Source organism: Devosia sp. (genome assembly GCF_036676215.1).
Taxonomy (GTDB): Bacteria; Pseudomonadota; Alphaproteobacteria; order Rhizobiales; family Devosiaceae; genus Devosia.
Map to the genome: position 1 here is coordinate 57422 of NZ_JAKFDJ010000068.1, position 56494 is coordinate 113915.

Consider the following 56494-nt stretch of genomic DNA (forward strand, 5'->3'; position numbering starts at 1 on the left):
CTTTTGCGTTCCGATAGCAGGCCTTCGGGAGTATCAGGGGGCCGTTCTTAGATGTCCCTCTCCAGCGTGCTTGTTGTGGGTGTAACGTGCCCGCGGCTAGACTACGAAGCCCTGAAGGAAGCCCGGGCTGAATTGTAGATGGTCATCATCATAGCGCGGGCCATTGGGGTCGACCACCGCCAGCACCCCGAACGACTGTCGAAAGGCGGCGAAGCAGCAAAAAAGATCGGGTGCATCGCTCGGTGCCGCGCTCCAGAAGCGGAACTGCTCTGAGACGTGCCAACGTCCTTGAGCCAGTGTTTGCGCCTGCCCCATGGACCGCAGCAACTCTTCGATCGACTCGTCGCTGTCAAGATGAGCGTTCGGGTGCCAAGAAGAGTGGATGGAGGCACCGGCCGGGGCTGGGCGGCCAAAGTGATGGCGATACAGAGCGAGTCCGACTCTTGCCCCGAAGGCGACAAGTGCCCGGGGGAGTCTGCCGCCGGCAGGAATGGCCACGGCATGCGCAGTCTGCCCCTGGTAGAGCACAGGCCTATCGTCGAACTGCAGCAGGCCAGCGAGGTCAGGGTATCGCCTCACAAAGTTTCGCACATGGCGCTGGCCCTCAATGCGCCCGGCTTCCGTGGTCGGATTTGGGAAGTTCCGGCTCAACATCGCCACGATCGCGTCCATCGATCGGGTGCCTTGGTGGCAGGCTCCGCAAGCCCCGAACTCCAAACCGGGCGGCCGATGTGCGTCGTTGAAAATCGCCGTGGGAGGGCAGTGGTCGCGGGAAGTCGACGGGCTGGCCCCTGCGCAATAGGTGCAGGTGGGCTGTTCGCTCAAGATTGCAGCTGTTCGACTTTTCCGCTCCCCCATGCGTTACGCGTGCCCTTCTTCGAACGTGCTGACTACTCTTGCAAATTCCATAGGATCAACATCCCAGCTCTCTCCAAGATGGAGTTGCCCCGAGCTATCCATAGCGTACCCAGTGACCTTGGTCTCGTCCCTGCGCCCGCTTTGCATGGTCGGCCATTGCGACGTGCTGGAAAAGGGCGATGCCCAAGACCGTCATCGCTGGGTTCAAACGGCCCTTGAGAGCAGCCGCGCGAAGAGTCTCTACGTTTGGCGCTCGGGTGAGCCGGGTTCCCAGCAAGACAGCTTGCCTAGATGACGCTGGACTTCCAAAGGCGATCGGCATGAGGGTCGATCTAGCCGGAAACCCCAAGCTGACTGCAAGTCAGACGCAGTTACGCTGTTGCTCCAAAAGACCTTTTACGCTGCATCACGGTTGGGTGTAGCACTCCCATGTCGTACACCAGTGTGCGAAAATCGCATAGACGGCGGCGCTGTTGGTTGGTCCGTGGCTCTCGCCAACCGGTCCAGACGACTGCGCTGCGGGATACGGACCGAAGTGGGATACGTGCAGGAGGGGACAGGGCGAGCCAGGGTTCGAAGGAAGCCCTGCTGATGTTGCGACAAGACCTGCGTGGTTACGTCCGGTCGAGCAAGGAGGGTGCCCAGGGTGAAGCGGCGTCCAGTGTACAGCGGTTCGTCCAGGGCGCGGCCAGCGGGAGCTGCGCAACCGGCGCCGGCTGGCCCGTCGACCGTCGTTCAAGCGGCGCCAGCAGTAGCACCCGATGAACCCTCCATGCTTGAGCGCTGGCAGGCGCTCTACCGCAACCATCAGAGCAAGCTGCTCGTCGCCGCATCGGTGGCGACCACCCTGGCGCTGGTCGGATTCTATCAGGTTCTGAGCCCGCCGCCCCAGAACCTGACGCAGTCCGACATCAACGACGCCGTCAATTTCGCCCTCGAAGAAGGCGGGCGGCGGCCTTCGGTCGCGTCTCTCGCCTATGCCGCGGTGATCCCTTCGGTCGTGCGGGTCAGTGGCTATGACCCCGGGACGGAGACACCCGAAACGGCCCCCGACGATGGGCAGCCGCCAGCCGTCGAACTGCCTGATTCGGGCGAGCTCGAGGAAGATTTCCACGAGCAGTTCACCGCGGTCGGTACCGGCGTGGTCATCGACGACAGTGGCACCATCCTCACCAACCTGCATGTGGTGCGGGCCGCGCAAAAGCTGCGCGTCCAGTTTTTCGACGGCACCGAGGCCGATGCCATGATCGTCGGTGCCAGGCCCGATCTCGATCTGGCAGTCATCCGGCCCAGCATACTGCCTGACAACCTGATCCCGGCGACGCTTGGCGCTAGCGGTAGCTTGCGGCCTGGCGACGAGGTGGTGGCCATCGGCTTTCCCTTCGGCATCGGCCCTTCCGCTTCGGCCGGCGTGGTTTCCGGCCTGCTCCGGGTGCTGCAGCGTGAAGGCGAAGTCACCATGCGCAATCTCATCCAGTTCGATGCCGCGGCCAATCCCGGCAATTCGGGCGGCCCATTGGTCAATGCCGACGGCGAGGTCGTGGGCATCGTGACCGCAATTCTCAATCCCTCCGGCCTCCGGACCTTCGCCGGCATAGCCTTTGCCGTGACGATGGAAGAAGCCGGAGGCGCCGTCGAAGAGTCCCCCCTCTAGCCCCAGCAAACGGAACAGGATCATGGCCGACCCATCAGACACTTCCGCTCCCGCCGTCGCCTCGCTCATGGAGCAGGTGCTCTATGAGGTGAAGAAGGTGGTGGTCGGCCAGGACCACTTCCTCGAACGCGTGCTGATCGCGCTGCTGGCCAAGGGGCACCTGCTGGTCGAAGGCGTCCCTGGCCTGGCCAAGACGCTGACGGTCAATACGCTGGCCCATGCCATCCAGGGGTCGTTCAAGCGCATCCAGTTCACCCCCGATCTGGTGCCGTCCGACCTCGTCGGCACGCGTATCTACAACCAGAAGACGGGCGAGTTCAGCACGGCGCTGGGGCCGGTGTTCTGCAACCTGCTGCTGGCCGACGAGATCAACCGCGCCCCCGCCAAGGTGCAGAGCGCATTGCTCGAAGTAATGCAGGAGCGGCAGGTCACCATTGCCGGGGAAAGCCATCGCGTGCCCGACCCGTTCGTGGTGATGGCGACGCAGAACCCGATCGAAACCGAGGGCACCTACCCGCTCCCAGAGGCGCAGGTCGATCGCTTCATGATGAAGGTGCTGGTGGGCTACCCCTCCGAGGAGGAAGAGTTTGTCATCGTCTCGCGCGTCACCGGCGTCATGCAGGCCGTGGCGCGCGTCGCCACCACCGAGCAGCTTGTCGCGCTGCAGGCGCGGTCGCGCCAGCTCTATGTCGACCCCGCGCTGATCCAGTTTGCGGTGCGCCTGGTCGCGGCGACGCGCAATCCCGATCTGGTCGGCCTCGCGGAGCTGCCGCGGCTGATCACCTATGGCGCCAGCCCACGCGCCAGCATCAACATGATCGAGGCCGGCCGCGCCCTGGCCTTCCTGCGCGGACGCGACTACGTGCTGCCGCAGGACGTGATCGATGTGGCGCCCGACGTCATGCGCCACCGCATCTCGCTCTCCTATGAGGCCCTCTCGGAATCGGTCGGGCCCGACCACATCATCAGCCAGATCCTCCGCGCCGTCCCGGCGCCGGAACAACCCCTGCAAGCCCATGTCCGCGTCGCCTCGACAAGCTGAAGCGCTGCTCCGGCGGCTGGAATGGACGGTGGTCCGCCGGCTCGACGGCCTCCTGCAGGGAGATTACCGCACGCTGTTCCGCGGCACCGGGCTCGATTTCGCCGATCTGCGCGAATACCAGGTGTATGACGATGTGCGCCATATCGACTGGAACGTCACCGCGCGCACCCAGGTGCCGCATGTGCGCATCTACAATGAGGACCGTGACGTCACCGCCTGGTTCCTGCTCGATCTGAGCCCATCGGTGGATTTCGGCTCAGGCGACAGGGATAAGCGGCAGGTGCTGACCGAGTTCGTCGGCGTGCTGTCCCGGCTGTTCATCCACCACGGCAACAAGGTCGGCGCCATCCTCTTCGATGGGGTCGACGAGCACCTCATTCCGGCGCGCGGCGGGCGGCGCCATGTGATGCATCTGATGGACAAGATCCTCGCCCATCCGCGACGCCTGCGGGCGCCCTCGACGGACCTCGGTCCATTCTTCCGTCACGCCGGCGCGGCGCTCAGGCGGCGCTCGGTGGTCTTTGCCGTCTCCGACTTCGTGTCGCAGCCGGGTTGGGAGGCGCCGTTGTCGATGCTGAGCCGGCGCCATGAGACAGTCGCGGTGCGCCTGGTCGATCCGCTCGAAGTGGCGCTGCCCGATATTGGCCTGCTGGCTTTCGAAGATGCCGAGACGGGTGAGCAGGTGTTCGTCGACACCACAGACGCGGGCTTCCGGCAGCGCTTCGCGTCGCTCGCCGGGCAATGGGAAGAGCAGATCGTGGGCGGCTTCGCGCGAGCCGGGGTCGACGCGCTGGAACTGTCGACCGCCGACGACCTGCTTGACGCCATAATGCGGTTTTCCGGCATGCGCAAGGCAGGCGCGGGCGGCACCTTTTCGGGAGTTCCAGCATGACCTTTCTATGGCTCGATATGCTCTGGCTGTTGCTGATCCTGCCTTTGCTGGTGCTGGCCTATGTCTGGATCCAGCGGCGGCGCAAACGCCTGTCGCTACGCTATGCCAACCTGCCGCTGATCAGGCAGGCGCTCGGCAAGGGCATAGGCTGGCGGCGGCACCTGCCGCCCGCCCTGCTGCTGCTGGCCATCGGCGTGCTCATCGCCGCCGTCGCCCGGCCGGCAGCGGTCATCACGCTGGCCAGTTCGCGGGCCACCGTCATCCTGGCCATGGACGTCTCCGGCTCGATGCGGGCCAGCGATATGGATCCCTCGCGCATGGTGGCGGCGCAGGAGGCGGCCAAGACCTTCATCGCCCAGCAGCCCGCCGACGTGGAAATCGGCATTGTGGCCTTCGCTTCGGCGGCCATGCTGATGCAGGCGCCAACCCTGGACCGCGAACTGCTGACCACGGCCATCAACAGCTTCGACCTGCGGCGCGGCACTGCCGTCGGCGCCGGTGTACTCACCGCGCTCGCCACAATCTTTCCCGATGAGACCTTCGACTTTGGCGCCGACCGAGATCCCCGCGACCAATTGGGGGCGCGGAGTCATGGTCGTCAGCTGGGCGCGGGGAGCCGCTCCCTGGATGATCCCGAGCCAGAGGTCGCCGAGCACGTGCCGGTCGAGCCCGGCTCCTACCAGAGCGCCGTGGTCATCCTGCTGACCGACGGCGCGACGACCACCGGTCCTGATCCGATCGCCGCAGGCCGCCTTGCTGCCGACTATGGCGTGCGGGTCTATACCGTGGGCTTCGGTTCGACCGCCGGCGATGTCGTCGATTTCGGGGGGCGCTCGATGCGTGCCATGCTTGACGCCACCACGCTGCAGGCGATCGCGGACGCAACCGATGCCGAGTATTTCGAAGCGCAGTCTTCCGAGGCATTGGCTGACGTTTATGCTTCGCTTTCGACGCGCATCGTCGCCGAAAAGAAGCTCACCGAAATTGCGTTTATTTTTGCCGGCCTGGGCGCATTGATCGCGATGGTCTCAGCGGCCCTCTCTCTGTTCTGGCTCGGTCGCATCGCATGATGACGCCACATATCCGACTTGGGCCGCCACGTATGGACCACGGTCTTTGCATCAGACAGGCAGTTCGACTACCAGAGCCCCTGCTCCGCCAGATGTGACTTGCCTGGGGGCGGCCATTGCCCCAGCCTCTGACGAAGGAGGTTGCGACATGCTCAAGGCATTTGTGCTGGCCGCCATCCTAGCCCTCGTCTCCGGCACAGCTGCAATAGCTGCCTGCCCCAGCCAGGTTCCAGGGTCGACCATCGAGGCCATCCAGGCGAATGAACAGCGCATTCTGTGCTTGTTGCAGGAGGTGGAGGCCGCGACGCGACAACGCAAATACGAAGCCGATCTGAGGGCGCTGCAAAACTCCATCCAGAACATCCAGTTGCAGCAGCGCTTCGACGCCCTGCCGACCTTTACGGTGCCTGCGCCATTTGCGCCTCTGCTCTGACGGCGCTTGGCCTCAAGAACCCGCACCTGAGCGAGCCCCTCCTTCACGCCAGAAAGCCGCATATGGTCGGCCTGCGGCCAGCCCGGCATAGGCATCCCGGGAGGAGCGCGGTGGCGGACTGACTCCCGGCTCTGGCGGATCCCGATCAAGTTCAGGAGGCGAAACCATCAAGAACTCCTCGGCAATGTCCAAGAAACCTTGGTTTTGACACCATGTTGGGCTGTCATCCCAAGCGCAGGGCAAGTCTCCCGGTCCACAAGACCGGAAAAACGACCAAAGGAGAAACAAATGACCATGCGAGCCAAAACCGCGCTCAAGATCGTCAATGACGATCATCAGCAAATGGAAGCGGCAATTCTGGAAGCCTCCAAGCAAGCCGCACCGATGGTGCAGCGCCTTGCAACCCACCGTGATCGCATTGATCTTGCGATCAAGGAGCTCGAAAGCGAGCGCTTCGAGCTGATTTCAAGACGCGATCACTTGCGCCGCCAGGCCGAAGCCGTGGATCAGGGCTTTGCGATGCATATCGAGGACATCGAAGCCACGTTGAAGCTGTATGAAGGCGGACTGAACTCGATTGCGGTCACTCATTAGTTCCCCAATCGGCCACCTGCGATCCAGCCGGACTGCCCCGGAGACGCAGTGCTCTAGCGCGGCTACCAGACTGCCCGGTTGGGTCGATCAGCACGACTTGCCTTTCACCACGACTTCGAGGCCACCAGCATTGCGCTGACGGCATCAAGACATGCATGACCGGCGACGGATGGATTGCTCCGCGCAGCAATTCTTCGGCGATATGAAGGTGCACCAGGACCGTCTCGCCTGCTAAATCCCAGCGGAAAAGGCGGCCCGTGGGCCGCCTCACCGATATTTGATCGTTTTGTCCGACGCCTACTGAGCAGCCGGTGCAGCCGGCGCGGGCTCTGCGGGCGCGGGTTCGGCTGGCGCGGGTTCGGCTGGCGCGGGAGCCGCCGGAGCCGCAGGAGCGGGAGTGGTTGCGGCCGGGGCGGGTGCCATAGCAGGGGCAGTCTCAACCGGAGCAGCGGGCGCTTCTGGTGCGGCGGGCGCCGCAGGCGTGTTCACGGTGGTGTTCGTCGTCACCGACGCAGGCGGCTGGTTCTGCGTGTTCATGAAGTAGACGACCGCGATAAGTGCGACGACCGCGACGAGAATTCCGATGATCCAGTTTCTGTTCATGCGAGGCTTCCTTTGTGAGGTGAGACGCGAGCTATACGCTAATGGCGCATCCACGTCGGACTAATCGCCGTCACAAGGGCACAAACAACCGCCGCGACTGCTTGGCAGTCCTGCCTGGTGCTTGTCTCACTCGAAAGCCGCCGTCAGAAATCGAAGCCCATCTGCGACACTGATGGTTCGCGGCGCTGCCTGGATGCCACTGGCGCCGGGGTCACTTCCGGAACCGGGGCCGGTGTCGGAACCGCTTGCGGCGCCGGCCGGACGATGGCGGGCGCCGGCTGTCCGACAGAAACCGGCTCGGCAATCGGAGCCAGTTCGGCCAGCCACGCAGCCACGGGCTGCAACTGATTGGCATGCAAAGCGTAGCGGTTTTCGCGGCCGGTCTTTTTCTCGCTGATCAGCCTGGCCTGCTTCAGCACGCGCAGGTGGCGCGAGATGGCTGGGCGGCTGATATCGAACGATCCCGCGAGTACATGCACCGGCTGTGGCCCGTCGCGCAGGATTTCGATGATGCGGCAACGGGTTGGGTCGGCCAGCGCGACAAGGATGGCGATCGGGGGCATGCCGGGTTCCAGAACGTGGTCCGTTCTCAGTAGTAACGCAGGCGTTACCCGTCAAGCATACCCCTTGTGACGCAACCGGTTATTCACCAGATGCGTTGAGGCAGACTTTACGATGGCGCATGATGGGCGTCGCGCTGCAATAATCTGGTCACTTCCCTGCGCCAAGCTCGGGGTCAAAGGAGAGCGATCCCAGTGCAAAAATTTCCGGCCGGCTATTCCTGGTGGAGTCGCGAACAGCGACCGTTCACCATTGCCGAAAAGGTGGTGGATGGCGTCGTTCATGTTCTCGGGCTGATCGTCGCGATTGCTGCCGGATCGGTGCTGCTGGCCTTTGCCATCCTCGAGACGGCCCCCGAGGCCGTGCCGGCGCTGGCAGTCTATGTCGGCTCGCTGGTCGTCGTGCTGGGGGTGTCTCTCGCCTACAATCTGTGGCCGATATCGCCGATCAAGATGTGGCTGGCGCGCTTCGACCAGGCTGCCATTTTCCTTTTCATCGCCGGCTCCTACACGCCCTTCCTCGCCGTCATGGGCGGCACAACGACGGGCGCGCTCATGACGACCTTCGTGTGGGGGGCGTCGCTGATCGGGGTGGCGCTCAAGCTCGTCGTACCGGAGCGGTTTGGAAGGCTGGCCATCGCGCTCTATCTGGCGATCGGGTGGAGTGGCGTGCTGGTGTTCCAGTCACTGGCCCAGACTCTGCCACCGACAACGATGTGGCTTCTGCTGGCGGGCGGAGTGACCTATTCCCTCGGAATCATCTTCCATCTCTGGGAAAAGCTGAAATTCCAGAACGCCCTGTGGCACGTCTTCGTTGTAGTCGGTGCGAGCCTGCATCTGTGGGCGGTGATCGACTGCATGGTCATCCACCGGCTCTAGTCAGTTCTTCGGCGTAGCGCCGACAAGCGGGTGCTCCATGGTGTCGCCGGGCTGCAGCCCGATCTCGACGGAGCGTCCACCCGGAATTTCCAGCACGAACTGCACCGGCACCTGTGACGGGATCGAGGTTGGATCCTGCGGCCGGGCGTTGACGTGGATGGTCTTGACCACCCCATCGGCGCCGACAAAGATCATGTCCAGCGGAATGAAGGTATTGCGCATCCAGAACGACACCTGCCGCTCTTCCTTGAAATCAAACAGCATGCCGGCGTCGTCTGCCAGTTCCTGGCGGAACATCAGCCCTTCGGCGCGCGTCTCGGGCGTATCAACGATTTCGACATTGAAGCTGTGCTCGCCAGTCGAGGAGTGAAGCACCAGCTTGCCCTCGTCGCTGCAGGCGGCCAGCGGTAGCGCGACGGCGGCAATGGCAATCACCGTACCGGCGCGGAGCAGCACCGGGACAAAGCCTTGGGCAAACAGCATCATGGGAGCAATTCCTAGTGCGAGGACGGCGCGTCGCCCCAACCATCGGGCCGGATTTCGGCGACCATAAGGCCCTTGGGACCGTTGCCGTAGCGAACCAGCACGAATTGCCCCGGCCGCAATTCGGTAATGCCGAAGCGACGAAGCGTTTCCATATGCACGAAAATATCCGGCGTGCCCTCACCGGCCGAGAGAAAGCCGAAGCCGCGAATGCGGTTGAACCACTTCACCTCGAGCCGAACCATGCCGGAGGTCGGCTCCACCACGACATGAGTGCGCGGCGCGGGCATCTGGGCGGGATGACGGGCGGTCGATTCGTCCATCGAGACGATGCGGAACGCCTGCAGGCCCCCAGGGCGATTGAGCGCTTCCACGACAATGCGGGCGCCTTCATAGGCGGTCTGGTAGCCGTCGCGGCGCAGGCAGGTCACATGCAGCAGGACATCAGCCATGCCATTGTCGGGCACGATGAAACCGAACCCCTTGCCGGCATCGAACCACTTGATGGAACCGGAAATTTCGATGGTATCCAGACCGGATTCGCCGGCTGGGGAGGCAGCGCCGGAATGGCCCGCAGGCTCCGTGTCGGACGACACGACCGCGGCCTCTTCGCTATCGCCAGTAAACTTGGCCCCCATGCGCCCCAAAGCCCTTCGCACTCGCCTCGCAACTGCGAGGTACTCCACAAGACAGAACACCACTGTGTCCGATTCAAACGCAATTGTTAAGAGTCTGTTTGGAATTGCACCGGTTGCCGCGGGACTACGGTCTTGCTAGGCCAGCGACAATCGATTTCGCCAAGGAGGAATTGCCGTGAAGTATCTGCACACCATGGTCCGGGTGACCAATGTCGACGAGAGCCTGCGCTTTTATTGCGAGGGCCTGGGACTGGAGGAAGTGCGGCGCACGGAGAATGAGAAGGGCCGCTTCACCCTGATCTTCCTGCGCGCGCCGGGCGATGCGGGCGGGGAGGTCGAACTCACCTTTAACTGGGATCCGGAAGACTATACCGGCGGGCGCAATTTCGGGCACCTGGCCTATCGGGTGGCCGATATCTACAAGCTGTGCCAGCATCTTTCCGATATGGGCGTGACCATCAACCGGCCGCCGCGCGACGGACACATGGCCTTCGTGCGCTCGCCGGACGGGATTTCGGTGGAACTGATCCAGGATGGCACCCTGCCCCCGCAGGAACCCTGGCTGTCCATGCCCAACACCGGCAAGTGGTAGCCCGCCGACCATTGCTAACGTTTTGCTAACCGTGGCGCTTAGCCTGCGGTTAGCGAAAAGGATCGTATTTTAGCGACTTCACAGAACGGGCCATTGCCTGTTGCCCAAGGGCAACAGGCGGTCTCTCGGAAGTCGCCATGAACATCTCATTCCGCTCCATTCTTGCCATCGCCCTGTGCGCGCTGACCCTGGCGGCCTGCATGCCCATGGCCATGTTCGCCAGCGGCAGCGGCGCGGCCTATGCGGGCAAGAAAAGCGATTGGGGCACCTATGTCGCCAGCAATGAAGTCAATGCGCTGTGCCTCTCGCCCAAGCTGCGCTTCCTGATCTGGGAGTTCGAGGGACAGTTCGGGCGCAAGGTCATCATGAGCTCGGGCTATCGCGACAACCAGCACAACGCGGCGGCGGGCGGCGCGGACAGCTCCTATCACACCAAATGCATGGCGGCGGATTTCTACATTCCGGGCGTCGACAAGCAACAATTGATCGCCTTCGCCATGCATCGCAGCAGCGCGGGCGGGCTGGGCTGCTATCCGGGCCGACAGTTCATCCACGTGGACGTGCGCGACCGGCCGCGCGGTTATAATCGGCCCGTCACGTTCTCGGGCTGTTGAAAATTTTGGCTTTCGGGTCGCAAATGGGTTGCGCATCCGAAATCACCCAACTATACGACCACCAGCGCTTAGGCGCCCTTCGTCTATCGGTTAGGACGGCACCCTTTCACGGTGCAGAGAGGGGTTCGACTCCCCTAGGGCGTACCATTCCTTCTTGACAGGGAATGACATAGACTAAGCCGACGAGTTCCTAGGTCCGCGCCCATCGTCTATCGGTCAGGACGGCACCCTCTCACGGTGCAGAGCGGGGTTCGATTCCCCGTGGGCGTACCAGGAACTTCTCCTTCCCCAAGATGGTGCGTAACAACCTGCCGCACCACATGCTCCATCCGGCTTGACACTAAACAGCGCAAGCTGCTCCCTATCGTTGGTAACTCGGGGCGCGTGGGCATGGAACCAGAAGAAGCAATTGAGGGTTTGGCGCTTCAATTTCCGCAGGAAGTTGACCAGGCGTCCATTAAGCGGCTCCAAGCATTCCTGCACAAGGTCGTCGACAAGACGCCACCTAGACCTGAGACATTCTGGCACTACACTTCCGGTGTTGGATTGTTGGGAATAATTGGTACCGGAACGATTTTCGCTTCTCACGTTTCTGGTCTGAACGATTCGATGGAGTATCTGTACTTCGCTAAACTGCTACATGACGAGGCGAACACTAGACTGCGGGCACTCGATGTTGACTTCGACCGCGCCATTTATCAGAGCGTGTTAGGCACACTGGCCAAACGCGAGGCCGTCTCTTCGGGTGCATTTGTCACGTGTTTTTCGACGGCTAAGGATGATCTCGGGCAGTGGCGAGGCTATGGCGGCGACAATTGCGCCTTCGCCATTGAATTTGACGGAAGGGAACTTCTGGAGCGAATTTCCAAACGCCACCAAACGACTTGGCTGAGAGTTATTTACGATAGTGCTCGGCACGCCCAAATAGCTGCTGAGTCACTCGACTACCATGTCGACAACCTGAAGCTTCTAGAAAGTCAGGAAAGAATTGACGCCTGGATCAAGGACTTTGGTCCGTTCCATCAGTCGCTGTATGACACTCTCCACGCTGTAATTAAGCATCCAAAATTTGAGGCCGAGAAAGAGTACCGGCTTTTCACCAAACTTTTGGTTGGCGAGGACGCTAGGCTAAAGTTCGCCGCCCGGCGCTCCATGATCACACGTCGCCTAGAATTGGACTGGTCCCTAGACGGCAAATTGCCAATAAAAAGCGTGATGGTCGGTCCAGCGCAGTCGCAAGAGGCGAGCAGGATAGCAATCGGGGATTTGCTCAAACAAAAGGGCTACGTCGATGTCCCGGTGGATTTGAGCGACATCCCATATCGTATGGTGTAACTGCGCGAACTCACCTAACCCACTACCGCTGCCCCAACATGATGTTGCCCTTTCAGGTCGTGGAGGACGGGGAATTCGGCAGGCCGGCGCTGGCCGCTAAGCCGGCCGGCGGTACTGATAGATTCCGACGTCGATCGAGCCTTCGGTGAAGCCCGCCTCGCAATAGCTGAGGTAGTAGACCCACTTGCGCTTGAATTCCTCGTCATAGCCGAGCGGGGCGATCATCGGCCAGCGTTCCAGGAAGCGCTCGCGCCAGAGCTTGAGGGTCTTGGCGTAGCTCAGGCGGAAGGTCTCGACGTTTTCGAGCACCAGATCGTATTTCTCGCCGAATTCCTGCATCACCGTCTTGGTCAGCAACATGCCACCGGGGAAGATGTAGCGCTGGATGAAATCGGGGCCGCTGCGATAGCCGTCGAAATCGGCCTCGTTGATGGTGATGGCCTGGATGGCGGCGGTGCCACCGGGCTTGAGGCGGTCATGTACGGTCTGGAAATAGCTCGGCCAATTATCCTCGCCCACTGCCTCGATCATCTCGATCGAGCCGATATGGTCGAACTGCCCTTCGGTGTGGCGGTAATCCTCAAAGACCAGCTTGGCATATTGGTCGAGGCCCTGACGGGCCAGGCGCTGCTGACCAAACTTGAGCTGTTCGGCCGAGAGGGTGATGCCGCGCAGATTGGCCTTGTAATCGCGCGCCACAGTCTCGGCGAAACCGCCCCAGCCGCAGCCGATTTCCAGCACGGACGATCCGGCGGTTACGCCCGCCATGTCGGCGACGCGGCGGTATTTGGCGAGCTGGGCTTCTTCCAGGCTCTGGTCGCCCGACGTGAAGACGGCCGACGAATAGGTCATCGATGGATCGAGCCATTGGCCATAGAAGTCGTTGCCGAGGTCATAGTGCTCGGCGATGTTCTTCTTGGAGCCTTCGAGCGTGTTGCGTCGTGACAAGTGATAATGCAGATCACCGGCTGCCTTGCGGAAGAAACCGGGATTGGCCTGATCGAAGGTGTCACGATTCTGCAGGAAGAAGCGAAACAGCGCCGTGAGGTCATCGACCTCGATGTCGCCATTCATATAGGCCGCGGCAAAGCCCACCGTGCCGCGTTGCATGGCCTCGGTGATGACACGGAAATTGTTGAGCCGGAGCACCGAGTGCTCGCCTGTTGACGGGTCCCCCACGGTACGAGTCCGCCCATTGGGCAAGATTACCGTGAGGGTGCCATGCCGCGCCTTGCCGATAAGCTTGCTGCCGATCTGCTCGACAGCCCAGGAGGCAAAACGGGTCCACAGCGTCACGCCGGTATTGGTGCTTTCTGCTACGCTTTTCGTCATCGGCCGCTGAATCCAAATGTCGCTAGACTGCGCGGCGGCGCTTCGATTGCCGCCTCAATTTGAGCGTCGGCAGTACACTCTTGAGCCACAAAAGCAGTGCTTTCCAGTGTATGCCCACGACTAGTTTAGCGGTCATAAATGGATATGCAAGCAGCAGTTTCAATAGGGTAGCGCCGGTCAGCGGCCGCCGTTCACCCTCGAAATCCGCGGTCAGCAAGCCGACCTCCGCTTCAGCGAGCGCAATGCCCAAAGCACCGTTTCGGCGGGCAGTCGCACGGAAAAGCGAAGGCTGCTGTGCAGCGCGAGGATGTGCCGCTGGATCAGTAAAGAGTTTCGCTCAGCCCTTGGGCTTGGCCAGATCGGTCAGGCGAAACTGCACCTGTTCGCGGCCCTGGTAGTGATCGATCGAAAGCGCACCGGCAAAATGGAAGGGCGCATCGGAGTCGCGCAGCAGCGCGTCGCCGATCGCCGTATTGGCGGCGCGGAAGGCAATGGCCTTGAGCCGTGCTCCGTCTTCCGAGGTCAGCGTGAAGCTGACATGGCCACCCTTGCCGACGATCTGGGCATAGCGGGCCCGATGGGCCGGAAAGGCAAAGACCGGACTGGGATTGCCCGAGCCGTAGGGGCCGGCTTTTTCGAGGTCATGCACCAGGTCCAGCGTCGCGCCGCGTGCCGTCAGCGCCGCATCGACCGGCAGAGCCGTGGCGGCCCGAGCCGCGGTCACGTCGACGGACAGCTTTTCGGCCAGAAAGGAGCGGAATGGGCCAAGCTGGCCCGGCTTGATGGTAACGCCTGCCGCCATGGCATGGCCGCCGCCCTTGGCGATGAGGCCGAGTTCCACCGCCTCGATGACCGCGCGGCCGAGATCGACGCCGGGCATCGAGCGGCCTGAGCCGGTGCCCGTGCCGTCAGGCTGCAGCGCAATGGCGAAGGTGGGGCGCTCGAAGCGTTCGCGCAGGCGCGAGGCGATGAGACCGGCAACGCCGGGATGCCAGTTTGCCGAGGCCAGCACCAGCACCGGCGGGCCTTCGCCGCTGCCGATTTCCATGTCGGCCACGGCGGCGGCTTCTTCGACGGCCTCGACCTCGATGCGCTGGCGTTCGGAATTGAGCTCGTCGAGACGCGCGGCGATGGCGAGGGCATGGTGTTCGTCATCCACGGTCAGCAATTCGGTGCCCAGCGCCGCATTGCCGATGCGGCCACCGGCATTGATACGCGGCCCCAGCAGGAAGCCCAGATGGTAGGGGTTGATCGGCCCGCTGAGCCGCGACGCCAGGGCAAGCGCGGCAATGCCCTTGTTGTCGCCACGGCGGGCAACCTCGAGGCCGCGGACGACGAAGGCACGGTTGAGGCCGGTGAGCGGGACCACGTCACAGATCGTGGCCAGCGCCACCAGATCGAGCAGCTTGAGCAGGTCAGGCAGGCCAGTATCGCCGCGCTGCCGCAGTGTACGATTGACCGCCACCAGCACCATGAAGGTGACACCGGCGGCGCAGAGATAGCCGAGGCCGGAAATGTCGTCGGGCCGATTGGGATTGACCAGGGCGTTGGCGTTGGGGAGCTCGTGGTCGCTGAGGTGATGGTCGATGACCAGCACGTCGACGCCCCTGCCCCGCGCATGGGCGATGGGACCGTCGCTGGTGGTACCGCAATCGAGCGTGATGACGAGGTTGGCGCCCGCGTCGATCAGCTTGTCCATGGCCGCGACATTGGGGCCGTAGCCCTCGAAGATGCGGTCGGGAATATGCACCTGCGGCTCGATGCCGAAATGGCGCAGATAGCGCGCCATCAGTGCGCAGGAGCAGGCGCCGTCCACGTCATAGTCGCCGAAGAGGGCCACGGCCTCGTTGTCGGCAATGGCCTTGGCGAGGCGCTCGGCCAGCGCGTCCATGGCGGTCAGCGTCGAGGGATCGGGCATGAGGCCGCGAATGGTCGGATCGAGATAGGTCTCGGCACCGTCGAGTTCGACGCCACGCGCTGCGATGATGCGGGCGAGGATTTCCGAGATGCCGGTGCGCTGGGCGATCGCTGTGGCAGTGCGGGTGGTGGTTGCGTCCAGCCGGTCAGTCCAGGCTCGGCCGGTGACCGAGCGGGAAACATCGAGGAAGGGTCGCGGCGCATCGAGCATGGCTGAGAGGTAGGCGATTTGGGCGCAGGTGGGAAGGCTCCTCTTCACCTCTCCCTTTGGGGGAGAGGTCGACCCTCTTGGGTCGGGTGAGGGGGCCTTTTCTTGGTGCGGTGCGTGGAAAGGCCCCCTCACCCGGCGCTGCGCGCCGACCTCTCCCCCAAAGGGAGAGGTAAGAGGTACCCTAGCGCGCGTGCTGCGCCCTGATCCAGCGGACGGTCTGGCTCCAGGAGCGCATAACGATGGTGTTGGTCTCGACCGAATTGCGGCGCAGGCGGACGCCTTCGAGCAGGGTGCCGTCGGTGACGCCAGTGGCCGCCACCAGCACGTCGCCGGCCGCCAGCTCGGTCACGTCATAGATGCGGTTGGGGTCGGTTATGCCCATGGCGATGGCGCGTTCGCGCTTGGCAGGGGTATCGAGGATCAGCTTGCCCTGCATCTGCCCGCCGATGCAGCGCAAGGCCGCCGCGGCCAGCACGCCCTCAGGGGCGCCACCGGAGCCGAGATAGATGTCGATGCCGGTATCCTCGGTATTGACCGCGTGGATCACCCCGGCAATGTCGCCGTCGCTGATCAGCTTCACCGCAACACCAGTGGTGCGCAGCTCCTCGATCAGACCGGCATGGCGCGGGCGATCCAGCACGATGGCGGTGATCTCCGAGATCGGCACGCCCTTGGCCTGGGCCAGGGCCTTGACGTTTTCGGTGGCCGTCCAGTCGATATGGACCGTTCCTGGAGCGTATTCAGAGCCAATGGCGATCTTGTGCATATAGACGTTGCGGGCAACGTTGAGCAGCCCGCCGCGCTCGGCCATGGCCAGCACCACGATGGAATCGGGCTGGTTCTTGGCGCAAAGCGTAACGCCCTCGAGCGGGTCGACGGCGATGTCGACCTCCGGCCCCTGCCCGGCCCCGACAGCCTGGCCGATATAGAGGTTGTCGCACTCGTTCTCTTCGCCCTCGCCGATGACGATGCGGCCGGAAATGGCGACACGGTCGAGTTCGGCCTTCATGGCGAGCACGGCAGCCTCGTCGGCAGCCTGCTCGTTGCCCTTGCCGCGCCACTCGGCGGCAGCAATGGCGGCGCGCTCGGTGACGCGGACCAGTTCCAGGGTCAGGCTGCGGTGCAGATGGGCCGGGCTTTTGGCGCCCTCGACCTTGCTGAGTCTCATATATCCTCCCGGGGTCTGACTTGCCCCGGCGGGGATATCAGAGCGTTTCGATCCGGATCAGTTGCGGTTCATCCACGATAAACCCGTCAGCCGCGATCTGCGCAAGCGATTCACGCACCGATGATTCCAAAGTCTGTTGAGTGATCATCACCACAGTGCGAGTCGGCGACCCGTCCGACGCCACTGCCTTAGCGTTCAAATCGGACCGCTGAATGACGGAGTCGATGGAAATGGCATGCTCGGCCATACGGCTGGTGATCGATGCGAGGGCGCCGGGCACGTCCTTGGCATTGAGGCGGATATAGTAGCCGCCCTCATGCGCGCGCATGGGAGCATCCCTGTAGGGCAGCAGTTCGTCGCTCGGCACGCCCAGCGGCGGCACACGCGTGCCGCGAGCGATATCGAGGATGTCCGAGAGCACCGAGGAGGCAGTAGGCGGCCCGCCTGCGCCAGGACCGGCCAGCAGCAGTTCGTGCACATGGTCGGTCTCCAGCGCCACGGCGTTCATCACCCCATCGACGCCGGCAATGGCGCTGCCCTTGGGCACGAAGGTGGGGTGCACGCGCTGCTCGATGCCTTCGTCGGTGCGCTGGGCGATGCCGAGCAGCTTGATCTTGTAACCCAGCTCGGCCGCGACCTTGATGTCGTGCTGGGTGATCTTGGAAATGCCTTCCACCCGGATCTTGTCCGGTGCGATCTCGTAACCGAAGCAGAGCGTGGCAAGGATGGAGAGCTTGTGCGCGGTGTCGAAACCTTCGACGTCGAAGGTCGGGTCGGCTTCGGCATAGCCGAGCGCCTGCGCGTCCTTGAGGCAATCGGCGAAGCTGATGTCCTCATTGCCCATGCGGGTGAGGATATAGTTGCAGGTGCCGTTCATGATACCGAACACCTTGGCGATGCGGGCCGAACCCAGGCCCTCGCGCAGCGTCTTGATCACGGGAATGCCGCCGGCCACCGCTGCCTCGAAGCCGAGCTGGGCGCCAGATTCCTCGGCCAGCCGGGCCAGGGCGACGCCATGCTTGGCCAGCAGCGCCTTGTTGGCTGTGACCACCGGGCGGCCGATTTCCAGCGCCGCCTTGACGGCCGCGAAGGCCGGACCGTCTTCGCCGCCGATCAGCTCGACGAAAAGGTCGATGCCATCGGATTTGGCGAGGGCCACCGGATCGTCGAACCAGTCGAGCCCGGAAATATCAATGCCGCGGTCGCGGGATCGCGAGCGCGCGGCAACGGCCGTCACCACCAATTGGCGGCCAAGTTTTCGCGTCAGCTCGCCCCCGTCTTTCTGCAGGATGCGCACCAGCGTGGCGCCGACATTGCCGAGGCCCGCCACGCCGACGCGCAAAGGTGCCTGCGTCTGGCCGTCGCCAAAATCCTGCATCGCCTTGAGGATGCGCGTACGGGTATCGGAGCGCGGCTCACGACCCTCGCGCAGGTCGAAGACGAAGAGCGGATCGCCCGCAACGGTGCGGCCGAACCGGGTCGGCGTCCAACCGCGGGCGGAGATGAAGGTTTCGACGGATTGGCGGAAAGAAGCAATGTCACTCATGGTGGCGACATCTGCATAGGAATTCGCCTAGCCGTCAATAGGACAATGCGTGTCGGCGGCGGTCTTAGCGAGCCAGGCCCAGGCAGATGGCGCCCAGGGCCACGATCGCGCCAGCAACGATGCGACGGGCGGTCAGGGTTTCCCCAAGGAACAACCAGCCAATCAGGATAGCGAAAACGACGCTGGTCTCCCGCAGGGCGGTGATCGGTCCGGCAGGGCCCAAAGAGAATGCAATCACCACCAGAGCGTAGGCGAATAGCGCAGCGATCCCCCCGCCCAGAGCTTTCCACGTGTCAGGCTCGCCAAAGTTCACGGTCAGGTTGCGGCGCACGAGAACGAAAGCAAGCGGCAGCATGGTGCCGTAACCGATGAAGACCCAGGCTGCATAGGCGCCAGCATGTTGCGCCACATGGACGCCAATGGAATCCACCGTGCCATAGCTGGCGACGATGACGCCCGTGGCAAAGGCAAAAAGGATCGACGCCCAGGACGCCCTGCTCTTGCCGAGGGCCAGGCTCATGATGCCGACTGCCACCAGCGTCACCCCGATCGCCTGAGCGATCGAAGGCCGTTCGCCGGCCAGCAGGAAAGTGCCCAGGGTGACAAGCAATGGCGCCGTACCGCGCACGATGGGATAGACCTGCCCGAGCTGGCCATAGCGATAGGCGGCGACCAGGAAGAACGTGTAACCGACCTGCAGCGCCGACGAGAGTGCGATGTAAATCCACGCCGATGACGCCGGCAGCGGAAAGATGAAAGCGAAAGGAATGGCAATGATCGTGCCCGAAAAGCTCATGACCGTGACGGTCCAGAGCCTGTCTGCCCCACTGCGCAGGAAGGCATTCCAGGTCGCGTGCAGCACGGCGGCGCTGAGGGCGAGGACGATGACGATCGGGCTCATCGAGGCATGTTCCGCATGGAACGGCGAGCCGGGTCATCGAACCCGGCTCCACTGAGCCGCCATGACGGATTTATGACAATGGACGCGTGAGTCCGTCAATGCGGTGGGGCCGGCCCTGATGCCGGCCCGCAAGCGCCCGCAAAACTAGCCGGCCAGCGGGACCACATTGCCACTGCCGCCCTTGGAGCCGAGCAACTTCTTGATATTGCGGGCCGCCTGGCGGATGCGCTGTTCGTTCTCGACGAAGGCGAGGCGAATATATTGATCGCCATATTCGCCGAAGCCCACGCCGGGCGCCACGCCAACGCCGGTCTCGCGGATCAGCAGCTTGGCAAATTCGAGCGAACCGAGATGGGCGAACTGGGCCGGAATGGGCGCCCAAGCGAACATGGTGGCCTTGGGCACGGGGATATCCCAGCCGGAGCGGGCAAAGCTCTCGACCATCACGTCACGGCGGTATTTGTAGATCTTGCGGACCTCTTCGATCACGTCGTCCGAGCCGTTGAGAGCTGCAGTCGCGGCCACCTGGATCGGGGTGAAGGCGCCGTAGTCGAGATAGGACTTCACCCGTGCCAGCGCGGCGATCAGGCGCTCATTGCCGACAGCAAAGCCGACACGCCAGCCGGGCATGGAATAGGTCTTGGACATGGAGGTGAACTCCACCGTGATGTCTATGGCGCCCGGGACCTGCAAGACGGAGGGCGGCGGCACGTCATCGAAATAGATCTCGGAATAGGCAAGATCGGAGAGGATGAAGATGTCGTTGGCCCGGCAATACTTGACCACCTCGGCGTAGAAATCGAGCGTGGCGGTATAGGCGGTGGGGTTGGCCGGATAGTTCAGCACCAGCGCGATCGGCTTGGGGATCGAGTGCCGCACGGCGCGATCCAGCGAGCGCATGAAGTCTTCGTTCGGATCGGCCGGCATGGAGCGGACGACGCCGCCGCTCATGATGAAGCCGAAGGAATGGATCGGATAGGTCGGGTTGGGCACCAGCACCACGTCGCCCGGTGCGGTGATCGCCTGCGCCATGTTGGCGAAGCCTTCCTTGGAGCCCAAAGTCGCCACGACCTGGGTGTCGGGGTTGAGCTTCACGCCGAAACGGCGGCCGTAATAGCTGGCCTGGGCCTTGCGCAGGCCGGGAATGCCCTTGGAGCTGGAATAGCGGTGGGTGCGCGAATCGAGCACCGTTTCCTGGAGCTTCTTGACGATATGCTCTGGTGTCGGCAGGTCCGGATTGCCCATGCCGAGATCGATGATGTCCACGCCCTCGGCCCGCGCCTTGGCCTTGATCGGATTGATATGCTCGAACACATAGGGGGGGAGGCGGCGGATGCGATGGAAGTCTTCGCTCATGATTTCCTCGACGGTCCCGCTTGGGACCTGAACTGGACCGCGACGCGCTGGTAGCGCCACGCCTCACACTGAGGCCGTGATTATCGCGGAATTATGGTTGTAAACGGGTTAAGTGGCCCGCTTCGGGCCGGGCTATCGTGTTCGGCTCTTCCCAGCCCAGGCGGGGCCACGCGGGAAGAGCTAGCGGGCGTTTGCCGCCGCCACGAAGGCAGCCGCAGCCACTGCACCACTGGCGAGCGAGGCTCCAACCTTAGCAACAGTGTACAGAGACTGCATGTCCCTTGCCCTTCGGACGCGATTTTTGTAAGGAAATCAGCTATCGACAAGGCCGTTCATAAATCCTCCTCTGGGTATTGTAAATGGTCCGAAGGGTGCCAACCTTCGGCCAGAGCGGTGTATGGTGAGGTAAGACTTTGAAGCGCATTGCCCTCGTCACGATCGGCACGCAAGGCGACGTTCAACCCTATCTGGCCCTCGCGATCGCTCTCAAGGAGCGTGGCTACTCGGTTGTCCTTGGCGCCTCTGAAGAATTCCAGGACATGGTCGAAGGCCATGGCATCGAGTTCCACACGCTGGGACCCTCCATCCAGTCCTTCCTGACCCAGCAGCGCTTCGAGAATGCGATGAGCCAGTCCATGCTCATCAACGGGCCTTCATTGTTGAGGCAAGGGCAACAGATCGTGGATACAGCGGCGCGACACGCCTGGCACATGTGCCAGGGCGCCGACATGCTGATCCTGAACATGAATACCAGTTTCGGCATCGACATTGCCGAGGCGCTGCATATTCCGGCCATCATGGTGGCGCTGCAGCCGCTGAACTCGACCAGCGAATTCCCGCTCTGCATCTATTACGGCGCCGATTTCGGGCCGGCCTTCAACAAGCTGAGCTATACGGCAATGACCGTGCAGCAGATCTATTACAACCTGCCGCGCAACAAGCTGCGCCGCGAGCTGATGGGGCTCGACGCGCGCAAGAAGGGCGGCTTCTTCCGCAATACCGACGGCACGGCGCTGACCACGCTCTATCCCTATTCCCCTGTCGTATCGCCCCGCCCGCGTGACTGGCCCAAGAGCGCCATCGTCACCGGCTACTGGAACCTGCGGGACCGCAGCGACTGGCAGCCTTCGGCGGCGTTCCAGAAATTTCTCTCCGAGGGCGACGCGCCAGTCTATATCGGCTTCGGGTCGATGCCGTTCGGGGCCGAGCGCAACACCAAGATATTGAAGGAAGCCGTCGCCATGTGGGGCGGACGGGCCGTGGTGGCCCGCGGCTGGGGCGGCATCAATCCGCAGGACCTGCCGGACACGATCTTTGCCATCGAGAAAGCGCCGCACGACAAGCTGTTCAAATATGTGTCAGCTGTCGTTCATCATGGTGGCGCCGGCACAACATCGGCGGGGCTGCATCTGGGCCGGCCGACCTTCGTCGTGCCGCAGACCGTCGACCAGCCCTATTGGGGCCGCCGGGTCTATGAGCTGGGCTGCGGGCCCAAGCCAGTGCGCTTGCGCAAGCTGACCTCGGAAATCCTGGCTGGCGCCCTGGAGGATCTCTCCACCAACGAGGATTACCGCCGCAACGCCGCCGACATTGCCGAACAGCTGCATGCAGAGGACGGCGCGGAAAAGGCCATCAAGGTCATCGAGCGGGTGATGGCCAACTATGTGCCGCGCGTGCCCAAGGTGAAAAAAGCCAAGAAGGTCAAGCCGGCGCTCAAGCTGGTCGGCTAGGCGACGCATCTCCCTTACCCCAGGGAAGGCCCCGCATGGGGCGCTGCGCGCCGACCTCCCCGAGGGGAGAGATGTAGCGTTTCAACGTCGTGACAGGCGATAGCTGTACAGAGTGCCGGCCAGCAGCGGGATCAGCACGCCCGCGGTGACGACTGCCAGCAAGGCGTAGGGGCTGCTGGTCAGCAGGGCAGCGATGGCCATCGCCAGACCAGCCAGCAACATCAGCAGGCCCACCAGGCGATTGGTCGCCTGCCAATTGGCCGGGCTGGCCATAGTCCAGGGCAGGCGAACACCGGAAACGGCATTGGGCTGGGATTTTGGCAGAACATTGCCCAGCAGCACGAAGAGCAGGCCAAGGGCCAGCACGATGATACGCACCATGTCCACCGGCTGGCCCATGCCGATCAGGATCGTGGCCGCCTGGATGACGAGGCAGAGCGCCAATAGGCCCGGCACGACCACGCGCAGACCATGCCGGGCGCCGGCCACGCGCTCTGGCGCGTTCAGCCGGGTCGACAGCCAGATCAGGGCGATGACCAAGACAAAGATGCCGGGAAGCAGCAGCAACGCAGCGTCGCGTGGCAGGAAACCGTCCGCCTGGCCGCTGATGCCCCAGTGAACCGGCAGGATGGTGCCGGCCGGCACCAGGACGAAGCCGGCCAGGGTCGCTGCCGCAAGGGCCAGCGCCAGAACCAGAGCGAGTGGAGTGAAGAGATCACGCAAAGTCATTGGTCCTGCTCCTTGAGCGATAGAACATCGGCGAGTGCCTGTTCGAGCACCGACGTGTTGAGATGGTAGATGAGGCTCGTCCCCTGCCGTTCCACGGCAACCAGGTCCGCCTCCTTGAGCTTGGCGAAATGCACGGAGAGCGTCGGCCGGCTGATGCTGAAATGGCCGGCCAGGTCGCCGGCGCTCATCGGCCCGCCCTTGAGCAGCGCCAGCACCTTGCGCCGCACCGGATGGGACAGCGCTTCGAAGACGGTATTGATACTCAAGGGTGATCCTTATTTCGTTGTTACACTAATTAGTTGTTTTGCTAATTAGTGTCAAGACGAAATATGGGGGCAGCCTGCTGCCGTAGCGATCAGCGCCGCGTGGCCAGGGTGACAAGCCCGGCAATGGCGAGGGGTGCGTAGAGCGCCGCCACAAAGGCCACAACCAGCGCCCCTGCCCCCGCGTCCAGCCATGCCAAGGCCACCAGGCCCATGCCTGCCAGGCCGAAGGCCAAGCCGGCAGAGCGATGGACAACGCGCCAGGCGCGGTCGGAACCGACGGGCCACGGCATGCGCATCCCCGCGTAGGTGTGCCGTTCGGCTTCGAACAGCACTACGCCGAGCAGGAGCAGCACGATCCCCAGCCCGAAGCCGGTAAAGCGGATGAAATCGAGGTCCGAGCCAATGCCGGTCAGCAGCAGGCCAAACTGGGTCGCGGCGATGACGGACAGTTGCAGGGTGAGCGCCGGGTCTAGGATATGCTGGGACTTGGCGAAGTGGTTTTTGGTGAACAGCCGACCGAGCAGGAAAAACGCTGCGATCAGCACGAGTTGAACAAGTGGCGCCACGATGAGCGCGTTGCGCGGCCAGACCCAGTCGGCGGCACTACCCGCCCAATGGGCGGGAAAGACGACGTCAGCGGGGATGCGGAAGAACCCGACGCCCGTGATGGCCAAGGTTACGGTCAGCAGCAACAGATGAAAGCGGGTGACGAGGGTCTGCATGGTGGGCTCGATCGAACGCAGCTGACTTGGTGCATCTGAGCGCAAAAGAAAAGGGCCGGTTTCCCGGCCCCTCTCCATATCTGTAAAATCGAGGCTTAACGCTTCGAGAACTGGAAGGACTTGCGGGCCTTGGCCTTGCCGTACTTCTTGCGTTCGACGACGCGGCTGTCGCGGGTGAGGAAACCACCCTTCTTGAGGATCGGGCGCAAAGCGGGCTCGAAATAGTTGAGCGCCTTGGAGATGCCGTGACGAACGGCACCGGCCTGACCGGAGAGACCACCACCGGCAACAGTCACGACGACGTCGTACTGGTCGGTGCGTTCGGTCGCGACGATCGGCTGCTTGACGATGAGCTGGAGAACCGGACGCGCAAAGTAGGTGGCGAATTCGCGACCGTTGACGACGACCTTGCCCTTGCCCGGCTTGATCCAGACGCGAGCGACAGCGTTCTTGCGCTTGCCGGTGGCATAGGCGCGGCCCTGGGCGTCGAGCTTCTGCACATGCACCGGAGCGGTGTTCACGACCGGAGCAACAGTGGAGGTGCCGAGGTCTTCGAGGGAGTTGATGGTTTCGGCCATATTACTTCACCCGCGCATTCTTGGAGTTCATCGCAGCAACGTCCAGCTTGGCCGGGTTCTGCGCTTCATGGGGATGCTCGGCGCCGGAGTAGACGCGGAGGTTCTTGAGCTGCGCACGGGTCAGCGGACCGCCCGGCATCATGCGACGAACCGCGTTCTCGAGCACGCGCTCGGGGAAACGACCTTCCAGGATCTCACGCGCGGAGCGATCCTTGATGCCGCCGGGGAAGCCGGTGTGCCAGTAGAACTTGTGCTGGTCCAGCTTGCGGCCGGTCAGCTTCACCTTGTCGGCATTGATGACAACGATGTTGTCGCCCATGTCCATATGCGGGGTGAAGGTCGGCTTGTGCTTGCCGCGCAGACGCGAAGCGATGATCGAAGCAACGCGACCCACGACCAGCCCATTGGCGTCGATCAGGATCCACTTCTTTTCGATCTCGCTCGGTTTTGCCGAGTAAGTGCTCATGCTTGAATTCCCTAGATAATTGGGGCTTGCAGCCTTCATCCAAGGAAGAAAGCGGCGTGTTCGGAGCGTCGTGTATGAGGGATTCCGAAGACCGTCAAGAGGGTTGATTTAATCATGCAAAATCAATGGGTTAAGATTGCGGTATTATAATACCTCAATCTCGTCTATCGCCCGACCCGTCTCATATCTGCGATATAGGCCATCGTTGCACCGGCGAGCATGAAGGCCAGCGCCTGGTGACCCACGGCGAGTGAGATCGGCACGGCGGTCAGCAACGTGGCGATGCCGAGTGCAACCTGAAGCAGCACCAGCAGGCCCAGCCGGGGCAGCCAGCCATGCACGCCAGCAAAGCCGCCGGCACGATGCTGGCGCCATAGCAGCACCGCCATATAGGCAATGATGAGATAGGCGATGCCGCGGTGAATGAACTGCACCGTCAGGGCATTTTCGAACAGGTTGCGCCAGAGCGGCTGCATGGCGCCCAGACCATCGGGGATGATCGCGCCGTCCATCAGCGGCCAGGTGTTGTAGCCCATGCCGGCGTCCAACCCGGCAACAAAGGCCCCTGCCCCGATCTGGAAGATGATGAGGACCAGTAGAATCGTTGCCCACCAGCTGTTGCGGCTGGTGACATATCCGTCCACCCGCCGCGGCTCGAGCGAGCGCGGCACGTAGATCAGGGCGATGAACAGCAGCGATGCCGCCGTCAGATGCGCGGCGAGCCGGTATTGCGAAACCGAGGTCAGTTCAGTGAGGCCCGAAGACACCATCCACCAGCCCAGCGCACCCTGGAAGCCACCGAGAATGAACAGGCCGAACAAGGGCCAGGCCAGTTGCGCGGTAAAACGCCTCTGGACCAGGAAGACGACGAAGGGGACCGCGAATAGCACGCCCAGCAGGCGCCCGAGCAGGCGGTGCAGGTATTCCCAGAAGAAGATGACCTTGAAGTCGTCGATGGTCATCCAGCTATTGTTGACCTCGTATTGCGGGATCTGCTTGTAGGCGTCGAACTCGGCCTGCCAATCGGCGTCGCTCAGTGGCGGGATGGTGCCGGAAATCGGCTTCCAGCTGGTGATGGAAAGCCCGGACTCGGTCAGCCGGGTAATGCCGCCAACCACGACCATAAGCAGCACAAAGGCTGCCATGACATAGAGCCAGATGCGCACCGGGCGCAGCCGGTCCGCGGCATAGGTGGTCTGGCTCAGTGCGGCACTATGGGCGCTGGTCACGGCAGTTTCCCGGTGTCGGTCTTCGGGCGGGAGTGGTATGCCCGAGCAGACTTTCCCGCAATAGGCGCGATGCCGCACATGACGCAGCGTAACCGCAAATTCATCGGCGTTCTGCTGATCCTCGGCTCGATAGTTGCCTGGCTCAGCATCTTCACCTCGGTCTATCTGGCGCTGCCGCCCGATCTGCCGATCTGGATCCTGATGCCCTATTTCATCGTCGCGGGGATGGGCTGGCTGTTCCCCGCGATGGCGATCATCCGCTGGATGGCCAAGCCGGACGCTTAGTCAGCCGATCAACTTGCCGATGATTGAAAACATCGCGCCGGTAGCAAAAACATCGACATAGCGGCGTGACTGAAAGTATCCGTTGAGCGACACGCGCGGCAATGCGTGCGGGCTTTGCGCATGGCGCGCATAGAGGCCGCCGGGGCGCGTCGTCACCGCCGATCGAAATCCCAGTTCCCGCGCCAGATCGAATTCACGCTGCCCTGCCGAAAGCGGACCGCCCAGCGGATAGGAAAAATGCGCGGGACGCTGGCCGAACTGGGCCAGCAGGATATCGGCGGACTGCGCCATCTCGTTGCGAGCCTGTTCGACAGGCAGCTTGGCCAGTTCGTAGTGATGCACAGTATGGGCGCCGATGGTGCAGAGCGGATCGTCGGCAAACAGGCGCAGTTCCTGCCAATCCATGATCAGCTCGCGGCACTGCTTGTCGAGATCGTAGCCATAGGCGACGGCAAAGCTCCTCAACAGCTTGACCCGGTCGGCCTCGGGCATTCTGCGCATCTGCCAGTAGAGCGTGTTGAAGGTCTCGTTCTTCTGGGCCGGAGCGCGGGTGTCGACATAGTCGGTTTCGCCAGCCGAGGTCAGGGCAATGGCCTGCTGGCGGGTGATGATATCCTCAATCGCCTGCCACCAGAGCTCGCCAAGGCCGTCCACGAAGGCGGTGGGCACGTAGAGTGTGAACGGGGCATTCTGGCGCCGCAGTATGGGCAGCGCATGATGCAGATTGTCCTTGTAAGCGTCATCGAAGGTCAGCACCACGAAGCGGCGCCCGGGCTGGGGGGCAGCGAGGCGTTCCAGGGCCTCGTCAAGGCTGACAATGTCGAGCTTGAGGTCTCGCACCCGCTCAATGACATATTCGAGATAGTCTGGCCGGACCTGCAGGATCGCGTTGGGCGAAAAGTCCGCAGGGTCGCCGGGCAGTACGCGGTGCAGGGTGAAGATCACGCCGCGCGACACCGACAGCGCCCGCACCAGGCTCGGCAATCGCGATAGCCACATGGCTTCGAACATGGCACGGATGGCCGCGTATTTGGCTGACATAGGGCGCTCCGGTCAGGCGGCGACGCGGGCCGGGGCGGCGGCAACCTCGCAGCGTTCGAAGCCGGCGTCGAGCAGGCGCCCGCGCGTTTCGGCCACGGCGTCGAGATCGTCCTCATCCCCGGCAACGAGAACCAACCTGCCATCCAGTCCGTCGAACAGCGGCAGGCTCGATGCCGCACCCACCCGGCCGGTCATCAGCACCACAACCTCGTAGAGGTCGCCCAGCGCTTCGACCAAAGTCAGCGGCTTGGTCGAGCTACGGGCGATCTCCCTGCCCTGGCCCCAGGGGACTTCGGCAAAACTGTTGTCAGCCGACTTATGTACCACGTCGCCAAAACTCGCGGCGTTGGCACTGAGATCGGTAAGGCCAGCCTCATCGCCGGTGCGGGCGCTGCCGGCATCGACCAGGGCCACGCTCAACCCGCGCGCGAGCGCGTAGCTAACCAGTTCCTCGGCCAACACTTCGCAATCGGCAGTGGAGCGATGTGCAGCAAGAATGACCAGATGGGTGCGCCCGAGGACGAGGTCCGATGCCAGGTCAGAGAGCGTCACCAGCCCCGGAGCTGGCCGCGGTCCGGCGGTCACATCGGCGGCCGGAGACACTGGTTCAGGTCCCCTCACCTCTGGAGCACCCGCGTCGACTGTCTCAGGCAGGACCGGCGTTCTTGCATTGGTGAAAGCCTGGAGGAAACGCTGGAACTCTGGTCGGCCGGCCTTGACCGTCTGGAGCGACTGCTCCTCGGCTGGCGCGGCCTCGTCGACGGGGCCCGTCACTATCGCCGCGGGCGGCTCTTGCCAAAGTTCGCCGGGCTCAAGCTCCTCGGCGACGAAAGGAACCTCGTCGAGTTCGTCCTGCGGACGCGCCGTGCTGTGACCGGGAACAATGGCCCGGCCGGAAATCAGCTCGCCAAAGACGATGAGGCCGAACTGGGTCGCCAGCGCGACGATGCCGACGGCCAGCAGGATGAGCTGCGTCTTGGGGGAGGCGGGCGACACCGATGGCGCCGCAATGCTCACAACACGCACGTCGGGAAGCGCGGAATTGGAATCGGTGCGGGATATAGCCTCGCTATAGCGCTGCAGATAGCCTTCGAGCAGGTCGCGCTGGGCCTTGGCCTCGCGCTGCAGGCTATCGAGGGCCACGGTATCCTGCGTTGCAGTCGAGGCCGAAGATTTGGCGCGGGTGAGGTCGGCCTGCAGCGAAGCCTCCAGATCGGCCTCGATCTGGGCCTCGGCTTCGAGTGCATCGGCGACCCGACGCCCCTCGAGGCTGATCTGGTTGTTCAGCTCGGAAATCTGGGCGGTCAGCGCCTGAATGGTTGGGTGGTTGGCCAGCAAGGTGGCCGAACGCTGGGCCTTCTCGCCCTGCAAGCGGCCCTTTTCCTGGCTGAGCTGCTGGATGACAACCGATTCGCGCACGTCGGCCACGCCATCGATCGGCTGGCTCCGCTCGATCATGCCGCGAATGAGGGCGGCACGCGACAGCGCGGTATTCTTGCGCTCCTGCGCCGCGTTGATCTGGGTCGCAATGGTCGACAGCTGCTGATCCAGCAGGCTGGTATTGTTGGAGCCAGTGAACAGGTCGTTATCGACCTTGAAATTGGCCACGGCGGTTTCCGCCTCCGTCACCGAGATGCGCAGCTTGGCAATCTCGTCGCGCAGCCAGCCGGAGGCTTCGGCGGTGTCCGACAGCGACAGCTCGGCACGTCGGGTAACATGGGCGTTAGCCAAGGCGTTGGCGATGTCGGCGGCACGTTGTGGGTCGGTCGACCTCACCAGCACTGAAATGATATTCGAGTCCCGCTCCTGAATGACGGTGAGGCGGTCATAGAGATTGTTCAGAACCGTCTCGTCGATGCTGACCGGGGTGGCCTTGCGGCCGAGCAGCTGGGAGATGATGGCCAGAGGAGAGAAGCTGCCGCCCCCTGCCCCGTTGAATTCGGAAACCGAGCGAAGATCGAGCTTGTCGATGACCATCAGCAGTGTGTCGCGCGACTTGATCAGCTCGATCTGGCTGGACACCGCACCGGCATCGCCGCCCGAAGTCGGGGCCTGCTCATTGGCGGCGCGGATGTAAACGTTGCTGCGCGCCTCGACCAAGATCGAGGCGGAGGATTCATAAAGACGCGGCATGAACATGAGAATGACGAAGGTGGCAGCCAGCAGCAACGCCGTCACCATGACGATGCGCGGCAGGCGCCGCACGACCGCGTCCAGCACCGCCCCAACATCGATCCGAGCGTCGCGCACGGCCTGCGACTCAAACGCCATTGTCATTCCTCGCACTCTGCGCGGATTAATGCCGGCTCGTGGTAATCAATCCGTTAAGTTGCTTGCAGATCGCAAAACTCTGGCGGCTGACGAAGGACTTTCTTAACCATGCCGGCGCGAGATTGGCGCACCTGAAGTGCCCGGGATTCTCATGCGCTGGCTGACCATATTTACGATCGCGCTCATGCTGCCGCTGGCGGCCTGCGCCACCACGCGTCCGGCAACCTATCTGGTAGAGACCAAGGGGCCTTATCAACTCGATACCGGCGATACCGTGCGCGTGGCCGTCTATGGCGATGAGGAACTGAGCGACACCTATCGGATCGATGACAGCGGTGCGATCGCTTTCCCGCTTGTCGGCCCGGTACAGGTCCGCGGCGCAACGACGAAGGACGCGGCGGGCAGGCTCGCCGCCGCGCTGGCCAATGGCTATATGCGCAATCCCGATGTTGCTGTGGAAGTAGCGGAATACCGGCCCTTCTTCATTCAGGGCGAGATCAAGAATGCCGGGCAGTTTCAATATGTGTTCGGCATGACCGTGCGGGCGGCGATCAGCACGTCGGGTGGCTTTTCCGATACGGCGGACCGCAGCCGCGCCATTGTGTACCGGCAACAGGGCGACCAGATGGTCAAGGGCACGGTCGACCTCGACTTCCCGATCTATCCGGGCGACACGGTCGTCATTCTCGAACGCTGGTTCTGACGGAGCAAGTCGATGGCTGAACCCAGGCTGCGCATCCTGCAGGTGATGCGGGCCCCCGTGGGAGGCCTGTTTCGGCACGTCGCGGATCTCACGCGTGAACTGGCGGCCAGTGGTCACGCCGTTGGACTTGTTGTCGATAGCCTGGCCAATGACGCGCAGACCGAAGGCAAGCTGGCCGCCCTCTTGCCGCATGCCAGCCTGGGCATCCATCGCCTGCCCATGCCACGCGTACTGGGCCGCGCCGATCTCAAAACACCATTCACGGTGCGGCGGCTGGCGCGATCACTCGATATCGATGTGATGCATGGCCACGGCGCCAAGGGCGGTTTCTATGCCCGGCTGGCCCGGCTGGGCGGAGGCAAGACCGTCGCGCTTTATACGCCACATGGCGGAGTGTTGCATTTTTCCAGGTCATCGCTGTCAGGGCGGGTCTTCCATATGCTCGAGCGGGCGCTGATGGCGCGGACCGGCGCCATCATCTTCGAGAGCGCCTATGCCCGGGCCACCTATTCGGCACTGATCGGCACCCCCACCTGCCCCACCGAGGTCATCCACAACGGCCTTGCACCAGACGAATTCGTCCCCGTGCGACCGGCCGAGAATGCGGCCGATTTCGTCTTTGTCGGCGAGCTGCGCGGCCTCAAGGGCATCCACGTGCTGGTCGACGCCTTGGTGGCGGTGACTCGTCCCGACGGCACGCCCGCAACACTGGTAATGGCGGGCGACGGTCCGAGCAGGTCTGCGCTGGAAGCGCAGATCATGGGGCTCGGACTTGGCGACCGTCTCCACCTGCTGGGGGCGCAGCCCGCACGACCCACCTTTGCCAAAGGCCGGATCGCGGTAGTGCCATCGCTGGCCGAGTCCCTGCCCTATGTGGTGCTCGAAGCCGCGGCGGCGCGCCTGCCGGTGATCGCCACCCGGGTTGGGGGTATTCCGGAGATCTTTGGCCCGACATCGGACAGCCTCGTTCCGGCCGACAATGCCGAAGCCCTGCGCGCTGCAATGCAGGCAGCGCTGGACGATCAACCTGCGACCGAAGCCGAGATGCAAGCGCGTCTGGCCCATATCGAAAGCCACTTCTCGCTCGCCACCATGGCGGGCGGCATTGAGACACTTTATCGATCGGTATTGGCGCGAGCTTAGCCATCAACTTCACCGAGTATAAACCCCTTGCGGCCACAATGGCGCCGAGAGTTTTGTACCGGTAGCGTCCCCATGTATCGAGTTAACACCCAGCAGGCCGTGCAGGCGCACGCGTCAAGGCAGGCTGCGGCAGGCGAGCCAGGGCTGACGTTGTCGACACAGGCGGAGGCCATCATTGCGGCGCCGGTGGAGCGCAGCGTGTCAGGCGCCGTGGTGGCCGGTGTGGCGCAGGTTGTCGAAGCAGCTCTGCTCGCAGCACTGGGCTACGGCATCTACGAATACTATGTGGAACTCGGCCAGCCCGCCTTCTACATCCCCGTCATTCTAGCATCATGCCTGCTGGCCAACGTGCTGTTCAACGCTGCCAGGACGCACCGGATCACTGCCTATCGTACCGTCTTCAACCAGATTGGCCGGGTGCTGGTAAGCTGGACCCTGGTGATGACGGTGCTCACCGTCGGCATCTTCTTCTTCAAGGCCGCGGACCTGTTTTCGCGGGTGTGGCTGGTCAGCTGGTATGTGGGCGGCGCCGTGCTGCTGGTGGCTTACCGGTTAGGCTTGCGCGCGCTGGTCATGCACTGGACGGTACAGGGCCGCCTGCGGCGCCGCACCGTCATTGTCGGTGGCGGCAAAGATGCCGAGACGCTGATCGAGCAGATTCGCGCCAGCGCCAGCCACGACATCATGCTGCTTGGCCTGTTTGACGACCGTATCGACGACCGTTCGCCCGAGACCGTTGCTGGCTATCCCAAGCTGGGCAAGGTTGCCGACCTGATTGAATTCGCGCGCCGAACGCAGCTCGACCTCGTCATCGTCTCGATGCCGCTTTCGGCGGAGAAGCGCGTGCTCGACATGCTGACCCAGCTCTGGGTGTTGCCCGTCGACATTCGTCTGTCGGCCCATATGAGCAAGCTCAAGTTCACCAACAGGGCTTATTCCTATGTCGGTGACATCGCCGTGTTCGACATGGCCGACCGGCCGATTTCGGACTGGAACCTTGTGTTCAAATGGGTGCTCGACAAGTTCGTCGCCGTCACCGCGCTCTTCCTGCTGTCGCCGGTGATGATGATCACCGCCATTGCCATCAAGATCGAGAGTCGCGGCCCGGTCTTCTTCAGGCAAAACCGGCATGGCTTCAACAACGAGCTGATCAAGATCTACAAGTTCCGCTCGATGCGAACCGACATGGCCGACCAGAGTGCAGCAACGCTCGTGACCAAGGGCGATCCGCGCGTCACCAGGGTTGGCCGGTTCATCCGCAAGACATCGATCGACGAGTTGCCGCAACTGTTCAACGTGCTCAAGGGCGAGTTGTCCATCGTCGGGCCGCGTCCGCATGCGCTACAGGCCAAGGCCGATAGCCAGCTCTACTACGAAGCCGTCGAGGGTTACTTCGCCCGTCATCGCGTCAAACCCGGCATGACCGGCTGGGCGCAGGTCAATGGGTGGCGCGGGGAGACCGACACGATCGACAAGATCATGCAGCGGGTGAACCACGACCTCTACTACATCGAGCACTGGTCCATCCTGTTCGACCTCTACATCGTACTGATGACGCCCGTCTCGCTCGTGTCCAAGAACGAGAATGCCTATTGAGCACGCTCGGCACGCTTGATGGCGGCAGTTTCAAGGCCGGGTCCCGCGGACTCGGCCTTGCCTTCATCCGTGTCCGCGCCACCCGCCTGCTCGACATCATGGTGGGTGTCTGGATATTTACCGGCGGGTTCGTACTGTTCGAACCGTCGCCCTACGAGCTGACCTTCCTTGTCGTGCTGCCACTCGCCTTTGCTGGTGGCGTCGGCCTTTACCGCTCGGCCTTTGGCCTCCTGGCCATCCTGCTTGCCTTCACGCCGTTTGCGCTGATCGCCTGTTTTCAGGTGCGCTTCACCCCGCTTACCGACGCACTGCTCTTTTCGATCGTCACCATTTTCCTCATGGTGACGGCCTATTTCATCGCGAATTACGTAGCGGAAGCTACCGAGAAGCGCATGCGCGTTGTCATGGGCGCCTATACGGCAGCCGCGGTGTTCTGCGCGATCCTCGGGACGCTGGCCTATCTGGGGCTGATTCCGGGGGCGGAGATCTTCACGCGTTATGGCCGGGCCAAGGCGACCTTCAACGACCCCAATGTCTTTGGCCCCTTCCTGGTATTGCCGGCGATGTTCGCGCTGCAACGTGTGCTGCTGGGCTCGGGCCGTGCGGCGATCATGGCCGGTATGGTCTTTCTCACGCTTTTCGTGGGCGTTTTCGTCAGCTTTTCGCGCGCCGCCTGGGGGCATTTTGCCCTATCGTCGCTGATCGTACTGGTGCTGTGCTTCTGGCTGGAGGCGGCGGCGCGCGACAAGGTACGCATCATGATCATGTCGCTACTGGGCGCGGCAATGCTGGTGGTGGCTCTGGCGGGCCTACTCAGCATTCCTGCGGTGGCATCGCTGTTCGAGACCCGCACAGCCGGACAGGACTACGATTCGGGTGAAACCGGTCGCTTCGGCCGCCAAGGCTATGCTTTCGAACTGGCCCTCGACAACCCCTTGGGTATTGGCCCGAACGAGTTCAGCTTTCTGCGGATCATCGAGGCGCCGCACAACGTCTATGTAACGGTGCTGCACGTTTATGGCTGGGGCGGCGGAGCGCTCTATTTCCTGCTGGTCATCCTGACCCTGTGGCGGGGTATTGCCGCGCTCGCGCGCCCCTCCCCGTATCGGCTGATGATGATTCCCCTGGTAGCTACGTTCATCATGCTGGCCGGAGAATCCGCCATCATCGACACCGATCACTGGCGCCACTACTACCTTGTGGTCGGGCTGATCTGGGGCATCTCCACCGCCATCCGCAATGACGACCGGCGCACCGCACCGCGTCATCAGATGCTGATCTAGGGCCAGATGGCGCCGCGCAGATAGCGCTCAGCCAGTTGGGCCGTGCCATCGGCAAAGCCGCGCATATGCTGTTCGGCAAGCCGCGTTTCGGCATGTGAGCCGATCCAGGCCAGCAGCGCCATGCGCCGGAGCATGACCATGGAATCGATGGCGGCCACGTCCTCGGCACTCAGGGGTCGTACTGACCGATAGCCGTCAAGCCAGGCAGCCTTGAGCGCCGGAATCGCCGGATTGGTTTCATGGAACGAGATGGCCGCGGCAAAATCATAGGTAAACCAGCAGAAGCCGCAGTCATCGAAGTCGATCAATGTCACCCGATCGCCATCGACCAGCAAATTGCCGAGCCGCATGTCGGCATGGATCAGGCCATAGCGGTCGGGGCCGGTGCCATATTCCGCCAGCCGCCGCCACAGCGCCGAATCCAGCCGGTCCAGTACCGGTCGGTTCGTCTCGTTGACGCCAGGCGCGACGCGCCAATCGCCCCAGGGACCGTCGGCGTCGAGGATCGTCGCCGCCTGCCAGACCTGGCGCTGGAACGTCGCCGGACGTTGCCAGGTCGTGACGTGATTGTGCATGGTGGCCGCATAGCCACCCAGCGTCACAAACAGGTCGCCGAGATTGCTGTCCGGGGTCGGCTCGCGGCCGGGCACGTGGCGGAATAGCACCGCCAGCCGCTCACCCCTGTCCGTCGAAAAGGCCTGCAGCAACTGGCCGTCGTGACCGGGAACCGGTTCTGGGATGACGAGCGTGGTGTCGCGCCGCAAAGCCAGTAGCCAGATCAGTTCGCTCTCGATTGACGCGCGCGACTGATAGCCGGTGCGATGAACGCGGAGCATGAAGCTGCCCTGGCTCGCGGTGTCGATCTGAAAGGTCTGGTTTTCGGAGTGGTTGACAAGCCGGGCGGTGCCGCCATCCAACTGGCTCCAGGATGACAGCGCGGGCTCAACTTCACGCGCCGTCAACGGCATGGGCAGGCTCCAAACTGACAGCATGGCGCCTGCACGAGGCCCATCGCGTTGACCGAACGGAGGGGAAGTTGGTCGGAGCGGCCGGATTTGAACCGACGACCCTTTGTCCCCCAGACAAATGCGCTACCAGGCTGCGCTACGCCCCGACTGGTGCGGAGACATAGAGAAGCGGGGGTTTTCGCGCAACCCCGAATTTTGAGAAAAAGAACAAAGGGGGATTACGCCGCCAAAAGCGGCGTTGGTGGGAGCAAGTCCCACCAACAGTCCCACCAGAGTTTTTGGTTTGTTCTGCGGGCGGTTAGGTTTGACGTCGTCAGCCGATCGTCTGTGCGGCAATGGCGTAGATGCGATGCGGTGGCTGCGACGACAATGGCCACGCCCTGCCGAGCGACATTCGCGTCACCGTGTCAAAGACGGTCAACCCACTCAGGACTAGAAGTTGCGCGAATGGGCCGTCCGTTTGCCCCGTGTCCAGTCGCACGAACGTGCCGACCCGGGATTGCAGATGCGGCATCACCACGGATATCGCGTCGTCATCATCCTTCGCAATGACCGGGCCGATGACGGTGCCGCGGCCGAAAGGTCTCGCCAGGGCGTAGGCGGCAAGTCCGTCCTCGCGGTGGAGGACATATGCCTCGGCCTCCGCTTGGCCGAACAGCAGGGCCAAGAGCGCCGCGCGGTCCGTGCCCGTCGTCCTTCTGTCCAGCGCCAGCAGGTCGGGCAAGTCGGATCGAAGCAATGGGCGCACCGTTCCGTCTGTGACGGCGCGGGCCGCCGGGGGGGCCGCGAGCACGCCCTGGTTCTGATAGATCGTCGCCTCGTCAGCAAATCCCTGGGAACGATAGAGGCGGTGAGCAGCGCGCGTTGCATGAAGGCCGAGGGCCCGCCCGCGTGTCTGTTCCAGAACATGCTGCATCAGCCACGCGCCGCCGCCATTGGCCTGTAGTCGTGGCGAGGTGATCACCATGCCGACCGTGGCGAAGTCGTCGCCGAAGGGGAACCACATGGCCGAAGCCTGCACACGCCCGCTCGCATCGACAGCAACGAAGCCATCGCCGTAGGAGCGCAGAAACTGCCAGTCCTCGGCGCGATGCGGCCAACCAACGCTGACCGACAGCGCGTGAAGAGCCGCAAGGTCGGCCTCCTCGACGCTCTGCCGGCTAACGGTAAACGAGTCGAGAGCGAAAACATCATTCATGCTTGTCATCCATCGCCCGTCGGGCCCGCGAGCCTCTTTCCAATCGTCTAGAAATCACCGACCTCGATCTTGGACCTGTCATGGAACCGGGACAACCGGAACGGTGTCGGATCCACGCATGGCTTATCCGAAGCAATGAGGTCGGCCGCCAGGTGCCCGATCCCGGGGCCCACGCCAAAACCGTGTCCCGAGCAACCGGTCGCCACGAACAGGCCGGCACGGCCGTCGACTTCTGAAATAAAGGGCACCGCATCGGGTGTTGAGTCGATGTAGGCGCCCCAGGCGTCTGCAATTCCCACGGTGGCCAGCTCGGGGAACTGCGCCCTCGCCCGTGCCAGTGCCATGGCGATGACCCTTCCGTCTGCGGCCGGATCGAGAACACGAGTGCGCTCGAACGGCGTCGGCGCGTCCAGCCGCCAGCTGCCGAGCGCCTCCGGGCCCGAGAAGAACGAACTGCCAATCCCGATCTCGACGGCCTTCAGCCGTTTCGCAAACATCGGCAGGAATTCGCGGGCGTAGCGAATGCCCTGGGGGGTCAATTCGAGCGTCGCCTTACCGCTGATGGCCAGCGTGTAGCTGCCGTCCAGGCGGCGCGTGAGGGCAAAGCCGGGTGTAAAGATTGCTTCGCCCAGGTTAGGCGCAGGCATGGTGCGTAAGGTGCTCTGCCGTACGCTGGCCTGCGGCAGGTCGATGCCATGCCAGCGCAAGAACGAGGAAGCCCAGGCACCCGCCGCGCAAAGCACTGCATTGGTACGAATTGTGCCGTGTTCCGTGACGACCCCCTGGACGGCGCCGTTGGCGAACTCCAGACCGCGAGCGGCGCAATTCTGGTGGATGGTTGCGCCATGCATGCGCGCACCCTCGGCGATGAGGGGAGCAGCCAGTGCAGGTTCGGCCTTGCCATCCTCGATCGAATGGACGCCGCCCAGCCATCGCTTCCCGCCCGTGGGCGGCACGATGCGTGCAGCCTCGTCAGCGGAAAGCATCCGGGTGTTGACGCCGAACTGGCGGGCGGTTTCTCGCCATTTTTCCCAGGTCGCCAGCTGTTCGGGATTGTCGGTTGCGTAATGCAGCCCACAGCGCCGGAAGCCGAGATCCTTGCCGATCTCCGTCGTCAATTCATCCCAAAGCCGCATCGAAATCCCTGACAGCGGCAGCTCGCGCGCATCGCGGTTTTGTTGGCGGCACCAACCCCAGTTCCGGCTCGACTGCTCACAACCGACATAGCCCTTCTCCAGCAAGGCCACCGACAAGCCGCGCCGCGCCAGAAAGTAGGCCGTGCTGGTGCCCACGATCCCGCCGCCGATCACGACGACATCCGCCGATGGCGGCAGAGCTTCATTGCTGCTGATGCGGTGGGTGACGGGCGACATGGCAGGCCTTGGTCTATACTAGTCAGTGCCCAGCAGTATCCCCAATCAGCGCCGCAGAATGCGCCGATTGCGACTCCATTTCGGTATATTTCACCGATTTGTCCCGCGCATTTGGCGGGTGATACACGTCAGGCGCCCGTACCGTCCCCTCAGCTGACAAACAGCGCATGAAGGGGCCGACGTGACCGCCGAAGAAATCCTTGCGCGCCTTGTTTCCTTTCCGAGTGTTGCCGGCCGGCCCAATGGCGAGATGGTGGACTGGATCAAGCACTATGCGGAAGGCTGTGGCGCCACCGCAACCGTCCTGCCCGGCCCCGAAGGCGATCGCGCCAACCTGTTCGCAACGGTCGGCCCGCGGGACGTGCCGGGTTATGTGCTGTCCGGACATATGGACGTGGTGCCGGCGGACGAGCCTGGATGGGTGACTGACCCGTTCCAACTGGTGCGCAGCGGCGATCGCCTCTATGGCCGGGGCACCAGCGACATGAAGGGCTTCCTTGCGGCCGCCCTGGCGGCCCTGGCCAGCCTTGGCCAGGAGCCACTCGTGCGCCCCCTTCACCTGGCCTTTTCCTACGACGAGGAAATCGGTTGCCGGGGCGTGCCTCATCTCATCGCTCGGCTGACCGAGCTCTGCGCGCCTCCGCTTGGCTGCGTCATCGGGGAGCCGAGCGGACTGACACCGGTTCGCGCGCATAAAGGCAAGGCTGCGGCCCGGCTCACCATAACCGGGCGACCCGGGCATTCGTCGAGACCGGATCAGGGACTGAACGCCATTCATGCCGCGGTCGGCGTGCTGCAACGGGCGGTGGATGCCGCTGACCACCTGAGGCTTGGGCCGCTCGACGCGCGGTTTGCTCCGCCCTATTCCTCGCTTCAGGTTGGCGTCATTCATGGCGGCGAAGCGGTCAATATCATCCCCGAGACCTGCTCGGTCGAGGTGGAAGCGCGGGCCATCGCCGGTGTCGATCCAGTCGATCTGCTCGAGCCAATTCGCGAGTGTGCCGCATTGCTCGCGGCGGACGGCTTCGGCGCGGAATGGTCGCTGCTGTCAAGTTACCCGGCGCTGGCTCCGCGAGGAAACGAAGAGCTGGCGGCCCTGCTGTCGCGCCTCACCGGGAATAAACCGATCCTTGCCGTCAGCTATGGCACGGAGGCCGGCCTGTTCCAGGCCGCGGGCCTGCCGGCCATCATCTGCGGTCCCGGCGACATTGCTCGCGCCCACAAGCCTAACGAGTACATCGAGGCCGGCGAGCTTGCCGCCGCGCAACGGATGATCGAGGGGCTGGGCGCATACTTGCGATCCTGAGGCGCCCAACTCGAAGCGATCTGCCGCCTGAACAGGCGCATTCGGCGCAATCTACTGCCATGCAGGACCATGATAGCGGGCGGGAACCGAAAGGACCGGGCGATGGCCTTCTTATTCAACTCGGATGCTGAACGGGCGAAGGTCTTTGCCAATGCGTTCGCCCATGCCCTGCCCCATCAGCGGTTCTTGACTCCTGCCGAGGCGTTCGATCCCGCAGACGTGCGCTACCTGCTGACCTGGACGGTACCCGACGACATCGAGCGCTATGCCAACCTCGAAGTGCTGTTCTCGATCGGGGCCGGCGTCGACCAGATCGAACCTGCCAGCTTGCCACCAAACATCAAGCTCGTCCGCATGGTCGAGGATGGCATCGTGCGCATGATGCAGGAATATGTGACACTTGCGGTCCTCGCCCTACACCGCGACCTGCCCGGCTATCTGAGCCAGCAAGCGGGCGGCGTCTGGGGTGTGCGGCCGGTGCGGCAGGCGCCCGATTGCCAGGTGAGCGTGCTCGGTCTCGGTGTCTTGGCCACTGCAGTGCTCGACCGGCTCGAACCCTTCGGCTTTATCCGACAGGGCTGGAGCAGGTCGGCGCGGGACATTGCCGGGGTCAACTGCTTCAACGGCCCCGAGCAACTCACCCAGCTTTTGGCCCAGACCGACATTCTCGTCTGCCTCTTGCCGCTCACATCCGAAACGCGCGGCATTCTCAATGCCGAGCTGTTCTCCCGGCTGCCGCGCGGCGCCGGTTTGGTGCATGTCGGGCGCGGCCCGCAGCTCGACCATGATGCGTTGATCGGGGCGCTCGACAGCGGACAACTGGCGGGCGCGGTGATCGATGTGACCGATCCCGAACCGCTGCCGGCCGACCATGAACTCTGGCGCCACCCCAAGGTGATCGTTACCCCGCACATCGCCAGCGTGACCCAGCCACAAACCGCCGCACGCGCGGTGATCGACAATATCGGCCGCCACGAAGCGGGCCTCGCCCCGCTCGGCCTCGTCGACCGTGACCGCGGTTACTGACCTCCAACAATGAAGGACGACACGATGACGCTTCTAAAGACCATTGATCCGAGCCCCGCCTTCGAGCCCAAGCTTGCGACGCCCGGACCAGAGCGCCTCATTTCGGGCTCCCCCGCCTTCAGAACCTGGGCCCAGGACAGCGCCAGGGACGGAACGGTCAACACAGGCGTCTGGGAAGCTACGCCCGGCGAGACGCATTCGATCAAGGGGGAAACCTTCGAATTCTGCCACATCCTTGAGGGCGTGGTCGAGCTGACCGAGGCGGGCAAGCAACCCGTGATCTACCGGGCCGGCGACAGCTTCGTGATGAAGCCCGGCTATGTGGGCGTGTGGAAGACGATCGAGACCGTGCGCAAGATTTACGTAACGGTCGGCTGATCCGCGGACTGGAGGCAAGCCCCAATGTCGCTTAGTTTCGATCCCGACAGTCTCAACCTTCCGGCCGGTCACTTCGTCGGCGGCGCCTATCTTCGTGCCGAGGGCGTGCTGCCGATGCATCGGCCCTCGGACGGCAAGGCCTTTGGGGCCTGCCCCGTTGCTTCGGCCGAACTCGTCGATCAAGCGGTGGTGACCGCAAAGGTCGCGTTACGCGAAAGCGGCTGGGCGACTTGCCCGCCACGCCAGCGCACCAAGATCCTGCATCGCTGGGCCGACCTCATCGAAACGGAGGCCGTCACCCTGGCGCGGCTGGAGGCATTTTGCTCAACCCGACCTGTCGGGGAACTGATCGACGGCGACATCGCCGCGACCGCCGAGCAAATCCGCTTCTTTGCCGAGTTTGCCGACAAGGAAGGTAGCGAGCTGGTGCCAACAGGCGCGGCCAGCCTGGGCATGGTGATGAGCGAGCCCTATGGCATCGTCGGCGCCATAACCCCCTGGAACGTGCCGCTGTCCATGGCCGGCTGGAAGCTGGGACCGGCCCTCGCCGCCGGCAATGCCGTGGTGATCAAGCCTTCCGAGATGACGCCGTACTCGACCCTGCTCATGGCGGAACTCGCCGAACGCGCCGGTCTGCCATCCGGCCTGATCAACGTCGTGCTCGGCGATGGGCCGACGACGGGGGCCGCCATTACCGGTCATCCCGACATTGCCAAGGTCAGCTTTACCGGGTCGACCGGAGCGGGGGCGGCCATCCTGGCCAACATCGCGGCGACCGGCATCAAGCCCATGACACTGGAGCTCGGCGGCAAGAGCCCGCAACTGGTATTTTCCGACGCCGACCTCGATCAAGCCATCAATGCCATCGCCAGCAGCATCCTCTCCAATGCCGGGCAGGCCTGCGTGGCCGGATCTCGACTGATCGTCGCGGAAAGCGTCGCCGATCGGGTTATCGCGGGCATCCTTGCCCGCATGGAGGCAGTGCACGCCGCGCCCACCTGGGACGAGACCAGCAGGTATTCTCCCATCATCTCCGAGCGCCAGCGCCTGCGCATTGGACAGGTCGTTCGCGCCACAATCGCGGCAGGCGCCGAATGCCTGACCGGCGGCAGCGAAATGGATCATCCGGGTTATTTCTATCAGCCGACATTGCTGGCAGGCGTCGAGCAAGCCTCGCCGGCGGTGCAGGACGAGATCTTTGGCCCGGTGCTGACCGTGCAAACCTTCCGCGAGGAAGACGAGGCTTTGGCGCTCGCCGATCACCCAACCTATGGCCTAGCGGCTGGCCTGTTCACCCGCGACCTGTCCCGGGCGCTGCGCTGCACGCATGCGCTGCAGGCCGGCACGATCTGGGTCAATCGCTATGGCCGCTCGCGCGACCACATCCTGCCCACCGGTGGCTACAAGCGCTCCGGCATCGGCAAGGACCTTGGCCGCGAGGCCTATCTCGCCAACCGAAAAACCAAAAGCGTCCTGATCGCACTGTGAGGAAAAATGAAGGTCTATTCTATAGCGCTGCTTCCTGGTGACGGCATCGGCCCCGACGTGACCGCTGCCGCCTGGCAGGTGCTGGAGGCGGTAGCGCGCAGCGCCGATTTCAAACTCCAGGGCACGTCCCTGCCCTGGTCATGCGACCACTATCTCCAGACGGGCGCGATGATGCCCGACGACGGTATCGAGACCTTGCACGGCTTCGACGCGATCCTGCTTGGTGCCGTTGGCTGGCCCGAGAAGGTCCCGGACGCCATCTCGCTGCATGGCCTGCTGCTGCCGATCCGCAAATCCTTCCAGCAATACGCCAATATTCGTCCTCACCGGCTGCTTCCAGGGGTGGAAGGACCGTTGCGAAAGGCGCAGTTCGACATTCTGTGCATCCGCGAGAACACCGAAGGCGAGTATTCGGGCGCCGGCGGCCGGGTGCATCAGGGCACGGACAACGAGGTTGCGATCGAGACCGCGATCTTTACCCGCATGGGGGTCGAACGCATCCTGCGCTTCGCATTCGAGCAGGCTCGGCGGCGACGCGGCAAACTCGCTTCGGTCACCAAATCGAACGCCCAGCGCCACTCCATGGTGTTCTGGGACGAAGTGACCCGCGAACTCGCCGGCGAATACCCTGATGTCGAGGTCACGAGCTACCACATCGACGCCATGGCCGCGCGCATCGTCATGGCGCCGGAAAGCCTCGATGTGGTCGTTGCCTCGAACCTTTTCGGCGACGTGCTGACCGACCTCGGAGCGGCAATCCAGGGTGGGTTGGGTTTCGCCGCTTCCGCCAACATCAATCCCGGCCGCGATGCGCCGTCCATGTTCGAGCCGGTCCACGGCTCGGCTCCCGATATCGCGCATCTGGGCATTGCCAATCCGATCGCGGCCATCTGGTCGGCATCCATGATGCTCGATCACCTGGGCGAAACCGCAGCGGCGGCTCGAATCATGACGGCTCTGGAAGCTGTGACTTCGCGCGGCATCGGCACCGTTCCCGGCAAAAACAAGACAGACGAGATCACCAAAGCCGTCCTGGCGGCGTTGGATTGAAACGGAGAATGACAATGGAAGCTCTGAACGACCCCGAACTGTTCCGCCAGCAGGCGCTGATCGGCGGGGAATGGCTTGTCGCGGAATCGGGCAAGACCGTTGCGGTCACCGACCCGGCGAGCGGGCAAACGATCGGGACCATCCCCGATCTCGGTCGCGACGAAACGCGCCGGGCCATCGAAGCTGCCGAGAGCGCCTTTGCAAGCTTCCGGCGCACCACCAATGCCGAGCGCGCAGCAATGCTCGAAGCCTGGTACGATCTGATCCTCGCCAACAAGGAAGACCTTGCCCGCATCATGACGCTGGAGCAGGGCAAGCCCCTGGCCGAAGCGCGTGGCGAGATCGTCTACACGGCCTCGTTCGTCAAATGGTACGCCGAAGAAGCCCGGCGCATCGGCGGGACGACCATTCCCGCGCCACAGCGCGATCGACGCATTCTGGTGCTCAAGGAACCGGTCGGCGTTGCGGCGGTCATCACGCCGTGGAACTTCCCGGCCGCCATGATCACTCGCAAGGTTGCTCCGGCCATAGCCGCCGGCTGCACCACGGTGATCAAGCCTTCCGAGTTCACGCCCTATTCCGCCCTCGCGCTGGCGGTCTTGGCCGAGCGGGCGGGAATCCCCGCCGGCGTGATCAACGTCGTCACCGGTTTGCCGGCCGAAATCGGCACGGAACTGACCGGCAACGGCGCCGTCCGCAAAATCTCCTTCACCGGCTCCACACGGGTCGGGGCGTTGCTGATGCGACAGGCCTCCGACAGCATCAAGAAGCTCAGCCTCGAACTCGGCGGCAACGCGCCTTTCATTGTCTTTGATGACGCTGATATCGACATGGCGGTCGAAGGCGTCGTCGCCTCCAAGTTCCGCAATGGCGGTCAGACCTGTGTGTGCGCGAACCGGATCCTGGTGCAGAACGGCATTTACGACAGCTTCGCGCAAAAGCTCGCCGAACGCGTTTCCGCTCTTAAGGTCGGCGCAGGGTTCGATGAAGGCACCCAGATCGGTCCGATGATCAACCGGGCCGCTGTCGACAAGATCGAGCGTCACATCGAGGACGCGCTCGCCAAGGGTGCGCGTGTGCTCGGCACTCGCCCCACCTTGCCAAAGGGTGACCAATACGCGTCCCCGGTTGTGCTGGGCGATGCCACCACGGACATGCTCCTGGCGAACGAGGAAACCTTCGGTCCGGTCGCCCCCCTCTTCCGGTTCAACACCGACGCGGAGGCAATCGAGATTGCCAATGCGACGCCGTTTGGCCTAGCCGCCTACTTCTACACCCAGAGCCTGAAACGCGCCTGGAGCGTTGGCGAGGCGCTGGAATTTGGCATGGTCGGGCTGAATACGGGGCTGATCTCGACCGAGGTCGCGCCATTCGGTGGTGTCAAGCAATCCGGCGTGGGCCGCGAAGGCGGGCAGGCCGGTATCGAGGAATATCTCGAGATGAAGAGCTTCCACATCGCGGGCCTGGACTGACACAGGCCTTGCCGGGCCGCTCCACGCGGCCCGGCAACACAATGGTCTTATCGGATCTTGTCCTGAAGCCGGTACCAGAGGCCGACCGCCGGCAGAAACCAGGGCGTCCCGGAATAGAGGGGAAGCGCGGGCCAGGCCAGTCCCCGGAACGGATTGCGGTCCTCGCGACCCAGCAGAATGTCGGCCATTACCTCGCCCATATGGACCGACATATGCGTGCCGTGCCCCGAATAGCCCATAGCGTAGTGGAGCCCATCGAGCATGCCCGCCCTTGGGTAACGGTCCTGGGTCATGTCGACCAGGCCGCCCCAGCAGTAGTCGATCCCAACATCGGCGAGGTGGGGGAAAATGCGCGCCAGGCTTGCCTGCAGGACGGCGCCGCTCTTGGCATCCGAGCGTTGGTCCACCCGAGCGGAGAAACGGGCCCGCCCGCCAAAGATCAAGCGCCTGTCGGGCGAGAGACGGAAATAGTTGCCGATATTCATGGACGTGACATAGGTGCGATCGCCAGGCACCGTTGCCTCAACCTCGGCTTGGGTCAGCGGCCGCGTCGCGATGAGAAAGCTGCCCACCGGGATGATGCGGCGGCGTAGTGCCGCGAACGGCCCGGACGTATAGGCGCCCGTTGCAATGAGAACCTGGTCGGCCAGCACCGCGCCGCGGGCCGTGGTCAGGCGATGCCGTCCCGCCTCGCGGGTGCGCGCGATCACGGCCGCGTCCTCGAAGATAACGGCTCCGGCGCGCTTGGCCGTGTCGGCGAGGCCAGTGACAAAGCGGCCCATATGCATCATCGCCGCCTTGCGCGAGAGCATGGCGCCATGGAAGCCCGGCGATCCGATCTCGCCTTTCAGTTCGTCGGCGCCAAGGAGCGCCGTCTCGGGGTCGGCCTCGGCATTGAGGGCAACGAAATTGCGCGCAATACTGTCGAAATGCTCGCGTTTTGACGCGAGTTTCAGTTTGCCACACCGGCGGAAGGCGCAGTCGATGCCTTCCTCGGTGACCAGCCTTTCGACCGTGTCGACAGCGTCGTCGAAGGCCCGATAGAGCGCGACGGCTTTGTCGGTGCCGAACTCGGCCTTGGCCGCCAGATAGCTGTGGGCAAGGCCGTTATTGATGTGCCCGCCGTTGCGGCCCGAGGCGCCGCCACCGACCCGGCCGGCCTCGAGTACGACGACGGTGGCGCCACCCTTGGCCAAGCGACGGGCGGCCGCCAAACCGGTGAAACCGCCCCCTATTATCGCGACGTCAAACCGTCCCTCGACCGGCCCCTTGCGGGGACTGTCGAAGGGCGTCGCGCTGTCCTGCCAGTACGAAACAAAGCGCATGATGTCAGCTCTAGATGCCGAACACGCCGGGAAGGCCCGAGACGTCGGCGATTTCTTCGTACTCGTAGTAGGGATTCGCCGGCTCGTGGCGGCGGTTTACCCAGACCTTGCTCTTTATTCCCAGATCATAGGCCGACATCAGGTCGTAGCGGAATGAGGAGGACACGTGGGTGATGTCCTGCGGGCCACAGCCGAGCATGTCAAACATGTATTCGAACGCGTGGAAATGCGGCTTGTATGCGCCGGCCTGTTCGGCCGTGTAGACGGCGTGGAACGGTGCGCCGAGCTTTTCCACGTTGGATGGAATCTGGACGTTCATTGCGTTCGAGAGGATAACCAGGGGGATCTCCTTGGCGAGCTTTGCCAGGCCCGCCGGTACATCCAGATGCGGTCCCCAAGTTGGCACGCGGTTGTAAACCATCTGCGCGTCTTCGGGACGGAACGGCACATTGTTGCGCCGGCACGTCCGCTCCAGGGCGTTATGCACAACCTCGGCATAGGGCTTCCATGCCTGCATCACCTCGTCGAGGCGGTAGGCCGAGAAATTCCTGATGAACTCGTTCATGCCCGGCGCGTCGAGAAGATGGGCATAGAGGTCCGTGGCGGCTTCGGCCATCTGGAAATTGATGAGCGTGCCGTAGCAATCGAAGGTGACGTATTTGGGTCGGAAGCGGCTCATTACTCTGAATCCTTTCAGGTTGCCTACCTGCACCTGAGCGTAGCCGCGACGCCAAGGCAGAATGTGCCGCAATTGGCGGGCATTCAGCAGATTGGCATGACCGCCACCAGCAAGACCGGCACGACCTTCCGCATGCCGGGGGGTACCGTGAAGCAGATGCCAGTGCCAGCAAAGGCGAAGCAAGACCGTGCAAACCGATATCATCGAATTGGCGCCCTTTGAGGCGCGTCATCTTGAGGAGGCCGTCGCATTGTCACATGCGGCCGGCTGGCCGCACCGGAAGAAAGACTGGGCAATGGTCTGGGCCTTGAGCGAGGGCCGCGTGGCCCTTGCCGGCGACCGCGTCGTGGGCACGGCCATGATGACACCATTCGGCGAGACCTGCGCGACCGTCAACCTCATCATCGTCGACCAGAAGATGCGCGGTCGCGGCTTGGGCCGCCGGCTGACGACAGCGGCGATCGACCTTGCTGACGATCGCGAATGCCGGCTCGTTGCAACCACGGACGGCCTGCCGGTCTATGAGAAACTGGGCTTTCGGAGAACGCATGAAATTCGCCAGCACCAGGGTCTGGTGGCGCCGATCCAGGCGCCACGCGATGTCGAATGGGCCGATGGCAAAGATCTCAAGTCGCTGGTCGATCTCGACGCTGCGGCCTTCGCTGCTGATCGGGGCGACCTTTTCGCCGTTCTGGCTAGTGAAGGGCAGTTCGCTGTTATTCGGGACCAGGGCCGCATCGTTGCCTTTGCCGCCGTCAGGCCATTTGGCAGGGGCGAGGTCGTTGGCCCGGCCGTGGGTCAAAACGAGGATCAGGCTCGCGCGCTGATCTCTTTTATCCTCGCCTCCCGAAAAGACCAGTTCGTGCGCATCGACGTCGCCGGGCAGAACGACCTTTCCCCCTGGCTCGAAAGCCTGGGGCTCGGTGCGGTGGACGGCGGCATAGCGATGACCCGCGGCGGACCCGGACAACGAGAGCCCGCAACAGTTCAAACCTTCGCCTTGGCCAGCCAGGCACTCGGCTGAACAGAGGAATTATGATGTACGCCAACTCTCTCGTCGAACTCGACAGGGCCCACCTCATCCACCCCGTAGCGTCCTGGCGGGGACACGAAAAGGCGGGCGTGCGATTGCTTGCCTCAGCCAAGGGTGCAACCGTCACCGACGCTACGGGACGCACCCTTGTCGACGGGTTTTCCGGGCTGTGGTGCGTCAATGCCGGCTACGGTCATGAGAGCATCGTCGAGGCGGCGAGCCGCCAAATGCGCGAACTGCCGTACGCTACGGGCTATTTCGGGCTGGGAAGCGAGCCGGCAGTGCGTCTGGCTGCAGCACTCGCAGAGCGGTCGCCGGGCGACCTCAATCACGTCTATTTCACCCTGGGGGGTTCGGACGCGATCGATTCCTGCGTGCGCTTCATCCGCTACTATTTCAACGCCAAAGGCGAACCGGATCGGGACCAGTTCATTTCGCTCGAACAGGGCTACCACGGCTCGTCAACGGTTGGCGCCGGCCTCACCGCCCTACCCGCGTTTCATCAGGGCTTCGGGCTGCCTTTCCCGTGGCAGCACAAGATTGCGTCGCACTATCCCTATCGCAACCCAGCCGGCACGGACGACGCGACCGTCATTGCGACTTCGGTCGCGGCGCTGCGAACCAAGGTGGCCGAGATTGGCCCCGAGCGGGTGGCTGCCTTTTTCGCCGAGCCCATTCAAGGCTCGGGTGGCGTGATTGTTCCGCCGCGCGGCTGGATGAAGGCCATGCGTGACACCTGCAGCCAGCTCGGCATCCTGTTCGTCGCCGACGAGGTCATCACTGGCTTCGGGCGCACGGGCCCCCTGTTTGCCTGCGCCGAGGACGACGTGGTCCCCGACCTCTTGACCGTGGCCAAGGGTCTGACCTCGGGCTATGTCCCCATGGGGGCGGTGTTCCTCACCGACCATGTCTATGACACTATCGCCGACGGCGCGGGTCGTTCGGCAGTCGGCCACGGCTTTACTTATTCCGCTCACCCAGTCAGCGCTGCCGTCGGCCTGGAAGTCCTGCGCCTCTACGAAGAGGGCGGCCTGCTTGAAAATGGTCGCGTCATGGGTGCTCGCCTGATGGACGGACTGAACAGCCTGCGCGACCACCCGCTGGTGGGCGACGTGCGGGGCCGCGGCATGCTCGCGGCGATCGAGCTCGTCACCGACAAGGAGATGAAGACGCCCCTGCCCGCCGCTGCGGACCCGAGCCGTCGCATCTTCGACAGGGCCTGGGATAATGGCCTTGTCGTGCGTGCTTTTGCTCAGGGGGCCATCGGTTATGCGCCCCCGCTGTGCTGCACGCCGGAGGAGATCGACGCCATCGTCGACAAGACGCGCCGCGTTCTCGACCTCACGCTCGAGGACGCCGATGTGCGCGCAGCGATGCGGCAGGTGTCACGATATGCCGTCTAGCGTGACAATTCACCACATTCTGCCGGCATCGGCGCCCGCTTCGGTGCGCAAATCCGGCGGGCACGGATCAGGATATGTTGTCCATCAGGGCAGTTAGCAAGCAGGGAGCAGAAACATGGATAAGTGGAACGGCCGCGACAGCGACCAAGTCGCAAGAATGATCCGACACGGCGTAAGCAGGCGCGACATGCTCCGCATGCTGACGGCCGGCGGCCTGGCCTTGACGTCCGCGGGGGCGCTGTTCGCAAGCGCCAGCCGCGCGCTCGCTCAGGAGCCGTTGAGGGGCGGCTCCATCCGCGTGGCCGGCATTACCTCGTCCAATGCCGACACGCTCGATCCTGCCAAGGGATCAAATCAGGCCGACTATGTGCGTGCCTGCGCGTTCTACAACCGCCTGACGGTCCTGGACGGCAGCGGGTTGCCGCAGAGCGAGCTGGCTGAAAGCGTCGAAAGCGACGACGCCCAGACTTGGACCATCAAGCTCAAGAGCGGCGTGACCTTCCACGACGGCAAATCGCTGACCTCGGCCGACGTCGTCTATTCGCTCAAGCGGCACCTTGATGAGGCCGTCGGTTCCAAGGTGAACTCGATGGCCAAGCAGATGACGGCCATCCAGGCGGTCGACGACCTGACGGTCGAGATCGGCCTCGAAGCGCCAAATGCCGACCTGCCCACCATTCTGGCTTTGCATCATTTCATGATCGTGGCCGACGGCACCACCGACTTTGCCAAGGCAAACGGTACCGGCCCCTTCATCTGCGAAGTGTTCGAACCCGGCGTACGCTCGGTTGGCGTCAGGAACCCGAACTACTTCAAGGAAGGCAAGCCGTATCTGGACTCGTTCGAGTTCTTCGGCATCCCTGATGACTCGGCACGCGTCAACGCGCTGCTTTCCGGCGACATTCAACTCGCCTCGGCCGTGAAGCCCCAGTACATGCGCATGATTGATAACAATCCAGACGTCACGCTGGTGCGCACCAATGCGGGGCTTTATACCAACCTCAATATCCGTCTTGATCTCGATCCCGGTGCAAAAGCCGGGTTTGCCGAAGGCGTCAAGCACCTGCTCAACCGGGAACTGATCGTAAACTCGATCCTGCAGGGCACCGGCGAAGTCGGCAACGATCAGCCCATCCCGCCGTCGAGCTTCTACTACAACGCCGATCTGGCTCCCAAGCCATTCGACCCTGACCGGGCCAGGTTCCTGTTCGAGCAGGCTGGACTGCTTGGCCAGAACATTCCTATCGTAGCCTCGGACGCCGCCAGCCTGTCGGTGGAAATGGCCACCGTCCTGCAGCAGGCCGGCGCCGAGATCGGCATGAACTTCGAAATCCAGCGCGTGCCTTCGGACGGTTACTGGTCGAACTACTGGCTCAAGTCGCCGGTTCATTTCGGCAACATCAACCCGCGTCCGACCCCGGACGCGTATTTCTCGCTCCTCTATGCGTCCGACGCGCCCTGGAACGAGAGCCAGTACAAGTCCGAAACCTTTGACAAAATGCTGCTCGAAGCCCGCGGCCTGCTCGATCGTGAGCGCCGGAAGGAAATCTACCACGAAATGCAGGCCATGGTTGCCAATGAGGCAGGCACGATCATCCCTGCACGTCTTGGTGTGGTTGACGCCGCTGCCTCCAAGCTCAAGGGGCTCGAACCGAACCCGCTCGGCGGTATGATGGGCTATACTTTTGCCGAGCATGTCTGGCTGGAAGCCTAAGCGGCCCAGCCGCTGTCAAAGGGGACGCTCCATGAGAACAACATTACCTAGACTTCTGATGGAGCGTCTCGCAATCGGCCTGGTGACATTGTTGATCGTCGCCATTGTGGTCTTCAGCGCAACGGCGCTGTTGCCCGGCGACGTGGCCGAGGTGCTGCTCGGCCAGGCGGCCACACCCGAGGCCGTGGCGGGGCTAAGGACGGCGATGCACCTGGACGACCCGGCGCCGATCCGCTTCGTTTACTGGCTGCTGGGCCTGCTGCGGGGGGACCTCGGTCAGTCCTATGTCAACAACCTGCCTATTGCCGAGCTGATCGGTTCGCGGCTGCCCAACACGCTCAAGCTGGCAGGCATCACCGCGGCCATCGCCGTGCCCCTCTCGCTCTTTCTGGGCATCACGGCCGCTGTCGCCCGCGGCAAGGCATATGACCGCGTCGTGAGCATCATGACCGTCGGGGTGATTTCGGTCCCCGAATTCATGACGGCAACCCTGGCCGTGCTGGTCTTTTCGGTATGGCTTGGGTGGTTGCCCGCCCTGTCGCATCTCAGCAATGTCGACAGCTTCGGCGGCCTACTCCGCGCCTATGCCATGCCGGTTATCACGCTGACCTTTGTCATCTCGGCGCAAATGATCCGCATGACGCGCGCCAGCGTGATCGAAACGCTAGACTCTCCCTATATCGAAATGGCCCGGCTCAAAGGTGCTTCGCCCACGCGCGTCATCCTTCGGCACGCCCTGCCCAATGCGCTCGGCCCAATCGTGAACGCCATAGCGTTGTCGCTCTCCTATCTGCTCGGCGGCGTCATCATCGTTGAAACCATCTTCAACTATCCCGGTATTGCCCGGCTCATGGTGGACGCGGTCGCAACGCGCGACCTTCCGCTCATCCAGAGTTGCGCCATGATTTTCTGTGTCGGTTACCTATTGTTGGTAACGCTGGCCGACATCGTGGCGCTGATGGCAAACCCGAAATTGCGAGCCTAAGCCATGACCATGCTCGGATATCGCTTCCCCCTGATTGGCCTGGTTGGATTTGCCTTCCTCATCGTTTGGGCGCTGATCGCTATCGCCGCGCCGTTTCTGGTGCCCTATGGCGTCGGCGAGATCGTGGACTTCAGCATCTTCACCACGTCGTCGGACCGCTTCCTGCTTGGCACGGACTATCTCGGACGCGACGTGCTGTCGCGCATTCTCATGGGGGCCCGCGTTACCATCGGCATCTCACTGGCCGCCGTCACGCTGGCCGTGGTTGCCGGTGTGGGCCTGGGCATGATGGCCGCCCTCATTGGCGGCTGGCTGGACACTGCGATGAGCCGCTTCTTTGACGCGCTGAGTTCTATTCCCAGCAAGCTTTTCGGGCTCGTCGCGGTGGCTGGCGGCGGGTCTTCCATTCCGATGCTTATAGTCATCCTGGCCGTGATCTATACACCCGGTGCCTACCGCTTTGCCCGGTCCCTCGCCGTCAACATCAACGCCATGGACTATGTCACGGTGGCCCGGCTGCGCGGCGAGAACCTGTTCTATCTGGCACGCGCGGAGATTCTTCCCAACATATTGGGACCGGTGTTGACCGATTTCGGCCTGCGGTTCGTGTTCGTGGTATTGCTGTTGTCTGGGCTCTCGTTCCTTGGGCTCGGCGTCCAGCCACCGTTGGCAGATTGGGGCGCGCTGGTGCGAGAAAATATAGGCGGCCTCGCCTTCGCGGCACCAGCCGTGATCATGCCCTCCATCGCTATCGCGAGCCTCACGATCGCGGTCAACATTGCCATCGACAACCTGCCACGCAAAATCCGCGATCGGGGGGTCTGAAATGACCGATCTAGTCAGCGTTCGAAATCTCACGGTCGATGCCACCAGCGATGCAGGCCGACACATCGAGATCATCAAAGGCGTCAGCTTTGACGTCGCGGAGGGCGAAATCGTCTCCCTCATCGGCGAGAGCGGTTCAGGAAAGTCGACGATCGCCCTGAGCTTGATGGGATATGCCCGCTCGGGCTGTCGCATCGCCGGCGGCACGGTCATGGTGGACGGGCGTGACATGGTCACGCTGAGCGAACGGGCCCGGCAGAGCATACGGGGTGCCGTGGTCTCCTATATTCCGCAGAGTGCGGCAGCAGCATTCAACCCTGCGCATACAATTCTCACCCAGGTGGTGGAGACGGCCCTTATCCACGGCCTGATGACTGAGGCGGAGGCACAGGCCCGCGCGGTAGAGCTATTCGGCGCCCTCGCACTGCCTGACCCGGAAAAAATCGGCCTGCGCTACCCTCACCAGGTCTCCGGTGGGCAGTTGCAGCGCCTCGCTGCGGCCATGGCGCTCATCACCCATCCCAAGCTCGTCATCTTTGACGAACCGACTACGGCTCTCGACGTGACGACGCAGGTGGACGTGTTGCGCGCGTTCAAAGCCGTTATGCGCGAGCGCGGTATTGCCGGGGTCTATGTCTCGCATGATCTCGCGGTCGTCGCACAGGTTGCCGACCGCATACTGGTCCTTCGCAACGGCGCGGTACAGGAAGAGGGCGCGACCGAGCAGATCCTGTCAGACGCGCAGCATCCTTATACGCGCCAACTGCTGGCCGCCTTTCACCCCGCTCCGCGCGCTGCCGATCCGGCAAAGGCGCAAGCCGTGATCGAACCACCCTTGCTCGAGGTTTCGGACCTCGTCGTGGGCTACGGAAGGATCGAGGCGGACGGTCTGCCGCAAGTTACGGCGGTCAAGCATGTGAGCCTGCAGCTTGAGAAGGGCCGAAACCTGGGCATTATCGGCGAGTCCGGTTCCGGGAAATCGACCCTGGCACGGGCGGTCGCCGGCCTTCTACCTCCTTTGTCAGGTACGATCGGCTTTAACGGACGCGCTCTTGCGCCCCTCAGCAGGAACCGCAGCCTGCAAGATCTGCGCGACGTGCAGATCGTGTTCCAATCTGCGGATACCTCCCTCAACCCCGCTCATAGTGTGCGCGACATTCTCGGGCGCCCGCTGGCGTTTTTCCATGGCCTGACCGGGGTCGCGCAGGACGCCCGCGTCGATCAGTTGCTCGACATGGTTCAGTTGACTCGATCGCTCGGCGACAGGCGGCCCAGTGAATTGTCAGGTGGACAGAAACAGCGCGTCAATCTGGCGCGCGCGCTTGCCGCCGAACCCAAACTCATCCTTTGCGATGAAGTGACCTCGGCGCTCGACACGGTGGTCGCCGCCGCGATAATCGAGCTACTCAAAGAATTGCAGCGCGAGCTTGGCCTGTCTTACCTCTTCATCAGTCACGACCTGGCCACTGTCCGCGCGATCTGTGACGAGGCGGCCGTCATGCACTGGGGCGAAAAGGTCGAGCAGCTCACGCCTCAGGGCATGGCCGCCGGGGGCAGCCATCCCTACACCCGCCTCCTATTTTCCTCGGTACCCAAGCTTGATCCGACCTGGCTCGACAGCTTCGATCGGAAACCGGAACAGGCGATGGCCGGCTGAGAGCGTACTTGCGCATCACGGCGCGGACTGACCGACAGACGTCGGCGCAGCCTACAACCTATTCGCCAAACAGGCCCGCAAGGGGAAGGTGGCGCCGGTTTATCGGTGACTTAAGCACCACATAGCTGAAGTATTTGTCGATGCCGATATCCATGTCGGTCAATCGTTCCATGATTTCCTGGTATTCCGAAATGCCGCGAGCCACGAACTTGAGCAGATAATCGTAGCCGCCCGAGACGAGGTGGCATTCGATGACATTGTCGATCTTGCTGATCGCGGCCAGGAACCGCGCGAAATCGGTCTGACGATGGTTCTTGAGCGTTACTTCGGTAAAGACGGTCAGCATCTCCCCGAGCCGCGCGAGGTCAATATGGGCCGAATAGCCGACAATATATCCCTCGTCCTGCAACCTCTTCGTCCGCGTTAGGCATGGACTCGGTGATAGATGCACGCGCTCGGCCAATTCGACATTGGTCACCCGCCCGTTCTTCTGCAGCTCGGCCAGAATGTTGATGTCGATGCGGTCAAGCTTCATAAGCCGGCTCCTCCAGGAGGCAGAAGTACTCCGAGGAGCCTCGGTGTCAAGCTCTGGAAACGGCGCTATCGCCCGCTGGGCTGCCCATCCGTTTCCATGGCAAAAGTGCCAGCCGCGGCGTGCCGACTGCGCGCATGGTCTCGTCGGACGCGGCACAGCATACTCCGATCTCGCTGCGGGCACTAAGCCCGCCGCCATTCTCACAAATGAGGAAATCGTCCCGCATTGGGTGTGACCTTCGGCCCGAGGAGACTATGGTCGCGCCAGCCGAACCAAGAAGTAGATTCATGTCCGAACTCGACACCCGCATCGCCGCCCAGATCGCCACCGAAGTCGCCGCCCGCCCCGATCAGGTGCGCGCCGCCGTGGAACTGCTCGATGGCGGGGCAACGGTGCCGTTCATCGCGCGCTACCGCAAGGAAGTGACCGGCGGGCTGGATGATACGCAGTTGCGCCTGTTGGCCGAGCGGCTGACCTATCTGCGCGAACTGGAATCCCGCCGCGCTGCGATCCTCAAATCCATCGACGAGCAGGGCAAGCTCACCAGCGAGCTGACCGCCTCCATCATCGGCGCTGCCACCAAGGCCGAGCTCGAAGACCTCTATCTGCCATTCAAACCCAAGCGCCGCACCAAGGCCGAGATCGCCCGCGAGCGCGGCCTGGGCCCGCTGGCCGAAGCCATCCTTGCCAATCGCGGCGCCGATCCCGTGCTGCTCGCCGAAGGCTACATTACCGAAGAGGTGCCTGGCACCAGGGAAGCGCTTGAAGGCGCCCGCGACATCGTCATCGAGGGCCTGTCGGAAAACGCCGCCCTGCTCGGCCAGCTCCGCGCCTATATGCGCGACAAGGCCATGCTCAGTGCCAAGGTGCTCAAGGGCAAGGAAGACGCTGGCGCCAAATTTTCCGACTACTTCGCCCATTCCGAACGCTGGAACAAGGTCGCCGGCCACCGCGCCCTCGCCATGATGCGCGGCCGCGACGAGGACTTCCTCAGCCTCGATATCGAGGTGGATGCCGACGTCACCGACCCGATCAAACCCGCCGAGCGCTTCGTCGCTGCTGCGCTCAATGCGCAGGGCAATGGCGCAGGCGACAAATGGCTCCGCGAAGTAGCTGGCTGGGCCTGGCGCACGCGCCTGCGTGTCACGCTCTCCATCGACCTGATGGTCGAGTTGCGCGAGCGGGCCGAAGTCGAGGCCATCGGCGTCTTCGCCCGCAATCTCAAGGACTTGCTGCTGGCCGCCCCCGCCGGCGCCCGCGCCACTATGGGGCTCGATCCCGGCATCCGCACCGGCGTCAAGGTTGCGGTCATCGACGCCACCGGTAAGGTTCTCGATACCGAAACCATCTACCCCTTCC

Annotated in this window: 54 protein-coding genes and 3 tRNA genes (1 of these 57 only partly in view); 31 read left to right on the top strand and 26 right to left on the bottom strand. The window is 63.2% G+C overall.

Annotated features, from left to right (window positions below):
* Positions 1–96 precede the first annotated feature (96 nt).
* Positions 97–672, bottom strand: a complete 576-nt coding sequence (locus tag V6M52_RS06820; RefSeq protein WP_332700502.1) for a hypothetical protein — start codon at positions 670–672, stop codon at positions 97–99.
* Between the two features lie 958 nt (positions 673–1630).
* Here V6M52_RS06820 and V6M52_RS06825 point away from each other — a divergent pair.
* From V6M52_RS06825 to V6M52_RS06850, 6 genes are all read left to right on the top strand, one after another.
* Complete coding sequence (locus V6M52_RS06825; protein WP_332687957.1) at positions 1631–2512, top strand: S1C family serine protease; 882 nt, start codon at positions 1631–1633, stop codon at positions 2510–2512.
* A gap of 22 nt (positions 2513–2534) precedes the next feature.
* Entirely contained in the window at positions 2535–3554 is a 1020-nt protein-coding gene (locus V6M52_RS06830; RefSeq protein WP_332687958.1) for an AAA family ATPase, read from the top strand.
* The gene (locus tag V6M52_RS06835) at positions 3529–4446 is read left to right on the top strand and encodes a DUF58 domain-containing protein (protein WP_332700503.1); all 918 of its coding nucleotides are present in this window, start codon (positions 3529–3531) and stop codon (positions 4444–4446) included. Before V6M52_RS06830 ends, V6M52_RS06835 begins: the two co-directional genes overlap by 26 nt.
* The gene (locus tag V6M52_RS06840; RefSeq protein WP_332700504.1) at positions 4443–5516 is read left to right on the top strand and encodes a VWA domain-containing protein; all 1074 of its coding nucleotides are present in this window, start codon (positions 4443–4445) and stop codon (positions 5514–5516) included. Before V6M52_RS06835 ends, V6M52_RS06840 begins: the two co-directional genes overlap by 4 nt.
* A gap of 148 nt (positions 5517–5664) precedes the next feature.
* Positions 5665–5949: a hypothetical protein gene (locus tag V6M52_RS06845; RefSeq protein WP_332687961.1), complete on the top strand. Its 285-nt coding sequence runs from the start codon at positions 5665–5667 to the stop codon at positions 5947–5949.
* Positions 5950–6237: 288 nt separating this feature from the next.
* A complete protein-coding gene (locus V6M52_RS06850; protein WP_332687962.1) occupies positions 6238–6543 on the top strand; it encodes a hypothetical protein in 306 nt (101 codons plus the stop codon).
* A gap of 746 nt (positions 6544–7289) precedes the next feature.
* Here V6M52_RS06850 and V6M52_RS06855 read toward each other — a convergent pair.
* Positions 7290–7709: an ArsR/SmtB family transcription factor gene (locus V6M52_RS06855; protein WP_332700505.1), complete on the bottom strand. Its 420-nt coding sequence runs from the start codon at positions 7707–7709 to the stop codon at positions 7290–7292.
* A 192-nt stretch (positions 7710–7901) separates the two neighbouring features.
* On the opposite strand from V6M52_RS06855, the gene trhA reads away from it, so the two are divergent.
* Positions 7902–8585 carry a PAQR family membrane homeostasis protein TrhA gene (trhA, locus tag V6M52_RS06860; RefSeq protein ID WP_332687964.1) on the top strand — a complete coding sequence of 228 codons (684 nt, stop codon included), beginning with the start codon at positions 7902–7904 and terminating at the stop codon, positions 8583–8585.
* Here trhA and V6M52_RS06865 read toward each other — a convergent pair whose 3' ends face one another.
* Together V6M52_RS06865 and V6M52_RS06870 are read right to left on the bottom strand one after the other, a co-directional pair.
* Positions 8586–9071 (bottom strand): DUF192 domain-containing protein, encoded by a 486-nt coding sequence (locus V6M52_RS06865; protein ID WP_332700506.1) that lies wholly within the window; start codon positions 9069–9071, stop codon positions 8586–8588. It abuts the gene before it with no gap.
* Between the two features lie 11 nt (positions 9072–9082).
* Positions 9083–9706 carry a cold-shock protein gene (locus V6M52_RS06870; RefSeq protein ID WP_332687966.1) on the bottom strand — a complete coding sequence of 208 codons (624 nt, stop codon included), beginning with the start codon at positions 9704–9706 and terminating at the stop codon, positions 9083–9085.
* A gap of 175 nt (positions 9707–9881) precedes the next feature.
* Here V6M52_RS06870 and V6M52_RS06875 point away from each other — a divergent pair, with 175 nt between their 5' ends.
* The 5 genes from V6M52_RS06875 to V6M52_RS06895 all read left to right on the top strand — a co-directional run bounded on the left by V6M52_RS06875 (position 9882) and on the right by V6M52_RS06895 (position 12247).
* Positions 9882–10298: a VOC family protein gene (locus V6M52_RS06875; RefSeq protein ID WP_332687967.1), complete on the top strand. Its 417-nt coding sequence runs from the start codon at positions 9882–9884 to the stop codon at positions 10296–10298.
* 137 nt (positions 10299–10435) lie between these two features.
* Positions 10436–10912 carry a YcbK family protein gene (locus V6M52_RS06880; protein ID WP_332700507.1) on the top strand — a complete coding sequence of 159 codons (477 nt, stop codon included), beginning with the start codon at positions 10436–10438 and terminating at the stop codon, positions 10910–10912.
* A 72-nt stretch (positions 10913–10984) separates the two neighbouring features.
* Positions 10985–11059 (top strand) — tRNA-Glu (locus V6M52_RS06885).
* Between the two features lie 51 nt (positions 11060–11110).
* Positions 11111–11185, top strand: a tRNA-Glu gene (locus tag V6M52_RS06890).
* A gap of 117 nt (positions 11186–11302) precedes the next feature.
* Positions 11303–12247, top strand: a complete 945-nt coding sequence (locus V6M52_RS06895; RefSeq protein ID WP_332687969.1) for a DUF2971 domain-containing protein — start codon at positions 11303–11305, stop codon at positions 12245–12247.
* Positions 12248–12343: 96 nt separating this feature from the next.
* On the opposite strand, the gene V6M52_RS06900 is transcribed toward V6M52_RS06895, so the two are convergent.
* From V6M52_RS06900 to V6M52_RS06925, 7 genes are all read right to left on the bottom strand, one after another.
* The gene (locus tag V6M52_RS06900; protein WP_332687970.1) at positions 12344–13579 is read right to left on the bottom strand and encodes a cyclopropane-fatty-acyl-phospholipid synthase family protein; all 1236 of its coding nucleotides are present in this window, start codon (positions 13577–13579) and stop codon (positions 12344–12346) included.
* A 22-nt stretch (positions 13580–13601) separates the two neighbouring features.
* Positions 13602–13829 (bottom strand): DUF1365 family protein, encoded by a 228-nt coding sequence (locus tag V6M52_RS19960; protein WP_442881827.1) that lies wholly within the window; start codon positions 13827–13829, stop codon positions 13602–13604.
* Between the two features lie 87 nt (positions 13830–13916).
* Positions 13917–15707 (bottom strand): single-stranded-DNA-specific exonuclease RecJ, encoded by a 1791-nt coding sequence (gene recJ, locus V6M52_RS06905; RefSeq protein WP_332687973.1) that lies wholly within the window; start codon positions 15705–15707, stop codon positions 13917–13919.
* 181 nt (positions 15708–15888) lie between these two features.
* Entirely contained in the window at positions 15889–16875 is a 987-nt protein-coding gene (gene glpX, locus V6M52_RS06910) for a class II fructose-bisphosphatase (protein ID WP_332700508.1), read from the bottom strand.
* A 37-nt stretch (positions 16876–16912) separates the two neighbouring features.
* A complete protein-coding gene (locus tag V6M52_RS06915; RefSeq protein ID WP_332700548.1) occupies positions 16913–18253 on the bottom strand; it encodes a homoserine dehydrogenase in 1341 nt (446 codons plus the stop codon).
* Positions 18254–18485: 232 nt separating this feature from the next.
* Positions 18486–19322, bottom strand: a complete 837-nt coding sequence (locus V6M52_RS06920) for a DMT family transporter (RefSeq protein ID WP_332700509.1) — start codon at positions 19320–19322, stop codon at positions 18486–18488.
* A gap of 144 nt (positions 19323–19466) precedes the next feature.
* On the bottom strand, positions 19467–20678 hold the full coding sequence (locus V6M52_RS06925; protein ID WP_332700510.1) for an LL-diaminopimelate aminotransferase: 1212 nt from the start codon (positions 20676–20678) through the stop codon (positions 19467–19469).
* A gap of 413 nt (positions 20679–21091) precedes the next feature.
* Here V6M52_RS06925 and V6M52_RS06930 point away from each other — a divergent pair, with 413 nt between their 5' ends.
* On the top strand, positions 21092–22408 hold the full coding sequence (locus tag V6M52_RS06930) for a glycosyltransferase (RefSeq protein WP_332692158.1): 1317 nt from the start codon (positions 21092–21094) through the stop codon (positions 22406–22408).
* Positions 22409–22489: 81 nt separating this feature from the next.
* On the opposite strand, the gene V6M52_RS06935 is transcribed toward V6M52_RS06930, so the two are convergent.
* The 6 genes from V6M52_RS06935 to V6M52_RS06960 all read right to left on the bottom strand — a co-directional run bounded on the left by V6M52_RS06935 (position 22490) and on the right by V6M52_RS06960 (position 26398).
* Positions 22490–23137: an SdpI family protein gene (locus V6M52_RS06935; RefSeq protein WP_332700511.1), complete on the bottom strand. Its 648-nt coding sequence runs from the start codon at positions 23135–23137 to the stop codon at positions 22490–22492.
* On the bottom strand, positions 23134–23403 hold the full coding sequence (locus V6M52_RS06940) for a metalloregulator ArsR/SmtB family transcription factor (protein WP_332700512.1): 270 nt from the start codon (positions 23401–23403) through the stop codon (positions 23134–23136). The genes V6M52_RS06935 and V6M52_RS06940 overlap by 4 nt, the downstream gene beginning before the upstream one ends.
* An 89-nt stretch (positions 23404–23492) precedes the next feature.
* Positions 23493–24125 carry an SdpI family protein gene (locus tag V6M52_RS06945; protein ID WP_332700513.1) on the bottom strand — a complete coding sequence of 211 codons (633 nt, stop codon included), beginning with the start codon at positions 24123–24125 and terminating at the stop codon, positions 23493–23495.
* A 95-nt stretch (positions 24126–24220) separates the two neighbouring features.
* Positions 24221–24703 carry a 30S ribosomal protein S9 gene (gene rpsI / locus V6M52_RS06950; protein WP_332692146.1) on the bottom strand — a complete coding sequence of 161 codons (483 nt, stop codon included), beginning with the start codon at positions 24701–24703 and terminating at the stop codon, positions 24221–24223.
* A gap of 1 nt (position 24704) precedes the next feature.
* A complete protein-coding gene (gene rplM, locus V6M52_RS06955; protein ID WP_332692143.1) occupies positions 24705–25169 on the bottom strand; it encodes a 50S ribosomal protein L13 in 465 nt (154 codons plus the stop codon).
* A gap of 164 nt (positions 25170–25333) precedes the next feature.
* On the bottom strand, positions 25334–26398 hold the full coding sequence (locus V6M52_RS06960) for a COX15/CtaA family protein (RefSeq protein WP_332700514.1): 1065 nt from the start codon (positions 26396–26398) through the stop codon (positions 25334–25336).
* A 78-nt stretch (positions 26399–26476) separates the two neighbouring features.
* On the opposite strand from V6M52_RS06960, the gene V6M52_RS06965 reads away from it, so the two are divergent.
* The gene (locus V6M52_RS06965) at positions 26477–26683 is read left to right on the top strand and encodes a DUF2842 domain-containing protein (RefSeq protein ID WP_332692138.1); all 207 of its coding nucleotides are present in this window, start codon (positions 26477–26479) and stop codon (positions 26681–26683) included.
* Here V6M52_RS06965 and V6M52_RS06970 read toward each other — a convergent pair whose 3' ends face one another.
* Both V6M52_RS06970 and V6M52_RS06975 read right to left on the bottom strand, forming a co-directional pair.
* The gene (locus tag V6M52_RS06970; RefSeq protein ID WP_332700515.1) at positions 26684–27724 is read right to left on the bottom strand and encodes a polysaccharide deacetylase family protein; all 1041 of its coding nucleotides are present in this window, start codon (positions 27722–27724) and stop codon (positions 26684–26686) included. It abuts the gene before it with no gap.
* A 12-nt stretch (positions 27725–27736) separates the two neighbouring features.
* A complete protein-coding gene (locus V6M52_RS06975) occupies positions 27737–29995 on the bottom strand; it encodes a GumC family protein (RefSeq protein ID WP_332700516.1) in 2259 nt (752 codons plus the stop codon).
* 136 nt (positions 29996–30131) lie between these two features.
* Between V6M52_RS06975 and V6M52_RS06980 the strand changes: the two genes are divergently transcribed.
* The 4 genes from V6M52_RS06980 (at position 30132) to V6M52_RS06995 (ending at position 34720) form a co-directional block, all read left to right on the top strand.
* Positions 30132–30698, top strand: a complete 567-nt coding sequence (locus V6M52_RS06980) for a polysaccharide biosynthesis/export family protein (protein WP_332700517.1) — start codon at positions 30132–30134, stop codon at positions 30696–30698.
* A gap of 12 nt (positions 30699–30710) precedes the next feature.
* Positions 30711–31841 carry a glycosyltransferase family 4 protein gene (locus V6M52_RS06985; RefSeq protein ID WP_332692125.1) on the top strand — a complete coding sequence of 377 codons (1131 nt, stop codon included), beginning with the start codon at positions 30711–30713 and terminating at the stop codon, positions 31839–31841.
* Between the two features lie 72 nt (positions 31842–31913).
* A complete protein-coding gene (locus V6M52_RS06990) occupies positions 31914–33437 on the top strand; it encodes an undecaprenyl-phosphate glucose phosphotransferase (RefSeq protein WP_332692121.1) in 1524 nt (507 codons plus the stop codon).
* A complete protein-coding gene (locus tag V6M52_RS06995; RefSeq protein WP_332700518.1) occupies positions 33434–34720 on the top strand; it encodes an O-antigen ligase family protein in 1287 nt (428 codons plus the stop codon). Before V6M52_RS06990 ends, V6M52_RS06995 begins: the two co-directional genes overlap by 4 nt.
* On the opposite strand, the gene V6M52_RS07000 is transcribed toward V6M52_RS06995, so the two are convergent.
* The 4 genes from V6M52_RS07000 to V6M52_RS07015 all read right to left on the bottom strand — a co-directional run bounded on the left by V6M52_RS07000 (position 34717) and on the right by V6M52_RS07015 (position 38259).
* A complete protein-coding gene (locus V6M52_RS07000; RefSeq protein WP_332700519.1) occupies positions 34717–35712 on the bottom strand; it encodes a phosphotransferase enzyme family protein in 996 nt (331 codons plus the stop codon). The two genes, V6M52_RS06995 and V6M52_RS07000, sit on opposite strands and share 4 nt — an antisense overlap.
* A 45-nt stretch (positions 35713–35757) precedes the next feature.
* Positions 35758–35834 (bottom strand) — tRNA-Pro (locus V6M52_RS07005).
* 167 nt (positions 35835–36001) lie between these two features.
* On the bottom strand, positions 36002–36886 hold the full coding sequence (locus V6M52_RS07010) for a GNAT family N-acetyltransferase (RefSeq protein ID WP_332700520.1): 885 nt from the start codon (positions 36884–36886) through the stop codon (positions 36002–36004).
* Between the two features lie 47 nt (positions 36887–36933).
* The gene (locus tag V6M52_RS07015; protein ID WP_332692110.1) at positions 36934–38259 is read right to left on the bottom strand and encodes an NAD(P)/FAD-dependent oxidoreductase; all 1326 of its coding nucleotides are present in this window, start codon (positions 38257–38259) and stop codon (positions 36934–36936) included.
* 181 nt (positions 38260–38440) lie between these two features.
* Here V6M52_RS07015 and argE point away from each other — a divergent pair, with 181 nt between their 5' ends.
* The 6 genes from argE to V6M52_RS07045 all read left to right on the top strand — a co-directional run bounded on the left by argE (position 38441) and on the right by V6M52_RS07045 (position 44979).
* Entirely contained in the window at positions 38441–39565 is a 1125-nt protein-coding gene (argE, locus tag V6M52_RS07020) for an acetylornithine deacetylase (protein WP_332700521.1), read from the top strand.
* A gap of 102 nt (positions 39566–39667) precedes the next feature.
* Positions 39668–40591, top strand: coding sequence for a 2-hydroxyacid dehydrogenase (locus V6M52_RS07025; protein WP_332700522.1), 924 nt, complete (start codon positions 39668–39670; stop codon positions 40589–40591).
* A gap of 24 nt (positions 40592–40615) precedes the next feature.
* A complete protein-coding gene (locus V6M52_RS07030; protein ID WP_332700523.1) occupies positions 40616–40969 on the top strand; it encodes a cupin domain-containing protein in 354 nt (117 codons plus the stop codon).
* A 24-nt stretch (positions 40970–40993) separates the two neighbouring features.
* Positions 40994–42457: an aldehyde dehydrogenase family protein gene (locus V6M52_RS07035; protein WP_332700524.1), complete on the top strand. Its 1464-nt coding sequence runs from the start codon at positions 40994–40996 to the stop codon at positions 42455–42457.
* Positions 42458–42463: 6 nt separating this feature from the next.
* Entirely contained in the window at positions 42464–43507 is a 1044-nt protein-coding gene (locus V6M52_RS07040; protein ID WP_332700525.1) for a tartrate dehydrogenase, read from the top strand.
* Positions 43508–43521: 14 nt separating this feature from the next.
* Positions 43522–44979 carry an NAD-dependent succinate-semialdehyde dehydrogenase gene (locus V6M52_RS07045; protein ID WP_332700526.1) on the top strand — a complete coding sequence of 486 codons (1458 nt, stop codon included), beginning with the start codon at positions 43522–43524 and terminating at the stop codon, positions 44977–44979.
* Between the two features lie 47 nt (positions 44980–45026).
* Here the strand turns inward: V6M52_RS07045 and V6M52_RS07050 are convergent, their stop codons facing one another.
* On the bottom strand, positions 45027–46304 hold the full coding sequence (locus V6M52_RS07050) for an NAD(P)/FAD-dependent oxidoreductase (RefSeq protein WP_332700527.1): 1278 nt from the start codon (positions 46302–46304) through the stop codon (positions 45027–45029).
* A 10-nt stretch (positions 46305–46314) separates the two neighbouring features.
* On the bottom strand, positions 46315–46983 hold the full coding sequence (locus tag V6M52_RS07055) for a haloacid dehalogenase type II (protein WP_332700528.1): 669 nt from the start codon (positions 46981–46983) through the stop codon (positions 46315–46317).
* A 187-nt stretch (positions 46984–47170) separates the two neighbouring features.
* Between V6M52_RS07055 and V6M52_RS07060 the strand changes: the two genes are divergently transcribed.
* The 6 genes from V6M52_RS07060 to V6M52_RS07085 all read left to right on the top strand — a co-directional run bounded on the left by V6M52_RS07060 (position 47171) and on the right by V6M52_RS07085 (position 54600).
* Positions 47171–48007 carry a GNAT family N-acetyltransferase gene (locus V6M52_RS07060; RefSeq protein ID WP_332700529.1) on the top strand — a complete coding sequence of 279 codons (837 nt, stop codon included), beginning with the start codon at positions 47171–47173 and terminating at the stop codon, positions 48005–48007.
* A gap of 14 nt (positions 48008–48021) precedes the next feature.
* A complete protein-coding gene (locus V6M52_RS07065; protein ID WP_332688172.1) occupies positions 48022–49419 on the top strand; it encodes an aspartate aminotransferase family protein in 1398 nt (465 codons plus the stop codon).
* A gap of 115 nt (positions 49420–49534) precedes the next feature.
* Entirely contained in the window at positions 49535–51133 is a 1599-nt protein-coding gene (locus tag V6M52_RS07070) for an ABC transporter substrate-binding protein (protein WP_332688171.1), read from the top strand.
* A gap of 58 nt (positions 51134–51191) precedes the next feature.
* Positions 51192–52118 (top strand): ABC transporter permease, encoded by a 927-nt coding sequence (locus V6M52_RS07075; RefSeq protein WP_442881828.1) that lies wholly within the window; start codon positions 51192–51194, stop codon positions 52116–52118.
* Positions 52119–52121: 3 nt separating this feature from the next.
* Entirely contained in the window at positions 52122–52943 is an 822-nt protein-coding gene (locus V6M52_RS07080) for an ABC transporter permease (RefSeq protein WP_332700531.1), read from the top strand.
* Position 52944: 1 nt separating this feature from the next.
* On the top strand, positions 52945–54600 hold the full coding sequence (locus tag V6M52_RS07085) for an ABC transporter ATP-binding protein (protein WP_332700532.1): 1656 nt from the start codon (positions 52945–52947) through the stop codon (positions 54598–54600).
* Between the two features lie 58 nt (positions 54601–54658).
* Here the strand turns inward: V6M52_RS07085 and V6M52_RS07090 are convergent, their stop codons facing one another.
* Entirely contained in the window at positions 54659–55135 is a 477-nt protein-coding gene (locus V6M52_RS07090; RefSeq protein ID WP_332686597.1) for an Lrp/AsnC family transcriptional regulator, read from the bottom strand.
* Positions 55136–55422: 287 nt separating this feature from the next.
* Between V6M52_RS07090 and V6M52_RS07095 the strand changes: the two genes are divergently transcribed.
* Positions 55423–56494, top strand: the start of a protein-coding gene (locus tag V6M52_RS07095; RefSeq protein WP_332700533.1) for a Tex family protein. It continues 1226 nt past the right edge of the window; only the first 1072 of its 2298 coding nucleotides appear in the window; its start codon is at positions 55423–55425; the stop codon falls past the right edge of the window.

What these genes read in the sequence shown, in the direction of transcription:
- V6M52_RS06865 (WP_332700506.1), bottom strand. Translation starts at nt 9,071, where the DNA reads ATGATGCTGTTTGCCCAAGGCTTTGTCCCGGTGCTGCTCCGCGCCGGT.
- rplM (WP_332692143.1), bottom strand. Translation starts at nt 25,169, where the DNA reads ATGAGCACTTACTCGGCAAAACCGAGCGAGATCGAAAAGAAGTGGATC.
- V6M52_RS07040 (WP_332700525.1), top strand. Translation starts at nt 42,464, where the DNA reads ATGAAGGTCTATTCTATAGCGCTGCTTCCTGGTGACGGCATCGGCCCC.
- V6M52_RS06970 (WP_332700515.1), bottom strand. Translation starts at nt 27,724, where the DNA reads ATGTCAGCCAAATACGCGGCCATCCGTGCCATGTTCGAAGCCATGTGG.
- V6M52_RS07030 (WP_332700523.1), top strand. Translation starts at nt 40,616, where the DNA reads ATGACGCTTCTAAAGACCATTGATCCGAGCCCCGCCTTCGAGCCCAAG.
- V6M52_RS06915 (WP_332700548.1), bottom strand. Translation starts at nt 18,253, where the DNA reads ATGCAGGATTTTGGCGACGGCCAGACGCAGGCACCTTTGCGCGTCGGC.
- V6M52_RS06925 (WP_332700510.1), bottom strand. Translation starts at nt 20,678, where the DNA reads ATGAGCGAAGACTTCCATCGCATCCGCCGCCTCCCCCCCTATGTGTTC.
- V6M52_RS06920 (WP_332700509.1), bottom strand. Translation starts at nt 19,322, where the DNA reads ATGAGCCCGATCGTCATCGTCCTCGCCCTCAGCGCCGCCGTGCTGCAC.
- V6M52_RS07065 (WP_332688172.1), top strand. Translation starts at nt 48,022, where the DNA reads ATGTACGCCAACTCTCTCGTCGAACTCGACAGGGCCCACCTCATCCAC.
- V6M52_RS07090 (WP_332686597.1), bottom strand. Translation starts at nt 55,135, where the DNA reads ATGAAGCTTGACCGCATCGACATCAACATTCTGGCCGAGCTGCAGAAG.
- V6M52_RS06850 (WP_332687962.1), top strand. Translation starts at nt 6,238, where the DNA reads ATGACCATGCGAGCCAAAACCGCGCTCAAGATCGTCAATGACGATCAT.
- V6M52_RS07085 (WP_332700532.1), top strand. Translation starts at nt 52,945, where the DNA reads ATGACCGATCTAGTCAGCGTTCGAAATCTCACGGTCGATGCCACCAGC.
- V6M52_RS07050 (WP_332700527.1), bottom strand. Translation starts at nt 46,304, where the DNA reads ATGCGCTTTGTTTCGTACTGGCAGGACAGCGCGACGCCCTTCGACAGT.
- V6M52_RS06985 (WP_332692125.1), top strand. Translation starts at nt 30,711, where the DNA reads ATGGCTGAACCCAGGCTGCGCATCCTGCAGGTGATGCGGGCCCCCGTG.
- V6M52_RS06820 (WP_332700502.1), bottom strand. Translation starts at nt 672, where the DNA reads ATGGACGCGATCGTGGCGATGTTGAGCCGGAACTTCCCAAATCCGACC.
- V6M52_RS07015 (WP_332692110.1), bottom strand. Translation starts at nt 38,259, where the DNA reads ATGTCGCCCGTCACCCACCGCATCAGCAGCAATGAAGCTCTGCCGCCA.
- V6M52_RS06830 (WP_332687958.1), top strand. Translation starts at nt 2,535, where the DNA reads ATGGCCGACCCATCAGACACTTCCGCTCCCGCCGTCGCCTCGCTCATG.
- V6M52_RS07080 (WP_332700531.1), top strand. Translation starts at nt 52,122, where the DNA reads ATGACCATGCTCGGATATCGCTTCCCCCTGATTGGCCTGGTTGGATTT.
- recJ (WP_332687973.1), bottom strand. Translation starts at nt 15,707, where the DNA reads ATGCTCGATGCGCCGCGACCCTTCCTCGATGTTTCCCGCTCGGTCACC.
- V6M52_RS06965 (WP_332692138.1), top strand. Translation starts at nt 26,477, where the DNA reads ATGACGCAGCGTAACCGCAAATTCATCGGCGTTCTGCTGATCCTCGGC.
- glpX (WP_332700508.1), bottom strand. Translation starts at nt 16,875, where the DNA reads ATGAGACTCAGCAAGGTCGAGGGCGCCAAAAGCCCGGCCCATCTGCAC.
- V6M52_RS06945 (WP_332700513.1), bottom strand. Translation starts at nt 24,125, where the DNA reads ATGCAGACCCTCGTCACCCGCTTTCATCTGTTGCTGCTGACCGTAACC.
- V6M52_RS06840 (WP_332700504.1), top strand. Translation starts at nt 4,443, where the DNA reads ATGACCTTTCTATGGCTCGATATGCTCTGGCTGTTGCTGATCCTGCCT.
- rpsI (WP_332692146.1), bottom strand. Translation starts at nt 24,703, where the DNA reads ATGGCCGAAACCATCAACTCCCTCGAAGACCTCGGCACCTCCACTGTT.
- V6M52_RS06825 (WP_332687957.1), top strand. Translation starts at nt 1,631, where the DNA reads ATGCTTGAGCGCTGGCAGGCGCTCTACCGCAACCATCAGAGCAAGCTG.
- V6M52_RS07000 (WP_332700519.1), bottom strand. Translation starts at nt 35,712, where the DNA reads ATGCTGTCAGTTTGGAGCCTGCCCATGCCGTTGACGGCGCGTGAAGTT.
- V6M52_RS06880 (WP_332700507.1), top strand. Translation starts at nt 10,436, where the DNA reads ATGAACATCTCATTCCGCTCCATTCTTGCCATCGCCCTGTGCGCGCTG.
- V6M52_RS06935 (WP_332700511.1), bottom strand. Translation starts at nt 23,137, where the DNA reads ATGACTTTGCGTGATCTCTTCACTCCACTCGCTCTGGTTCTGGCGCTG.
- V6M52_RS06845 (WP_332687961.1), top strand. Translation starts at nt 5,665, where the DNA reads ATGCTCAAGGCATTTGTGCTGGCCGCCATCCTAGCCCTCGTCTCCGGC.
- V6M52_RS07070 (WP_332688171.1), top strand. Translation starts at nt 49,535, where the DNA reads ATGGATAAGTGGAACGGCCGCGACAGCGACCAAGTCGCAAGAATGATC.
- V6M52_RS07055 (WP_332700528.1), bottom strand. Translation starts at nt 46,983, where the DNA reads ATGAGCCGCTTCCGACCCAAATACGTCACCTTCGATTGCTACGGCACG.
- V6M52_RS06835 (WP_332700503.1), top strand. Translation starts at nt 3,529, where the DNA reads ATGTCCGCGTCGCCTCGACAAGCTGAAGCGCTGCTCCGGCGGCTGGAA.
- V6M52_RS06895 (WP_332687969.1), top strand. Translation starts at nt 11,303, where the DNA reads ATGGAACCAGAAGAAGCAATTGAGGGTTTGGCGCTTCAATTTCCGCAG.
- V6M52_RS07010 (WP_332700520.1), bottom strand. Translation starts at nt 36,886, where the DNA reads ATGAATGATGTTTTCGCTCTCGACTCGTTTACCGTTAGCCGGCAGAGC.
- V6M52_RS06855 (WP_332700505.1), bottom strand. Translation starts at nt 7,709, where the DNA reads ATGCCCCCGATCGCCATCCTTGTCGCGCTGGCCGACCCAACCCGTTGC.
- V6M52_RS07025 (WP_332700522.1), top strand. Translation starts at nt 39,668, where the DNA reads ATGGCCTTCTTATTCAACTCGGATGCTGAACGGGCGAAGGTCTTTGCC.
- V6M52_RS07075 (WP_442881828.1), top strand. Translation starts at nt 51,192, where the DNA reads ATGGAGCGTCTCGCAATCGGCCTGGTGACATTGTTGATCGTCGCCATT.
- V6M52_RS06990 (WP_332692121.1), top strand. Translation starts at nt 31,914, where the DNA reads ATGTATCGAGTTAACACCCAGCAGGCCGTGCAGGCGCACGCGTCAAGG.
- V6M52_RS06900 (WP_332687970.1), bottom strand. Translation starts at nt 13,579, where the DNA reads ATGACGAAAAGCGTAGCAGAAAGCACCAATACCGGCGTGACGCTGTGG.
- V6M52_RS06975 (WP_332700516.1), bottom strand. Translation starts at nt 29,995, where the DNA reads ATGGCGTTTGAGTCGCAGGCCGTGCGCGACGCTCGGATCGATGTTGGG.
- V6M52_RS07045 (WP_332700526.1), top strand. Translation starts at nt 43,522, where the DNA reads ATGGAAGCTCTGAACGACCCCGAACTGTTCCGCCAGCAGGCGCTGATC.
- V6M52_RS06870 (WP_332687966.1), bottom strand. Translation starts at nt 9,706, where the DNA reads ATGGGGGCCAAGTTTACTGGCGATAGCGAAGAGGCCGCGGTCGTGTCG.
- V6M52_RS07035 (WP_332700524.1), top strand. Translation starts at nt 40,994, where the DNA reads ATGTCGCTTAGTTTCGATCCCGACAGTCTCAACCTTCCGGCCGGTCAC.